A 57,671-nucleotide genomic window follows, 5' to 3' on the forward strand; every position below is an offset into this window, starting at 1 on the left:
GAGTCATTTAATTGAGGATAAAATGATCGATGTCATCATAACGGATATCGATCTTTTCTCCGTTTCTTTTGACAAGATTTATATACAGAGGAGCTGTATCAACACTTCCGCCACCAACCAACACATGGTAGTTTTCATTGATTTCATATTTGCGGATGTACAAGCCTGAACCGACGTCTTCAAAGGGATAACCTTCAAAATCCTTCCACGACAACGCCTGGCCTTGCTGAACTAGATCCCGTACTTCATCCATGGATAATATCGTAGCTTTTTTATCACCACAGGCTGAATGTATAAATCGTCAAAGCAAACAATAACAGCATTATCAAGTTACGCTTATTCTCATTCATAAACCTCCCAACTCCATCGGGATCTTCCCAACATTGAAAGGCACACCTTCTGGTGCGTTTAAAAATGGCTTGAATTTCGGGAGTTCAGCTAAGTGCTCGGAATTCTAATTAGTTAACTTACCTTTATATGTTGACTGGTCGCCATCAGATTTCTTTCCTGCACCGTCATCATCTTTGCAAGTGTCAGTTATGTTACGGACAAAGTGCTACTCTTTGCATAACAACATTACTATAGTTGTCGTTCTATCCATCTTGAAAGTTTCGTTTTTTTATTTCTCAGTATTACTATCGTTATATGGTATTTTGCAGTTGCTAGTAATTTCGAAAAAACCGCAGATAACAAAGGTAACAAAAAACAGGTCAATCATGGTGGTATCTGACCATAATCGACCTGTTCAATGTAACGGAATCCGCTATTTGGGTTATAAAAATAAAGCCTTTAATGTTCGTACAATCAAAATGACCAAATCTTTATACGGGTATTACATGGGTTAAGTCTGCTTAGGCTCAGCCGCCCGACTTATTCGGCACTGGGTAGGATCTATTCATCAACAACCTAAATAGGATAAAAGACCACAGTAAGGGCGGTATTTCTCGTATTAACAATCCTTAATATAAATTTTCAAAAAAATCGTTAAAACTGTTTTTCAAAAAAAACATATTTTCCATCTCTTCATCTGACTCCATGTCATGCATCCAAAAATATATTTTTCCAAAGTATTTCTCACTAATTCCAATACAAATCTCGTTTCCTCCTGGATCACTAGCAATCGAAATAAATCCCTCAGGTAGCTCACCATCTAAAACCTCAAACACCTTAGCCAAATTCCCCTTCATATCACCGATCCCGTAAAATTTATTTACGACACTTTCACCCTCTTCATCAGAAATCTTAAATGTAGATGTTTCAGGATAGCCTCCATTATATTTAAGCAAAAAATCAATATACTGTTCAGGAAGCTTAAGAACATATTTACCTTCAAATTCACGAATTTCATTTATAGTTATTTTCTCATTTGCTCGATCCATATTCGCCATGGTTATTCTCCTTTTTTATTTTTTCCATTTACTGTAGACTGACCACCGATATGTCTAAACTCTCTATGAATATCTTCATCAACAAGAATCATTGTCTTTCCATCTTCATGATGATGCCACGAATAACCTTCAGGAGGTTTATTACTTGCTGGCACAGGCGGATCAGAATCCTTATTAAGCCCTGCTTCTAAATTAGCTTTTTTGAAGTCTTCTTGAGGGTTCTTAGGTACAGTAACTTCAATTGGTACTGGTTTAACAGTAGGGTGGTAATATGCTGAAAAGTCAGGATACCCATTAGGATAACTAACCGATATCCCTTCTTTATTAGTATAAGTCCAAGTCCCACTCTTATCTAACAAAATAGTACCGCCTTTATCATACCACTTTTTAGGAACAGGTGAGTTCATAGGCTTGGTATTCATTATTTCATCTGTAAAATCTGACAGTTCTAACTTCCCTGTCTTTTTACCCGTCCCCTCAATCTTACCACCTTTCACATCCCCAAACCCATTCATCTCATTTATATAATGCTCCTGCACAAATGTTTTGGGCAGTGGATTCGAATCCATGGGGATCTTTCCTACACTGAAAGGCACACCTTCTGGCGTGCTTAAAAATGGCTTGAATCTCGGGAGTTCAGCCAAGTGACCGGAATTCTGAAGGACTTTATTAAGGTCTTTCACGCCTTCCATCGCTTTAGTGGCAAAATCTTGTACCCCATCGGCCACTTTTCCTACCTTTGTACCCTTAGTCACAGATAGCCCCGGTACCAATACAGAAGCAGCTGCACCCAGCATGGAAGCCTTTTCCTCCGGCGTTCCCTCATTAAAGTTATGATACATCTTCTTCGCTGCTTCTGCCAAGACTTCTGGATGTTGCATGATATAAGATGCTGTATCTGCCATTTCCTGTGTCGTCTTCTCCGGGTCTATGACAAAATGGAATGTAAACGTCACTGTATCCACAACACCCATAACGGTTTCCTCGATAAGAGATCCTACAAATGCCCGCGTAACCGCATCCGCTTGTACCACTTTTTTCCGCCATTCTGTCATTCCGTAGGTTGATTCCAACCACGAATAATATGCCGATAACGAATTGGTCTCGTTAGGTTTTAATACATGCGCATTAAAATAGTTGAGTGTTATCTCATTCTTATTGTTATATGCGGTAATCGGTGTCCCATCTGGAAGCTCCATCGGCGGAATATTCAGTCGTTCCCCTACGAGTTGGCGCTTAGCCCAGGCTCCCTGATCTCCTGGTTCCATCGCCATTCGGAGCATCAGCAGATACGATTCATTCTGAACTAATGGTACGCTGCTGGTAGTAATTGACGGATCATAATCACACGCCTTAACCACTGGTTTCTTGAAATAACCACTTAGATCCTTATCTGCTTGGTAATGGACTTCGTCTATGCCTAGATATTTCAGCTTTTGGCGTGCGTCTTCCGCCAGCTTATGCATTGCGTCCATTTGAGCTTTGTTTCCAAACGCTTGATATACTTTATATGCGGTCTGCGCTTTTGCGATTTGATCCCGTGCCTGGTAGATATCCTTCAGCTTACTTTGGGCTGTAATGGAGTCGATCGTTCCCAATCCGGAATTCTTAACCATTGTTTGTAGTTTCTGCACCAAAGGATCGGTATTCAACTCATCCCGTCCCATTAAAGCAGCAATCGAGGTGATCAGTTTCGTGACCATCTTCTGGGCATACGTCGGGATCGGAAACTGTCCATTTGCATTGCCTCCCCCAAGTTTTCCGAACATCCCTCCAAGAGTACCAAATTGCTGAAAAAGTTGATTAGCCTGCCTCTTGTTCTCATCCTGTGCACCTTGAACTCCTTTTACTGCAAGACGAATAATATCTTCAAGCTTTTCAGCTTCTACCGTCAGTTCATTGATAAGCGTCTGAGCTCGTATCAAATCTGAACCCAGCGGAATACCACCCCAGTTATTGGTCTGACCTCTCAGCTGCAAGTACAGCCGGTTGGTATCTTGGCTTACCAGTCTGATTTTTGTCTGCAGGCGTTCGACTTCATCTTCTTTAAATACCATTTTGTCCAATGCCATTTATGACCTCCAGTTCTTACACTTAGACCATCCAATGCACCTTTCTTCGACCCCACAGCTCTTTATGTACTACATCATCTTTAAAAACTTAAGTATTTGGAGCGCACACCTAACCTATATATCGGCTTAGCTTCCCATTATTTTACTTTAAATCCTTTCTTTTAATTTTTTTAATTCTAATTACTGCTGTAAGAATAAGTAGACAGCAAAAAAACAGGTTGATTATAGTGATAGCTCCCTATAATCAACCTGTTTAACAGAACGCATAGGATTGATTCTTGTATCTGATGCTTTATATTATTCAATTAACACATGTGACTTTGGACGTAAAAAGAGCTATCCAGTACCCAACCAGGGAAGCATGGACAGCAAATTTTAGGGATCGTTAATGATTCAACTTCTCTCATTTCGTAATCGCTCCACCGTCCCGACGAAACTGCTTTGGGGTCAAGCCAGTGTATTTTTTAAATAACTGTGTATAGTAACTTTGGCTGCAAAATTTAAACATCAAAGCGATTTCGGAAATAGACTGATTCGTGTGAATGAGGATCGACTGCGATTCCTCAATTCTACGCCGGTTGATAAATTCCGTGAGCGGCATACCCGTTTCACGCTTGAAGCGGTCGGACAAATAACTGGGATGCACACCGACATGTCCGGAAATCAAGCTAAGGTTCAAATCTTGAAACAGATGCTCGCGTATAAAATATATGGATAGATTGACAATATGTGAATAGTGAAGGTTCTCCTTCTGCTGCCGCATCACTGTGATGAATTGCAGGACCATTTCATATTCATATCGATGAAGTGCATCAAGCTCCGTCGAAGCTTCCACTGCACGGATGAACGTATCACTCAGCTGAAATGCTGTCTCAGGGTCAACACCACCGCGGATAATCGCACGTGTAAACAAGGTGCAGGATGCAATCATAGCGTTTTTCTTGGAGCGCAGCGGATATCGGGCTAGCGTAGCGGCTTCCATTGCGTTAATTCTATGCAGTGCTTCGAGTGCCCGGTTCTCGTCACCCAGTCGGATAGCTTCCAAAAGCTCATGTTCATAATCCAGCGGAGGATGGACAAACCCCTCTGACAGATCCACAGAACGTGTGGACCAATATTCCGGCAGTTTATGTTTCCCTTTAAGTTGATCCATACTTATTAACCTCACCTAAAAATTTTGATAATATGCTAAATAATTTAGTATAATCTTAGCTCTTTCGGACTTAAAATTCAATTCATAACCATCAAGGGAGGAAACATAAGCATGAGCTGGAGCATTGCCAATCAGGGATTGTCGGCAGATACCCTACTGAATTTGGAAAGTATTTTTGCGCTGGGGAATGGATATTTGGGCGTGCGTGGCAATTTTGAAGAAGGGTATTCCGATAATGAAATCCGCAGTATCCGCGGTACGTATTTGAACGCTTTTCACGATGTGATTGACATTCCCTATGGGGAGAAGCTGTTCGCCTTTCCAGGGACCCAGCAAAAACTAGTTAATATTATTGATTCCCAAGATATAAATATTTATATAGGCGAAGATAAGGAGCCCTTTGCACTTACTGAAGAGAGTGTGCTTGCTTATGAGCGTAATCTCCATATGGACAAGGGCTATTCGGAGCGTAAAATTCACTGGAAATCGCCCTCCGGTAAAGAACTCAAGCTGCATTTCCGGAGGCTCGTTTCTTTTACTACCCGGGAGCTATTTGCTATTCATCTTACGCTTGAGCCTGTTAATTTCAGTGGTCCAATTCAAGTTGTATCCCGTGTAAACGGCGATGTTAGCAATTATACGAATCCGAATGATCCACGTGTAGCAGCTGGCCATGCCAAACGCCTAAGTGTAGTAGCGTCTGATGTTCGCGGTGAATATGTATGCCTGGAGAATGAGACGATGGCTTCCGGTCTGCGGACCTCCTGTGTCACCCGTCATGAATGGGACGGTGATTGGCTGGTTGAAACTCTAGCTGGAGAAACCGATGCAACAGTGACGGCAACCGCTTCCTTAGTTGGTCCGATGTCGCTGACCAAATGGAATGTTTATACGGATACTCTGCGCCATGAACAAGGTCTTGTAGATAGAGGAATTCAGGTACAGGAATCACTCCAGAACCGTTCCTTTGAAGACATGCTGGAACAGCAGGAGCAATATTTAGCTGACTTCTGGAAGCGCTCCGATGTAGGGATTGAGAACGACTCATCACTTCAGGAGGGCATACGTTTCAACCTTTATCAGCTGCTGCAATCAGCCGGACGCGACGCACACAGCAATATCTCTGCCAAAGGTTTATCCGGAGAAGGATACGAAGGTCATTATTTCTGGGATACGGAAATTTACATGTTCCCTGTGTTCCTGATGACTTCTCCTGACTTGGCCCGGCAGCTTCTATTGTACCGGTACTCCAAGTTGGAGGAAGCAAGGGATCGTGCTAAAGAGATGGGCCATGCCCAAGGTGCATTGTTCCCATGGCGGACGATTTCGGGTACGGAATGTTCCTCCTTCTTCCCATCCGGCACAGCCCAATATCATATCAGTGCCGATGTAGCCTACAGCTATATCCAATATCATCTCGCGGAAGAAGATGATGCCTTCTTGCTCCAATACGGCGCAGAGGTGCTATTTGAGACGGCGCGGTTGTGGATGGAAATCGGTCATTTTTACGAAGGTAATTTCCACATTGACGAAGTAACCGGACCAGATGAGTACACTTGCCTGGTGAACAATAACTATTACACTAATGTAATGGCTAAACATAATTTAAAATGGGCAGCGCGCAGTTTCGCTCGACTTCAGGAGTATGACAAGGTTGCATTTCAAGCACTGTGTATCCGTCTGCATGTTACTGAACAGGAAGCGGATAGCTGGCTGAAAGCGGCGAATGCCATGCTGCTTCCTTACGACGAGAAGCTGGGCATTAATCCGCAGGATGATACTTTTTTACGCAAAGCGGTCTGGGATTTCGACAATACACCACCGGAGAAACATCCGTTGTTGCTGCATTACCATCCACTCACGCTGTACCGTTATCAGGTCTGCAAGCAAGCCGATACTGTACTGGCTCATTACTTGTTGGAAGACGAGCAGTCACAAGAAACTATTCGCAAATCGTACGATTATTATGAGCAAATCACTACCCATGATTCCTCCTTGTCCTCTTGCATATTCAGCATTATGGCCTCGAAGATCGGGTATAAGGACAAAGCGTATAACTATTTTATCGAGACGGCGCGGCTCGATCTCGACAATACGCACGGAAACACTAAAGACGGATTACATCTCGCCAATATGGGTGGAACGTGGATGGCCATTGTGTACGGTTTTGCCGGAACACGTCTCAAGGAAAATGGCCTGTCGCTCGCTCCGTCCCTACCTGCGGGCTGGCAGAAGTATAACTTCCGCCTCACCTTCCGCGGCCGCCTCATTGCTGTAACCATTCGAGAGGAAGGTGTGGAGCTTGAATTGCTAGAGGGTGAAGCCCTGGATCTAATTCTCTACGGACAATCGGTGACTCTGGGCAACGACAAGCCAGTAACTCAAGCACTACAAGTCTAATTCATAAGGAGCACAATACAATGAATGCAACCTCTCAAATTCAAGCCGTAATCTTTGATCTGGACGGCGTTATTACCGATACCGCAGAATATCATTATCAGGCTTGGGGTATGATTGCGAAAGAGCTGAGCCTCCCGTTCACCCGAGAGTTCAATGAGAACCTCAAAGGTGTATCGCGCATAGCCTCTCTGGAGTTGCTACTTGGACAAGCGACAACTCTGCACACCTACTCTCCCGAAGAGATGGAGGAGATGGCGAACCGCAAAAATGAGTTTTATCAGCAACTCATTAAGCAGTTAACCCCGGCCGATGTGCTGCCTGGTATTTCTGAATTGCTCGCCGAGCTGAAGAACCACGGAGTGAAGACTGGCATTGCCTCCGCTAGCAAAAATGCCTTTACTGTTATCCGCCTTCTAGGTATGGAGAAAGACTTCGGAGTTATTGTAGATGCAGCCAAGCTTGCCCGCAACAAACCAGACCCGGAAGTGTTCCTGACCGCCGCCGATGCGCTTGATGTAGATCCGCAATTTTGCGTCGGGGTCGAAGACGCAGTCGCCGGGGTAGAAGCGATCAAAGCGGCAGGTATGTTCGCGGTATATATCTCCTTACAGGAGAGCTTGTCCATCGCTGATATGAACTTGAACAACACTGCTGAACTTAACTACTCCGAGCTAAACCAGCAATTCTCTAATAAGAATAGAGTAAGCTAAATAATTGGGTATCCCAGTCTAAATATATGTAAGTTACGAACTAAGCCGGCAAGCTCATAAGGGAAGCTTGCCGGCTTTTGTTTGAAATATGCTTTTCAGAACATCCGCTTCTGATTTCGATTGTCAATAACCTATTGATAATATTTCGCTTGTGCTTTCCACATCGTGCTGTACTCCTGCTGATCTTTCAACAATTGATCATGTGGACCGTATTCACGCAATTCACCATTGTTAAAAAGTGCGATTTTATCGCAGAATTTACAAGCAGATAACCGATGCGAGATATAAATAACGGTTTTATTTGCTGCCAAGAGATTGAAGTTGTTGTACATCTCAAACTCCGCATAAGGGTCTAGCGCAGCTGTAGGCTCGTCCAGAATAAGAATAGGTGACTTTTTGAGTAAAGCTCTAGCAATAGCTATCTTCTGACTTTCACCACCCGAAAAGTCTGTGCCTCTATCATCAAAGATTTTAAATACCTGTGTATCTAGTCCTCTTTCTAAATATTTCATTTTTGCTTCCAATCCTACTTGATTAAGCACTTCTTCCATTTCCTTATCCGATGTTTCGCTATCCTTCGCGCATAAGTTGTCTTTGATAGAAAATGAAAATAATTTATAATCCTGAAACACAACACCTAAGATTTTCATATATTCATCGTATTGATAATCTTGAATAGATCTTCCATTCAGAAGAATCTCTCCTTGATCAGGTTCATACAATCGGCAAAGCAGTTTAATAAAAGTCGTTTTACCTGCGCCATTTTGACCTACTATAGCTAACTTCTCTCCATTTTTTATCGTCATTGATACATTTTTTATTGAATAGCTCTCGTTTCCCGCATATTTAAAAGACACATTGCAAAATTCAATCTCAACATTCATGAGTTTTTCAAGACGTTCTTCTCCGCTTTTCATTGTTGGACTTAGACTTTCAAATTCTCTAAACACCTCAATGTACTTACACATTTGGCGAAAATCAACATAAGCATTCATTCCCAGAGACACTTGCGTAGAAAAGCTATTGGCTGCGGAGATATACATAACAAAACCACCAATTTGAATTTTCCTCGTAACTACTTTCACAACCATGTAGGCGTAGATAATGACCATTTGCAATTGAAGATTAACACTGGTCAGGCCCTTATATCTCCCCACTTTTTCGTAAAGCCCTCCAAAACCACAAACGCTTTCATTATGATATACATCCACTTTATTCAGCAAATAAGGAGCCATCCCAAACAAACGGACATCTTTAGCCATGGAAAAATCAACGGCCAGTTTGGAATAATAACCAAATTTCCGATTTAGAGGAGCTAATAATTTATGAAAATTGAATTGAGCTTGTTGCGACTTTTTAAAGATAAAGGTATTAAGTACAATCATCCCAATAATCAGCACGATGATTCCAATGTTTAACGTAGAGATTAAGGCCGTTAGTCCCAATAGGGAGAGCATTGTTTGCAGCAAAATCTTCATACTATCTAGCATTTTACGTATAACATCCTGCTGCCTAATGGGAGTAAGCGCCTGTTCTTTAAGATCTAGCACTTTGGAATTCTCTAAATTCTCATAATCCAGGTTCATAATATGATTTCCAATATGTAGCTCTAAACTATCCATGACCAATAAATTGGACAGTTCAATTTGTTTAGTAAGATAACTCTGAAGTAACCCCAAGACAGCATTACCTGCCACCAAAATTCCTATCCAAAGGATAATATTCATTTCGCGGCCAGCTCCCATCAATTCATCAATTAAATATTTGGGAAGGATAATGTTTATAAACGGAAAGATTGCGCTACATAGTGAAGAAACTACCATTAACGGAACATAAGATTTTGACATGGAATGTACCAGCTTCAAAAAGTAAAGGGTCACATGCCAATCCTTTTTCAGAGCAGGGAATGGATTCATAAGCTAGGTATCACTCCCCTTATAATATTGTGCTTGAATCTGATACATTTGATTGTATTTTCCTCTGCGTTCCATCAATTCGCTGTGAGAACCGGCTTCGGAAATCTCTCCTTGCTCCATATACAATATCTGGTCACAGAACCGTGTGCTGGACAACCGATGGGAAATATATAATGCTGTTCTCTCTCCGATCATTTCATTAAATCTTGTATACAGGTTGAATTCGGCAATTGCATCAACTGCTGCAGTCGGCTCATCCAAAATAATCAATTCTCCATTCTTATATAGCGCCCTTGCCAACATCATTCTTTGGTTTTCCCCTCCAGAGAACTCAACGCCTTGATCATCCAAAAACTTTTGCATTGGGGTGAGAATACCTGATTTCAATGAGGCGACTTTTTCGCTTAGTCCCGCTTTTTCAAGACTGTCATGAATTCTTAAAGCGTCAGACTCTCTATGTTCTTTTAGAGAAATATTCTCTGCTAATGAGAAAGCGAGTACGCGAATTTCTTGAAATACCGTAGAAAATAATCTCCAGTAATCCGTTTTAGCAAAATGTTTGATATTGATTCCATTCAGCGTTATCTCTCCACTATCGGGTTCATACAACCTGCATAACAATTTGATAAGCGTTGTCTTGCCAGCACCATTATGACCCACAATAGCAAGTCGTTGATGCGGAGGGATGATGAAGGATATTTTATTAAACACAGGCTGGCTAGTACCAGGATAAGTAAAGGAAACTTCTTTAAATTCTATCGAATAAGGGCCTGTTGGGAGTGTATGCATAGCTCCTTCCCCCTGCTTATCTTGCGGTATCTCTAAAAAGTTACGGAGTTCCTCTATGTATAAATTCTGTGTGCGCAGATGGGCTAAATCTTTCATAAATCCCTGAAGAACGCCAGAAAATCCAGCGACAGCAGTTGTGTACATCACAAAATCACCTATAGTTATCCTCTGATGAAGGTAAAGATACGCCAAATAACCATATACAATCCCCTCACGGAATAACCGGATCAAAATATCTAATATTTCACTTTGAAAATAAGAGCTGCTGATTGAGGACTGAATTTTCTGTCTATTTTGAACACTTGAATGGTATAGGGAGACCAATGTATTGTTAAAGGAATTAATCCGAATTTCCTTACCAAAAGTAAAGTCTTGCATAATATCCGAATAATACTTTCTCTTCCTCTCCAATTCCGAAAGCTGTTGTTCATGTTCATACTCATAACGTTTAGCACGCAGGGAAAACACATAAGAACACCCAATACTTACAATTAGAAAAACAATAACAGCAATATTTAATCCTCCAATTACAGTTATATAGCCCGCAAAAGCAAGAAATCCAGCCAGACATGAAAAAAATGTATGAAAAAGTCCCTGAAACCCATTCTGCACACTTTGTAGAGAACGCTTGGCCTGCTCCATCTGATTAAGATAACCGGGATCTTCTGTATTTTTGAAATCAACATTCATATTTTGCGCAGTGTGGGCGTGGATCTGTTTAAATACAACTTTCATTAATTGAGTTAAACCCAAATTTTGTAGATATCCTGTAAAATAGCTAGTGATAGTCAGTATTAAAAACATCAGTGAAATTAGGAAGATAAACTGTTGAGGTCTTTGCTGTCCCGTCAGTTCATCTATAATAAATTTTGGGAATAGGATTAAAAGGAAGGGCTGCATAGCTAAAAGAAGCGTTACAGTAGAGTAATAAATAATGGAACGTCTACTGTTAATCCAGGATGTGGAGAGGACATAGCGGATGCTGGTCCAAGTGGAGGTTAAGGATTTTGATCTCATTACATAAAGTTCCCCTTAGTATTTAAAATGTTTCTTGAATACATTTTATCAATACTATTATTTGGAAACAGTATGAATAAATTAGTATAAACAGTATTATTTTAGGTGGATTAACGGGTGAATTCATGCATCACAAATAAAAAGGTTCTTGATAGCCGAAGCTAGCAAGAACCTTAATCTTTAGTTTCATCCTCAGAACACCGACTTCTAATCGCCATTGCAGGCATCCTCACAGTATTCCAGCTTTATCAGATCTATCTTTAAAGAGCTTCTTTATCGTGAGTCCAAATAAAACACAGCAAGTCAGTGCCGCACAAAAATCAGCAATAGGCTCAGCTATAATCACCGCATCTGTTTTCGGGCTAATAAATGTCGGGAGCAAAAGTACTAATGGAATAAGCAAGATAATCTTACGCAAGATTGCGATAAAAATAGAAACCCGGGCTTGTCCTAAAGCAATAAATACTTGTTGAAACGCTAATTGAATACCAAAAATACAAGTGCCAAGGAAAAATATCTTCATTAATCTAGCCGTCAGAGCCACAAGCTCAGGATTATTGGTAAAAATGATAATGGGCAGCTTCGGAACAAAAATGGCTACGCCACACATCGACAATCCGAAAGCTGCGCAAAAAACACTGCAATATAAAATGGTGGATTTTACACGTTCGAAATCGCGAGCTCCATAATTATAGCTAATAATAGGCTGTGCCCCCTGCGCAAAACCAGATAACAATGTTCCAAAGATTTGCATCAGCGTGCCCATAATCCCCATGGCAGCAACGTACAGATCGCCTCCAAATTTAGCTAAGGACGTGTTAAATACAATTTGAATTAAACTTTCGGTCGACATCATAATAAACGGAGAAAGCCCCAATGCAAGTACACTTGCAGCCTCTCTAGGTTTAATGCGCATATTCGATAGACGCAAGCGCAGATGCGCACGTTTAGAGATTAAGAACCCCAATACCCAAATCGCCGAAATAAATTGGGCAATTACAGTTGCCAACGCTGCACCCTTAATGCCCATATTCATCTCAAAAATAAAAATGGCGTCAAGGACGATATTCACAACCGCTCCAATGCATACCGTGAGCATGGCTGTTTTGGCATATCCTTGTGCTGCAATGAATGGATTCAATCCTAAAGAAATGAGCACCGCCACAGTTCCTAGAAGGTAAATGCTTAAAAAATCGTCGGCTAGCGGCAATGTATCGTGACTCGCCCCGAATAACGTTAAGAATGGCGACTTAAAGATAAGAAACAAAGCGGTTAGGATTATGGACGCCATCAGCAGCATAGTAAAACAACTTCCCAGTAATTCTTCTGCTTTTTTATGTTCTCCTTCGCCCATCTTTATGGAAGCTAGGGGTGCCCCACCAGCTCCGATTAGAGCTGCAAATGCTGAAATCAACATAATGATCGGAAAAGATATCCCTATAGCGGATAAGGCTAACGTTCCCCCCTCCTCCATTCTTCCAAGGAACATCCGGTCAACTACGCTGTACATGGCATTGATTAACTGAGCGATAACGGCAGGAATAGCCAACAAGAAAATCAGCTTGGGAATACTTTGCTTGGCAAAACGATCCTTCATTTGATTATTCATTTAATTCAATTCCACTATAGCTTCTCGCAGGCTTTTAGGAAGCTTTTTGACAACCATATCGTAGGAATGGTCTATCATGTCAAAGACATCCGACTCTGACAAGGAACCATCGATCATGATTGAATTCCAGTGTTTTTTGTTCATATGAAATCCCGGTTGAACGCTCTCATGTTGCTCTCTAAGGTTTTCCGCAATGATCGGGTCACATTTTAGATTTAAGCGAACGACCTTCCCTGTTTCCTCAAAAATAAGCGCGAACATTTTATCAGCTACTTTGATGACCAATGGAGTGGGGCCAAACGGATGCTCTTGAGTCGCTCCTTTTTTTTTCAAACAGTATTCGATGATATTATTCTTCAAATCTCTCTCTCCTTCGCTGATCAACAATATGATCATCTCTGCCCTTAAACATGTTTCTTAATTATATCATTTTATTCAGCTGAGCAGTTTCTGTATAATTTTTTTAGCTTTGGGATAACTCATATTTTTGGAGCAGACGAAAAATGCAACATTTGAACCTTTATGGGCATACTACCTACGTGTAAATTTAAATATAAAGGAGCTTTCTTATGACAGGAATTTTAGGTGGCAACCCCAAGGATGAACCGATGCATTATGGAGAGATCTTTAGTGTATGGCAAGCTTCGATGGTAGCAAAGGGCGCCCTTTCGTGTTACCGAGCTTACTTATATCATGCCGGCGACAATGATCTCAAAAAAGTATTAAGCGCATTAATTGATCAAGCTGAGCTTGAAATTAGTGAGTGTGATACGCTGCTGGCAGATAACGGGATTGCTTCAGTACCAGCGATGCCGAATAGACCCGAAGTTAAGCTTGAAGATATTCCTATAGGTGCACGATTCACAGATCCCGAGATTGCTGCTAAAATTGCTGCCGATACTGCTACAGGATTGGTAGCTTGTAGCCAGGTTATGGGTCTTTCTATCAGAGAAGATATTGGTGCATTATTTGCAAAATATCACCTGACAAAAGCAGCGATAGGCGTTAAAATCCTCAATTTGAGCAAGAAAAAAGGGTGGCTAATTCCTCCACCACTTCAGGTAAAAAGACCAGAGTCTGAATAAGATTGTACTCTGAAAAGGTCTTCGATAAATCGGAGGCCTTTTTGGTTGTCCTACAAATTGTTTCTTTTGAATAGGCTAGTATTACACACAAATATTAGAGAGGAGGGAATGCTATCAATACTTTTATTGGATATATTTTTCTTGGTCTTTCGCTATCCGCACCTATTGGTCCTATTAATGCTGCTCAACTGGACAAAGGAATTCGTAAGGGCTTCTGGCATGCTTGGGTGGTAGGGCTTGGAGCCATAAGTGCAGATATCATATTTATGTTACTAGTTTACTTTGGGGTAATCCATCTGCTCGAATCCCCTTTTATTAAAGCATTCTTGTGGTTATTCGGTTTCTTTGTGCTGGTGTATACGGGCATAGAGAGCATTAAACATGCTGGTGTGATTTCTGAACCCGGTATGAGAAGCAATGATTCATCCTTAACGAAGTCTTATTGGTCCGGTTTACTGATGTCTTTATTCAATCCGCTTTCCATATTATTTTGGCTAGGGATATACGGGTCCATTTTGGCCAAAGCGGCCATGGAGTATCCAATGCAGCAGTTGTTGATTTATAGCGGAGCTATTGTACTTGGAATTTTGATCTGGGATGTATCTATGGCGGCCGCTTCAAGCATGTTCCGTAAAGTCCTCACAACCGGTGTTTTAAAATCGATCTCCGTGCTGTCAGGCCTTTCGCTTGTTGGTTTTGGGCTTTATTTTGGTGTACAAGCCGCTAGGCTATTGTTTTTTCATTAAGTTCTGTTTTTTTTCGGCCGAATGATTTTTATTGGATCCTTTGAATAATCGATTATTCCCTGAATTTCTAACAATAGATTCCCTTTACTCGGTTCCTTATCCGTATCAACGGTACGTTTCTTACGAACACGTGTCACGATCCAATCACAAACGGCGATCAGTGTGACAAGCATCAGACTAATATATAACCCTGGACGACTGAGGGAATGAAAAAGAGTACCGGTGACCGCGAGCCCAATGAGCAGTAATCCTAGCCAACGTTTAATCGTGCTAAACCGGCTTCCTTTTAACAGTTTTCCAGAAGACAGCAGAATAAACGACCAATTATACAGCAACATTAACCCAGCCGCAGTAGTGATATACTCATACACTTTTCCTGGTAACAATAGTGACATCACCACTGCCGCCGTAATCCCAACGGTGATCAAAGTAAGGGCATAAAAAGGATATTTATCCTTCCACTTCCGAGAAAATAACTTCGGCGCATCTCCTTCTTGAGCCAGGGTAATCATCATTGAAGTTACAGCGTAGAGTGACGCAGTCATTGTAGAGAAGCCAGCGACAATCAACACCCCGTTAAATAAATGAGGCACGAAAGCCAAATGATCACTACTTAGTGCTAGAACAAACGGACTTTCTTTCGAGTTAAACGCACTAAACGGCACCATGATTACAGCTAGACCAATAGACAAGATGTATACAATAACTAGAGCGATCAGCATAACCTTTCCCGCTTTTGGTGCATCCTCCGGCTTTTGAAGTCTATTGGACATAATTCCGAGTACCTCAATCCCTCCGTAAGCATAAAAAGCGAACAGAAAGGCAGACCACAACCCCATTCCTCCTTTAGGAAACAGTCCGGAGTAGTTTAATGGAACCTTCGGTGTATACTTCCCTCCGCCTATCCAACCAGCCAATAGAGCAGCCGCAATGATTAAGAACATGAGAATAGCAGCTATTTTTATTACAGCCAATACATTTTCAACCCGGTCAAACCCCTTATTCCCAAAAAAGACAATGACAAGGCCCAATAAAGCAAACCCAGCAGCAAAAATCCACATAGGTACCGCTGGGAACCAAAAGCGCGAAAAAATAGATAAAGCAGTTAGTTGACTACCCATGATTAACAACTCCGAGAACCAATAAACCCAGCCACTGCAAAAACCCGCCCAGCTGCCAAACGCTTTTTTTGCATAGGAACGAAAAGAACCTTGCTCTGGTTGTTCTGCCGTCATACGTGAAAGAGCATCAAATACTATGTACGTTCCAATAGCAGCCAAGATATAAGCGATCAGTACTGCAGGCCCGCCTATAGAAATCGCTAAGCCTGAACCTAAGAAATACCCGGTTCCAATTGTACCTGCAACGCCTAATAAACTTAACTGCCACCATTTCAATTTATTTTCATTTTTTGAATTAGTAGAAGCTTGGTTCAAAGAATTCAGTCCTTTTCGTAAAGAAGATATAAGTTCACCTTCTGGATTTTACACACTCCAATAGGCTGTCCTTATACTCTTAACTACATGCAGACTTTTTTTATTCTATATAATGCAAAGGGATTGAGACCTGAATACATTTAAAAAGAGTAAAGTGACCTATTGGTCGCTTTACTCTTTAGTATCACTCAGAATATCCGCTTCTGATCCCGGTCATCAATTATAATCTGCACGGCTTCTTTAAACCGAATCGCATGGATAATCTCCCGCTCCCGCAGGAACTTGAGGCTATCCTGCAGATCCACATCATCTGTCATGTCAATCAGCCACTGATATGTAGCCCGGGCCTTTTCTTCCGCTGCAATGTCCTCATACAAATCTGCCAGTGGGTCACCCTTAGCTTGAATATAAGCCGTCGTAAACGGTACGCCTGAGGCATTATTATAGAACAGGGCATGATCATGCGCGGCAAAATGAGGACCTAATCCAGCCTCCTCTAATTCGCATACCGACGCGTCCTTTGTCAGCTTGTAGATCATGGTAGCAATCATTTCGAGGTGGGCGAATTCTTCTGTAGAAATATCGTTCAAAACGCCAATAACTTTATCCGGTATCGTGTATCTTTGATTCATATAGCGCAGGGCTGCGGCCAGCTCGCCGTCTGCTCCTCCGTATTGCTCACTTAAATAACGCGCCATCCGGATATCACATTTGCCGACCCGTACCGGATATTGCAGCTTCTTCTCATATATCCACATTCGGGAACTTCCCCTCCTCTAGAAACTTAGTTCTTTACAGTACACACTTCTTATACCTGCCAAGGCCAAGGCGTCTGATTCCATTCCCACGGACATTTCGAATAAGCGCGGCCAAAATTCTGCAGCGGACCATATAATTCCTGAAATTGATTCGCTAGCTTGGTACGTTCCTGAGTCAGCTGATTAAATTGTTCAATACTTCTCAAATCATCAGGATGAGTATTTAGATATAAGTTCAACTCCACTAAGGCAAAGTCAAGTGTCTGCAGCTGCTCAAGCAATTCGTAATAACGTTGGTCGCAAGGATTTGCCTCCATAGTCTATTTCCCTCCTCCTTTGCACTTGGACTCATACGGACTGTAAAATGCTGGCCATAACGTGCCATACCTTAGAGCCTCCTGCAAACTAAACTGAGGTAAATCTGGCGGCTGAAAATTAACGAATTGATTGGGTGGAACTACATAAGTCTTAAACGGCACCGGCGGGCAAGGATCAAATGGGCCCCTAAAGGGGGTGTACCTCCGTACCTGTGATTCCATCTTTTCGTACCTCCTTTGTTCCTGTTCCTTTTTTGAAGAATCTGAACATAGCTTCCTTAGCTAACTTATGACAGCAGAACACAATATAAAACGTTATTTACAAAAAAATCTCTCAGGCTTGTACTTTTCATGTAATTACACGACAAATAAGCTGCCTTCGGAAAAGTACCGAAAACAGCTTGTAACTTGGATCATATTGAGTATTAAGATCAAGACTTCACTTTTTCGGACGACTCTTCGTAGGTAATCTCAAGGATATCCAACATAAATACAAAGATGGGAATACCAAGAAGAAGTCCCCACACACCTATATAATGCTCAGAAAACAACAACACGATAAAGGTGTAGAACATCGGCAAATTCATTTTTGTAGACATCAACTTAGGATTCAAGAAATAGCCTTCGATAAAATGCAATACCGCAATAATCCCCAGCACATAAGTGACTGTTGTCAGACCACCGATGTTGTAGCCGATGATTAAGAGCGGAATGAGCGAAATCAAAAAACCAACCACCGGAATGAGACTGAGCAGAAAAATCAAGATCGAAAGGGCAAATAAATATGGGAAGTTAAGCAGCCACAAGCCAATTACAGTAAGACAGGTGTTGAACATGGCAATGAGAATTTGTGCTTCAATTACTTTCCCAAAGGAAACGATGAATTTTCGGCTGAAATACTCCAAATCTATATAAAACCAGGCAATCCGGCTCTCTCTCATCCTAGAAGTGAAACTGACGACCCGGTTCTTCTCCAGAATAAACACAAAACTTAGAATGGTCGATATAACAAATGTCGCACCCCAGTTGCTAACCTTCAGCACATAATCGATACCTCTTTTGATGTAGGACTGATAGTTAAGGTCCCTGAACATATCATACAAATACAATGTAATCTTGTTCTGCGGAAGATCTTCTGATTTGAGATTGGTAAGGAAGATGGTTAATTGCTTAATCTGTTCCAATACTTTAGGGAGATATTTAGCAAGGGCCAGTACAATCACTGCGATTAAAGCGAGGTATAAAATGACAATAATCACCTTACTGTTGACCTTCATAAATTTACCGATTTGTTTACTAAGCAATGTCTGAAAGCTGTTCATGACAAAAGCAATCAAAAACGTCAGCAACACCAGATTAAGCATCCCTCGAATACTGAACAGCAGCAACCCGATAAGTGCGAGAATAAAAAAACGCCTGGTGGTTATATTCGCGTAGAATCGCTTCAATACATTCATAGATCTTGCTCCATTCAATTGCGATTAATATTGCTGATCATCCATTGGCTATAAAAAGGAAAACCTTGCCCCCACAAAAAAGCCGATGGAAACAAAAAGGAGTGACCAGGTTAGGGCTCCTGCAGTCGTTATGAGTATATATTTTTTGAAAGACATCGCACTGATTCCTGAGATATAGCTTGATACATGCCTCAGACCGGGAATGAAATAGGCAATGAAAATCGCCCAGTTGCCGAACCGCAAAAACCATCTTTTCATACTGGCAAAACGCTTGGGTGTAAGTCCAACCCACTTGCCGAATTTTTCTACCACAGGTTGCCCTAGTCTTAAACCAATGGTATAGCTGATAAGCATTCCTGTGATAGATCCCATGAAACAAACCAATACAGAAAGTGAAAAGTCCAAAACCATAACGGAGGATAAATAGCCTACAAACAGCATTAACACCTCATCCGGTACAGGAAGTCCGATAATCCCAAGTGCCATAAGGGCAAATATGGCTAAATATCCGTACTGCGAAATGATCTCAATAATCCAAGGCATGGGTGTATCACTTCCTGTTGAAGGATTTTTTAAGTGACGGAAATGGGATACGACTGACCATCATTACGGACAGTATTGCCATTAATACGATGACTAGTCCTGGTTTCATGCGTTCATCTAGTAAAGAAATCATCGACAGAATGACTCCAGCAGCAGTAATGGGCATCCCCACGAACCCTTTGGAAGGCGCCGACAGATTAAATCTGGCCAAACGAAGTGCACCACAGATCAAAAAGAAAACTGAAGCTGCAGGTCCAATCCAGTGAGCATCTTCTAACCTATACAATAAGATAAGGAAGGTTGGCGCTAAACCAAATGATATAATATCCGCCAATGAGTCCAATTGTTTACCGAATTCACTGGTACATTGCAGTATTCTTGCCAGCAACCCATCGAGTACATCGCATATTGCCGCAAACAATATCATTAATAAAGCCAGGCTGTATCGTTCTTGAACCGTGAAATACAAAGATAGTGATCCAAGCCCCAAGTTTCCAAGTGTGCACATTGAAGGCAACCAATTCAATTTCATACGGTTTCACCCCTTTCATTGTAGTATTTTTTGTAGATCCGTTTAACCTTCAAAGGTCACAGTAAAGCTGACGCCGTTCTCCGTATTTTTCACTGTATAAAGACAAGCGTGCATATCTAGTATTCGCTTCGCAATGGAAAGCCCCAGACCTGTACCACCCGTCATTCGACTGCGAGACGGCTCAGACCGATAGAACCGTTCCCAAATTTGCTCCAGCTGATCTTCGGGGATGGATTCTCCTATATTTTGAACTGTGAATACAATAGTCTGGGCATGACTCTCAATATTGACAGTGATAGAACTTCTTTCTTCCGCATGTCTGATAGCATTGGTCATAAAATTCAGCACAACTTGTTCGATCCAGTTCATATCAGCATATATTGGTAATTCGTTCGCAGGAATAATGATGACCTCCAAATGTTTTTCACTCAGCAAGTGAACCAGCTTGTCCGTCACCTTTTCCGTCAGTTCACTTAACATGAAGGAAGTTTTCCGAAGTTTAATCGTGCCCGACTCCAACCGAGCTAAATCTAGCATGTTTTTAACAAGAAACTCCATTTTATCTGCTTCCTCAATAATCACCTTAATGTAGTGATCCTGCTTTCCGGCGCTAACACCGTCTTCTAATCCCTCCGCAAAACCTTTGATAATACTGAGCGGTGTCTTCAATTCATGGGAGGCATTAGCAAAAAAGTCCTGCTGCATGATCTCCATTCTTTGTTTCTGCTCCATATCCTCAACCAGCTGCTGGTTGGCCTCTCTTAACTCTCGTAAAGCAGAATCCAGACTTAGTGATAAGGTAAACATGCTATTAGAAAGACTGCCTAGCTCATCCTTCTGCCGAATCGATGTATCCCCTGTAAAGTCCAGAGAAACCATCCGTTTGGCTATGTTGTTTAACTTAATTAGCGGACGCGTGACCATTTTCGAAAAAAAGAGAGAAAGAACCAAAATCAGAACAATACCGCCTATTCCCAGATATAAAAAGAACCAACGCAACGCCTCGTTCGAATCCTTGACTTCCTGTAATGAGGTAACTGTGAATAGTAGTTCAATTTCTCCGTTACTTTGCTTAAGGGGCATGATAATCACAGAATTACGACTCCCACTCCAGGGAGCAATCCAGTCTTGCTTCTGCAATTTCAAATTTTTGAAGTCGTCTATCTGCGCCGGCGTCAAAGGAAACCATTCCTCTAGAGCCTCAAACAGTATGCCTTGGCGTGGATTCCATATTTTCATATCAGGCAGTACAATTTCTGCAACTGTACCAGATGCATGAATCATCCCGGTTTCTTCCGTCTCCCCTATTGTCCCGCTCCCTTTTTTTGTAATACTTATAGGGTAGAGTATAACGGGTGAAGAACTGTCTTCATCCAGAAGTTCACCTTCAACGCTCAACTGATCATCTACTTTTATGTTTGCTGCTCTAAGCGCATCCCCGTACTGATTCATGAATAGGGATAAAGAAACAACCATACTCTTTCCATCATCATCAATTAACTTTATATGAAATGGATCTTCCGAATTCATTTTTCCATCCAGCTTCAAAATAACCATTTGTGTTTTATTCCGCAGCATAAACCGAACAAGCTCCTGGGAGGTTCGAGTGCTTCCCCACGGCTCGCTTATATATCTTGCAGCAAAGCTCTTAAGATGTTTCTCCACGCGGTTCTCTTTTTGTTTTTGGTAGAAATTATCAAACAATAGCGTTTGGCTTAGAATGACCATCCCATAAAAGCAGAGGAAAAAGATAACAGTCATCACAAACAGTTTAAAGGTAATTCCGCGTCTTCTCATGCCTCTTCCTCAAACATGTACCCTGTACCAATCACCGTACGAATAAACCGAGATTCATACCCCAATTTACTTCTAAGCTTTTTAATATGACTGTCCACAACTCTGGAGTCTCCTTCAAATTCAATTCCCCAAATCCGACTAAGGATCGTATCCCTTGAAATGACAATCCCTTTATTTCGTATTAAAAGCCATAAAAGATCGTATTCCTTAGGGCTAAGCTCCACTTCCGCATCTTCTACCTCTAACCGATGAGCTAAGGTGTTAAACATCGCAGAACCAAATTTTATTATACTGGATTCAGGCTGATGGGTGCCTTCAACACGCTTCATAAGTGCATTTGCCCGGGCTACCAACACCTTTGGACTAAATGGCTTTGTAACATAATCATCCGCACCTAATTCAAATCCATAGATCTTGTCTTCATCTGTGGACTTGGCAGTTAACAATATGATTGGTATCGCTGATTTCTCACGAACTTCTCGGCACACTTCAAAGCCATTCATGGCAGGCATCATGATATCCAAAATCAGCAGATCCGGCAGCAGTGAGTCAAACCAAATCAATGCATCTTTTCCATTATCCGCTTCGAGCACTTCCCAATCATTCTGTATGAAATAATCAGACACCAGTTCACGAATACGAATTTCATCCTCAACGAGAAGAAGCTTCTTTTTCAATCTAGACCCCGCTTTCAAATCATTTATAAATATTAGCATAGTCGAACGCTATGTCCTTTATGTGTCCACAAAAAACTCCCCCTGTCATGAGCCATGCAGCTCTAGCAGGAGGAGTTCATTTCATCCCTGATCACCCGGAACAATACGTACTATTTTCAATAGGTTAATCTTTATCCTCGTCTTGTTCTGAAGAGGTTTCTTCATCCTCCACACGCGGTTCGTGATGAATATTAATTCTAGTAATCCGTAGTCTTGTCGATTCCTCTACTTCAAAAACAACATCTTCAACTTTAACTCGTTTACCCTTACTTGGATTACCTTCCAGCTCCTTAAACAACCAGCCACCTATGGAATCCACTTCATCATCTTCGATCACTACACCTGTAAGATCGTTGACATCTTCAATCAACATCCGGCCCTCAACGGAAATATACTCTCCATTACGTTCCACACTTGGACGCTCATCTTCGAACTCGTCATGAAGATCGCCTACGATTTCTTCCAGAATTTCTTCTGCTGTCAGTAGTCCGGCTGTACCGCCGTATTCATCAACAACTAGCGTTAGCTGAGCTTTATTCTTCTGCATAAATCGCAGTGTGTGGCTAATCTCCATCGATTCCGGTACGTTAAGGATCGGTCGAACCAAAGTCGTAAGATCATTCTGCTGCTCAGGTGGAGCAAACAACAGGTCGGTAATATGAATAAAACCGATAATACGGTCCTTATCTTCAAAGGCAACCGGATAACGTGAATGTCTCGTTTCGGTAATGATCTTCATGTTTTCTTCGAGCGAAAGATTACTGTACAGCACATCCATGTCCGTACGCGGCATCATAACTTCACGTGCGAGCAGATCAGAGAATTCAAAGATATTATCCATCAGCTTCATCTCATCTTTATCAATGACACCACTCTTAGCACTCTGATTCATCAGGATACGAATTTCCTCTTCTGAGTGGGCGGCTTCTCCCTCATTCGCAGGCTCAACACCCACTAAGCGAAGCAATGCGTTCGCCGATGCATTTAGTACCCAGATAAAAGGCATGAACAGATTATAGAAGAACATCAGAGGTGCCGAGAGCAATAGCGCAGACCCTTCTGTTCTTTGAATTGCAAGGGATTTCGGTGCAAGCTCCCCAAGTACAATATGTAAAAATGTAATAATTGAAAATCCAATAACAACAGAAACGGTAGAAATCAGAGTACCATCGGTAATTCCCATCTTATACATTAACGGTTCGACGAGCAGCTCAGAAATGGCCGGCTCACCGACCCAACCTAACCCCAGTGAGGCAAGTGTTATCCCGAATTGGGTGGCAGATAAGTACGAATCCAGTTTCTTATTGACCTTGAGTGCATATCCAGCCATTTTATTACCTTCACTGACAAGTTGGGTCAGACGAGACTGTCTGACCTTAACTAATGAGAACTCCGCTGCTACAAAAATACCGTTCAATAATACGAGCACCAGAACAAGCAAAAGATTAAGCATTAATCTCCCAACTTCAAATTCCGTATGCACCACGTTAACAACGCCTCATTTCTACAGATTGATCGCTTTTCTAGTTTTGAAGTCCACTTCCGGATAATACATATCCGCTACTAACAGGTTAGGTCCGCAACAACCAGCTGCATCACAGTAACAGTTTACCTTCTGGTTCAGCGGATGCTTCGTCTGCCAATCGATAAATATATCATCCAATTTTTGGTTATCTATGTTGCCAAAGGCTGCGATATCCGCGAAATCTGTAACAAAAACATCTCCAGTAAACATATTTACGTTCACACGATTCCGACCATCCGGATCATTACGAAGCGTAACATTCTTCTCTGCACGCATTCTACTTAGCAACTTCTGATCTTCTTCCAGGAAGCTACATGCAAAAAACGGAAGCGTGCCGAACAGCATCCATACCTCTGGATCACGCTGGTCCAGTAACGAATGGATCGCAGTCCGCATTTCATTTAAGGACAACACTGGCAGTGCGGAAGCAAAGCTTGAATTGTACATCGGATGAACCTCATGTCGTTTTGCTCCCATGTCAAGAATCAGCTTATGAATTTCAGGCAGCTTAGTGTGGGTACGGTAATTAATCATAGTTTCCGCAGAAATTAACATACCATCCTCACTTAACTGACGAGAGTTCTCAATCATTGTATTATATAACCGGTAAGCGGCTTCCTTGGCAACCGCATGACCACTGTTCGCAAAACCGACTTCATGAAAATCATCACCGTTCACATAATTAAATGAAATATGCATAACGTCCAGATAAGGAAGCAGCTTCTCATATCGGGAATATGGCATTGTCAGATTAGAATTAATTTGTGATCTGATTCCCCGCTCCTTGGCGTACTTCAACAATGGCACAATGATATTATCTACTGTTCCGGCGCGGAACATAGGCTCTCCGCCTGTAATACTAATGGTCTCCAGATGTTCAACTTCCTCTAAACGGTCTAGCATATTCTTAAGGGGTAGCATATCCCCTTCTCTAGAGGTTAGACTATCACCTACAGCACAGTGCTCGCATCGCATATTGCATAAATTGGTTACAGTGAATTCCACACTCGTTAGCACATGGCGGCCATGCTTACGTAGAGAAGTGATTGGATCCCATGGATCGTAACTTGGCGACAGCTCCCTCGGTGAAGATATTAATGGTCTTAAAACATTCATTTGTACTAGCTCCTTTAAATCTTATTCCTATTATTAACCCAAAATCATGAAGAAAGAACGATGACTTACCCTATATCATACCACGTTAGTCAAAAAAACTGCACTTTGGATGTCTTTCTGGCCGTCTTTACTTACCTTACATTTCAAAAAAATAAAAGCAGCGAGACGAAAAATAGGCTTCCGACATCTCTTCGGACAAGCCTAATCTTCTCTCCACGCTGCTATAAATAATCAATTTTGCGTTTCCAAAGAACCGCCTTGTTCTGCGACGTCAATAATAACAACGGAGAGGGCTTTACTAAGATCTCGTTCAAATGGTACGACTTTCTCTCCTTCAGCACCCGTAAGCACACGTATGGTGGGCCTGTGAGGCGTACTTGGATCTATTTTGACCACAACCCCGCTCTCACCCGTACTAAGCTTCACCGTAAGTCCCAGCGGATAGATAGCTACACGATCTCTAAACAACTCTAAATGCTTCTGCTCATACAAAGTACCGGAACCAACATAGAGGGCCTCAACGGCTTGATGTGGCAGCATAGCCTTTTTGTAGACTCTATTGGAGGTCATGGCATCGTAGGAGTCCGCTATACCCAGCCACTTGGCATATTCATGGATTTGGGGTCCTGTTAATCCCCGAGGATATCCGGAACCGTCGATGCGTTCATGATGCTGCAAGGCACAATGTGCTGCGAGCAGTGGGATATTCGGTTCCTCCTTTAGAATCTGAAACCCGATTTCGGTATGAGCCTGCATGTGGCGGAATTCTTCATCACTGAGCCTGCCGGGTTTCTGTACGATTTTTATCGGAATTTGTGTCTTCCCAATATCATGCAGCAGCGCGCCAAGCCCAATCACTCGAAGTTCCTCTTTGCTATACCCGTGAGCTATACCAAGCACTAAAGTGTACAAGCAGACATTCAGGGAATGGACATATAAATAGTTATCAGCAGTGTGCATATCCATCAGCATGATCATCGGATCTTCTTGCAAAGACATATCATCTAAAATATTATCCATGATCTTAGAAAATTTTTTGTCCAGATGATACAGACCCTTGGTAATTCCTGAAGCCCCAGACATATGCTGAAATTGATTACGAATCACCTTTAGGGCCTGATTGCGCGTCTCATCCTGTAGAATACTAGTAATCACAATATCGTCTGTGACAGAATCCTCTATGTAGATATAGCCGATGTCAATCCTTGCAAGACGCTTGATCAATGCATCCGTAAGCTCCACCCCATCCGCGAGTAGAGTTAGACCTTCATCATTATATATTTTTTTACCTAATTTCATGCCTGCTTGAAGCTGATTCACGGATACTAAACGCACTAAACTCACTCCTGCCTTTAACGGTAAAATACTATTCTGTATTGAAATCCTTGGGCAACACGCTTTGTCTATACCGTTTTGATGGACATTCAGACAGGTGTACCTTTAAGAAAATCAGATGTGTCTAGGTATATGCCAATGGACATTAACGCATAATAAACAACCAGAATACAGCAGCAAGTATGAATCGATAGATCGCAAAATGCGTTAATCTAATTTTCTGAATCAATTTCATAAACAAAATGACTACTATATACGCCACTACAAAAGAAATCAAAAATCCAATTACAAAATAACCAATCGACTCACTTGTGAAATCTTTATACGAATCCAGCAGTTCATATCCGGAAGCCGCACACATGATAGGAATCGCTATGAGGAAGGAAAAATCCGCAGAGGCCTTATAGCTGACCCCGCTTAACATCCCTCCAGAAATCGTAGACCCGGAGCGGGAGAATCCAGGCCAGAGGACCGAAATAATCTGATACAATCCAATCGCCAGCGCCTGTCCGTAAGACAAATCATCCAGTTCGTGAGCAGTAATCCGTATTTTGCGTCTGTTCACCCATTCTGCTACAATCATTAGAATCCCTCCGGCCACAAGCGCCCAGAGCACAGTGGAAGCACCAAAGAGACTTTTGATAAAATCACGGGCAAAAAATGCCACAGCAAGCGCTGGGGCAATCCCAAGAATCACATGAATTAAATTCAGACGGGATGCCGGCATAACGCCTCCACTGCCCGAACTACTACGTCCTATCCCTAGCAAATTAAGCACACGCTTGCGGTAAACAAGTGCAATCGCCAAAATCGCCCCTAGTTGAATTACAATTTCATAAGTCTTCATAATCGAATCTTGCTCAGCGAAACCCAATAGCTTCGTAGTCAAGATCATGTGCCCGGTCGAAGATACAGGAATAAATTCAGTGATCCCTTCGACAATTGCTAGAATAATAGCGGTAATCGTGTCCATAACTGTCCTCCTATTTTTGGAAATCTAGCACTGTTAAATCGAGCCTATAAGTGTAGATTATGAGCTGTTGGCCTTATTCAGACTTAGCCTCCCAGCGAGTAAGCAAGCATTCATCGAGGCTGTTTGGACGCTGTAACTCCATCCGCAAGAGATCGCGCAAAAAATGTGGTAATAGAAACAAAGCATCCTTCCCATTCGCGATCGTCTCATAGCCAGCCCTGAAAGTAAACATGTCCAGCGTACCAACATTATACTCTCTTTCATCCTCCAGTGGGTTTCCTTCGACAAAAACTGCAACACTCTTATCATACGGTATCTTTAGTGGGTCGTACAAGATTTTTAATCCATCTACTGCCAAACTGCCCAGATGAATCCCGCGGAAACCGTACCCGTAGATGACCTTATTATAAAATTCCTCTGTAAGGCTCTGTTCCAAAGCTGTGCGAATATCTTTACCCTTTAGCTTAATTATGCAAGTATTGATGGGAGAAGGACAAAGTGCGTGTAGCATCCCTGTCGTAACCTCGCCTTCCGGCAATGGTCCTAGCAGTTGACCCGTGTTAACTAATGACAAACTAGTTCCTGTAAATCTACGTACTGCTTGTGCCAGAAGATTGCCAAAAGGAGACTCTCCCTGCAAATCCAAAGGAAGCTCACGATCTGTAATCGCTACTACTGTCTGAAGAGATTCACGACCATGCTCCAAATGAATTGCGACGGCAGGACCTACAATCCCTTCCTTAAGTAAGGGGTCAATTGAAATACAACCACCTGTAACCAGGTAGAATTCAGCTTGTTCATCTCTCCGCTCAAATTGCAACTTCCCAAGATATCGCCCGAATTTCCCCGCTCCGCATACCGCTGTTCCGTTAATCATGAGCGGCTCTTCCAGCAAATGATGCGTATGTCCACCAAGAATGGCATGTACGCCCTCTAACCGTTCTGCCAGAATTTTATCCGTAGGAAGTCCGAGATGAGATAGAACGATTAAAATATCCACCTGTGGCGCTAAAAGTTGGCATTGTTCCCGGAGCGCAGTCTCAGGATCTAAAGCATCCCAGCCCAAAAGGGAATAGAACGAAGTAAATGCCGCTGTTGCTCCGGTCACTCCAATTCTAATTCCATCCTTCTCCAAGATCGCATGACACTTCATCCAGCTTGGTGGCTTTCCTGTCGAAGACTCTACAAAATTACAACAAACTACCGGACACTGTAACCCAGCAAAAATAGATGACAACATTTCCTGTGAGAACGTAAGTCCCTCATTATTGCCAATGGTTACAGCATCATATCCTGTTAAGTTTAATACGTCGATGTTAGCCTGACCCATAGTGCCTTCTGTTTCAACAGCTGCACGATCCATATGATCACCAATATCCAGCAGCAGTACAGGCTCTTCTCCCGCTGCAGCCCTTTGTGCGAATATTTCCGCTGCCATCGGACTTACCATTTCAAAATGGCTATGTATATCATTGGTATGAAGTATGGTCAGTCTTTGCGGCACATGCCCCATAAGCAACATTCCTCCTACCCTTGAGCTGCTCTTTAATGAAGCAGTCGGTGCGTGATCTTATAGAGCCTAGCATAACATTTTCAGACACATTATGGTATATTGAAGACATCAGATCATACATCAGAGGAGAATAAAAATGCATATTACTATCCGACTATTCGCGGGTCTGGCTGAGACAATCGGCTCTTCTTCTCTGTCCTTCCAAGCGACTGAGATTCCCTTAACAGCTAGCAAGCTGAAGGAGCTTCTATCTGCCTCTTATCCGAACGCAGCATCCCAAATTGGGGCTTCTTTAATTGCCATTGACCAAGAATATGCTCCTGATGATTCTATCATCACAGCGTCTTCCGAAGTCGCACTTATTCCTCCAGTTTCCGGGGGGGAGAATGGCACTATATATGAAACTTCTACTAATGGTCTCTACAGTATATCGGACCAGCCTTTAAATGCAGAGAAGCTTCTAAATGCTGTTCTTGACGTCGATCACGGAGCATCCTTAGTATTTATCGGCACTACACGTGAAATGACCGGTGAACAACGTACAACCGCACTTCATTATGAAGCCTATATTCCTATGGCCTTAAGTAAACTAGAGGAGATTGGTAAAGAGGTCAAGAACCGCTGGAGCGCAAACTGCGCCATATCTCACCGCATTGGGCATGTAGGTTTAAAGGAAGCAAGTGTTATCATTGCCATCTCCACACCCCATCGCGATACCTGTTACGAAGCCAGCCGCTTTGCCATTGAACGATTGAAACAGACGGTTCCCGTTTGGAAAAAAGACATTAATGAATCGGGCCAACATTGGGTGAACGCTGATCAAAAAGCTATCGATATAACCTCCAAATAATCTTTTCTCCTTTTTGATTGAAAAATCTGAACTTTGTTGATATTCTGGATAAAATCGGATAAAAGGTGGCATAGGCATTGAGAGTACACGTCTCGGATCTAAAACCTGGTAATCACCTTAACGCGGACGCGTATAGTTCTAGGGGTTTACATGTATTACCAAAAGGATCGCTGCTCCAAATAAATGATATTGCCAAGCTGATGCAGCTCGGAGTTGATTATGTTGATATCGAGACGTTAGAGGAAGAGGTATCACCCCTCAGCAGACCTTCAATTATTCAAACGGTGACCACTAGTTTTGATACCATGATTGACGGCTTCGAGTCTCTTTATATGGAAGCGTTATTAAAAGGAAGCTTCAACCAATCCGTGGTAAACGACATTCTTCAGCCTTCGCTTCAAACTTTGGACAAGCATAAAGATGTAGTGTCCCTCCTGCTTTTGCTAGATCGGGAAGATAACTATACCTACAATCACTCCCTTCAGGTAGGCATGCTCTCTTATTATATTGCGATATGGCTTGGTTATTCCAAACAAGAATGCTATGAAATTGGTCGTGCAGGATATTTGATTGATATTGGAAAATGTCGGATTTCACCCTCTCTCTTGAATAAACCAGGCAAGCTAACGCCAGATGAGTTCGAGGAAATCAAACTACATACAAAGTACGGCTACGAAATTATACGGAATTCCATGGACGATTCTTACACAGCTTTGGCTGCTCTCCAACATCATGAACGTGAGGACGGCTCTGGCTATCCGAGCGGTCTAACCAAAGCCGATATTCATCCTTATGCACAAATCGCAGCTGTAGCTGACATCTATAGTGCGATGACTTCTAAACGAGTCTATCAGTCGAAGCAAGAGCTTATTTCCGTCCTGCGTGAAATAAACAATCTAAGCTTCGGTAAACTGAATGCTAGAACGGTTCAAGCGTTTATCCAGCATTTAATGCCCAATTTCATCGGCAAGCGTGTGTTGCTGGACACAGGTGATATTGGCGTGATTATTATGAACAATATGGTCGATATTTTCCGTCCACTGGTAAAGATTGACGGAATGTTCGTGGATCTTTCCCGCGAACGGAACGTTGCCATTGTAGAAATTTATATGGACTAGGGCGCTTTGATCCCCCGTTTTCTTTAGGGGGGATCTTTTCTGTTGCATTTTGTGCAACAGAATTTATGTATATTGAGCTGGAATGTAGTTCTGTTGTATTTTGTGCAATCAATAATAGTAAAATGCCCTTTAATAGCACATTTTTTGAATAACAGTTGCACAGAGTGCAATAGATGTTATTTGGTGAGCGGTAAAGGAGCTTTCTATTGTAGATTACTGCAATAGAAAGCTCCGAATCCAGAATGCTAATTCCGTACCTTCCTTTATCAAACCTTCCTTTAAATATCCCACAGGTTCTCCCATTGCTCGAAATCCTTGATCATGATAGGAAGGTTACAAATGTATTCTCATGATGATTGAATTACAATTTTCTTGGCGAGACTAATATGTGGCTTAACTATTTCCAGGAGGTAAAATGTATGCTTCCAGTCCATGAACGTCTTGCCGAGCTATACACTCTAAGTCGTCTACGTCAGCTTACAGCCTCCGAAGAAACGGAACAACAGCAATGCCTTCAGGTGAATGCTACTTACTGCTTCGAGATGGCACGACTACAGAATGAAATACTGTTAGCGGAACAAACAACGGATACACAGTGGCATCAGGATATTTGTGCCCAAATGTTTGAGCTACGTATAACGGGTAGATTACCTAAACGCCCGAAATAATTGGATGTACGATATAAAACAGCCCACTCCTCATTTGCTTTCGCAAGGGGAATGGGCTGTTGTTCTTTGCTATAGAAAGCGGAACTGCGCTTCTATTAATCCGTTATACACACCATCACGTGATGTCAGTTCCCGGTGGGTTCCTTCTTCTTTAATCTCACCATGGTCCAGAACGACTATTTTATCCGCATGGCGAATGGTAGATAGTCTATGAGCGACGATAAAGGAGGTCCGGCCCTGAAGTAAGATTTTGAGTGCCTCTTGAATCTTCAGCTCCGTTTCTGTATCAATACTTGCCGTAGCTTCATCAAGGATCAGAATCCGTGGATTCGCCAATAATGCACGGGCAAAGGAGAGCAGCTGACGCTGTCCCATGGACAAGGCACTACCACGCTCTTCTACCTCTGTCTCATACCCGCCAGGAAGCTTCATAATAAAGTCATGGGCGTCTACTGCTTTCGCAGCATTTTCCACTTCTTCATCGGTAGCATCCAGTCGGCCAAATCGGATATTATCGCGAATCGTTCCTGAGAAGATGAAGGTGTCCTGCAGCACGATTCCGATCTGCCTTCTCAGACTATCTAGTGTAACTTCACGGATATCTTCACCGTCAATCGTAATTCTTCCGCTCTTAATATCATAGAACCGGCCAATCAGATTAATAATTGTACTTTTCCCTGAGCCAGTATGACCCACCAGCGCGATCGATTGCCCAGCTTTTACATCCAGATCGATGCCTTTTAAAGCCGCCCGACCTTTTTCATATTCAAAAACAACTTTATTAAAGGTAATATCTCCACGAATCATCCCTAGTGGTTTAGCCCCTGGATTATCTTGAACCGAAGGCTGCTCATCCAAATATTCAAAGATCCGTTCTGAGGAAGCCATCGCTACCAGGAGCTGGTTATACATCTGCCCCAGACGGTTGATCGGGTCCCAGAAGTTGCTGACATAAGAACTGAACGCTACCAGCAAACCGACAGTAAGCTCGCCAGATTGGATGAGATACGCTCCTAGCCAAAAGAGGATCATCGTTCCAAAACCACCAGTGATCTCGATCATCGGCCCGAAAGCTTGGTTCATCGCAGATGCTTTATTCCAGGACTTTTTGCTGTCTGTATTCATAAAATCGAAATAATTCATGTTTTCACGTTCTTGTGTATAGGCCTGTGTGACTCTGATCCCCTGAATCGATTCGTTTAAGTGAGAATTAATTCTAGAGTTCTTCATCCGCACATCCTGCCAAGCGATCCGAATCTTCTGACGCAGCTTAGTAGAAATAAAGAACATGATCGGAACCGTAACCATTACTGCAAGACCAAGTTTCCAGTTGATCAATAACAGAATAATGGTAATCCCCAAAAGCTGTACACAGTCAATCATCAGATTGACTACTCCGTTCGTGAACAAATCCTGCAGTGAGTTGATATCATTCGTTACACGTACTAATACCGAGCCTGCCGGGCGTTTATCGAAGAAGTTAAAAGAGAGCTTCTGAATATGCTTGAACAAGTCAGAACGCAAGTCATAAATGACTCTTTGTCCAATGATGTTCGTGTACTTAATCCGGTACACACCTGCAATCCATTGAATGAGATATAAGACAATGACACCTGCCGTAAGCGAATAAAGAAGTGTTAAGCTTGGATTCCCAACCTTAGGTGCTATAGCACGGTCGATAGCTAAACTTGTCAAGAAAGGAACGGTCAGCTTCGTAATGGTTCCCAGAATCATCATGATAGATACCAGTGGAAGCATCTGTTTGGCGTAAGGCTTCATATAGCTGAATAATCTGGTGAACTGCTTCCAGTCAAACGCTTTGTCGATAACATCATCGTCTTTGTACACGAAACGTTCATCAAGTGTCTTCTGCTCGGCTGCTTTACGCTTTGCTACCGTAGCGGTGTTCTGTTTGGCTTCAAGTTTCATATGCCTCACTCCTCCCCTCTTCCGGTAGCTCTGGCCAGATAGTCAGCATATTGTATCCGGTATACATCTTGGTATGGGCCCGGAACCTCAATTAGCTCCTGATGAGTACCACGCTGCTGAACATGACCTTCGTTCATGACAATGATCTGATCCGCATGTCGCAAGGAGGATATCCGATGGGCAATTATAAGTGTTGTACGCCCATTCATGACCTCCTGGAATCCCGCTTGAATCTCATGTTCCGTTTCCATATCGACCGCACTAGTCGCATCGTCGAGGATGAGAATACGCGGATTCTTAAGCAGGGCTCTTGCGATCGCAATCCGCTGCTTTTGTCCGCCAGAGAGCCCCATCCCGCGTTCACCCACTACAGTGTCATAGCCGTCTGCCATCTCCATGATGAAATCATGCGCCTTTGCCAGCTGTGCAGCACGGATAATCTCCTCCATGCTTACATTTTTCAAACCATATGAGATATTGTTGCGGATGGATGAGGAGAACAGGAATGTTTCCTGGAATACGGTGGCAATCTGTGACCGCAGACTGCGCACACTATATTCTCTAATATCAATGCCATCCAGCGTAATACTCCCTTCATTGACATCATAAGCACGCATCATCAGTTGAGTAATAGTGGATTTACCTGAACCTGTGCCTCCAAGAAATCCGATAATTTCACCTGATTTGGCTTCAAAATGGATGTCAGTAACAGCAGGCATTTTGTTCCCGTACGCAAAGGTGACATGATTAAAGGCAACGTCCCCTTTAACCTCGGAAGGCACCAGTTCACGGGCATCCTCTTTATCCTTCACATCAATTTTTTGATTAAGTACTTCAAGTACACGTTCTCCCGAAGCTTTGGACTGTGTATAGTTATTAATATGAAAGCCTAGCCCCCATACCGGTCCAATGATGTACCAAATCAAACTGAAGAAGGCAACCAATTCCCCTAGTGACATTTTCCCGTTAATGACAAGTGTACCACCTACGCCTAACAGGATAGCTATACTCACCGATGCTAAAAGCTCCATGACAGGAAAGAACTTACTCCAGAGCTCTGCGGCAAAAATCTGATTATTCTTATAACGTTCATTACGGTGTGAGAATTTCTCAACTTCGTGAGCCTCTCTAGCAAACGATTTGACAGTTCGCACACCCGTGATATTCTCCTGTACAGCCGTTGTCAGAGAACTCAGCGCAAGGCGCATCTCTTGGAAGGCCGGATGAATCTTGGACTCAAATCTTAAAGCTACTGCTGCCAGAAATGGCATAGTAATCAAAGTAACCAATGTTAGCTGCCAATTAATGGTGAACATCATAATAGAACCAAAGAACACCATAAAAAACACATTTAGCAACTGAGCAAAACCAAAACCGATAAAGTTCCGAATCGCTTCCAAATCCCCGGTCAGCCGGGACATCAGATCTCCTGTTTTCGCGGTATCATAATAACGGAAAGATAGAAATTGCAATTTCTCATAACAAGCGTTACGTAGCCGATATGCTAGAAAATTACCTAACCGCCCTCCGTAAAAACCATGTGCAAATTGCAGGCATGCTTTTACGATTACTACAGCTAACACACTGAGAGCCAACACAGGCACCTCTTTAAACTTGAGTGGAACAATTACTTCATCGATCAGCTTCCTTAACAAATTGGGGGTTATTAGCCCCACTGCAGTTGCGGCGGCCAAGCATACAATCGAAAGAATTAAATAATGCAGCTTCTCTCGGTAATAGCCTCGCAGTTGCCTGAGAACATCCATATCTCTCCTCCTTAAAGCTTTACGAAGTAAATCTGACCTTCGTAAGCATAGACTTAGCTTTACTTCGTAAAGCTATTTTTTAGCGCTTTCAATTTAGTGACTTTAAGCAGTGTATCATCCCTAATTTAAAGCGGCAAAGGGTAGAATTGAGCGTTTATCCTGTTATTTCGGAAAAAAGACCCATATATAGGTGATAAACGACCATCATTGTCTTAAAATACTCGAGTTTCCTCCTTAATGCTGTTGAATTAAGAAACATCATAATCCTTAATGTGACCGCCCCCTCCAAAAAAAACTTTTATCATGCTTTTTTGCATAAAATTTGGATTTTAGGCCTCTCAAATGAAAACCTCACTTCAATTTCCAATAAAAAAATACGTATACGAGTGACTTGAGCATAAAAGCATCAAGATCACTGCGAATACGTATTTTGTATTACTTATTAGAGTGAAGCCGGAACCTTGATAAATCAAGGTTAACCGATACTTCCCTCCATTTCGAATTTGATCAAACGGTTCATTTCGACTGCATATTCCATCGGCAGTTCTTTGGTGAACGGTTCGATGAAGCCCATAACGATCATTTGAGTTGCCTCAGCTTCTGTTAGGCCGCGGCTCATTAGATAGAACAGCTGCTCCTCAGAAACTTTGGATACCGTTGCTTCGTGCTCAAGAACGATGTTATCGTTCATGATTTCATTGTAAGGAATCGTATCCGAAGTGGATTCGTTATCCAAAATGAGTGTATCACATTTGATGTTCGATTTCGCACCTTCTGCCTGACGGCCGAAGGAAGCAAGACCACGATAAGTCACTTTACCGCCGTGCTTACTAATTGATTTCGATACAATGGTGGAAGTTGTGTCTGGAGCCAAATGGATCATCTTGGCGCCTGCATCCTGATGCTGGCCTTTACCCGCTACCGCGATGGACAGCACTGAACCTTTAGCTCCACGGCCTTTAAGAACAACCGCAGGGTATTTCATAGTCAGCTTGGAACCGATGTTGCCATCGACCCATTCCATCGTTGCATTCTCTTCTGCAACCGCACGTTTAGTAACGAGGTTGTAGATGTTTGGAGCCCAGTTCTGAATCGTAGTATAACGAACGCGTGAGTTCTTCATACACAAGATTTCAACAACCGCACTATGCAGAGAATTCGTGCTATAGATTGGCGCTGTACAACCTTCTACATAATGCACGAAGCTGTCTTCGTCAGCGAGGATCAAGGTACGCTCAAATTGTCCCATGTTCTCGGAGTTAATACGGAAGTAAGCCTGCAAAGGAACTTCACATTTCACACCTTTAGGAACGTAGATGAAGCTTCCGCCTGACCAAACTGCACTGTTAAGTGCTGCAAATTTATTATCGGTTGGAGGGATGATCGTCCCGAAGAACTTCTTAAGAAGTTCTGGATGTTCACGCAGTGCAGTATCGGTATCTGTAAAAATAACCCCTTGATCTTCAAGGCTCTTCTGCATGCTGTGGTATACAACCTCAGATTCATATTGTGCCGAGACGCCGGCGAGGAACTTCTGTTCCGCTTCAGGAATACCCAGCTTATCAAAGGTTTCCTTGATTTCGGAAGGAACTTCTTCCCAGGTCTTCCCTTGTTTCTCGGAAGGTCTTACATAATATTGAATATCCTCAAAATCTAAATCGTCCATATTGCCGCCCCATGTAGGCATTGGCATTTTACGGAACTGTTCAAGTGATTTTAAGCGGAAATCAAGCATCCACTGTGGTTCATTTTTGATTGCTGAAATTTCTTTAACAATTTCGGCCGTCAAACCTTTACCAGACTGGAATATCGACTTATGCTCATCACGGAACCCGTACTGGTATTCTTCCATATCAGGCGCTTTCTTAGCCATGGTGTCAGCCTCCTTGTTCTACTATTATTTATGTTGCTCTTCTTCGTCAATTCCTTTACGAAGTGCGTTCCAAGCCAGTGTTGCGCATTTGATCCGCGCAGGAAATTTATTCACACCCGATAGGGCTTCGATATCTTCATACTCTCCAAAATCCACATCTTCACCCTTCATCAGTAAGGAGAAGTTATCAGCTAGTTCAAGCGCACGTTCAACCGTTTGTCCTTTGATCGCCTCAGTCATCATCGAAGCCGATGACATACTGATCGAACAACCTTCACCGTTATAACGGGCATCTTTTACGATTCCATCCTCTACCTTAAGCTGAAGTGTAATACGGTCACCACAAGTTGGGTTATTCAGTTCAATTTTCAGAGCATCATCTTCAAATGAACCACGATTCCGAGGACTTTTATAATGATCCATAATTACGCGTCTGTACAAGTCATCCAAGTTCATAGCCGAAGTACTCCTTTGTCTTGATTAAAGCGTCCACCAGTCGATCTACATCCTGCTCGGTGTTATACAGGTAAAAGCTTGCACGTGCTGTTGAACTGGCTTCCAGCCAGCGCATCAGCGGCTGACAGCAGTGATGACCAGCACGGATGGCAATACCCTCCGCATCTAGTACTGTAGCGACATCATGCGGGTGAACGTCACCCAGATTAAAGGTGACAACGCCAACCTCACGATTGTGAGGACCATAAATAGTTAAACCATCTATTTCAGATAGACGTTGCTCTGCGTATGCTGCAAGCTGCTTCTCATGGCTGTGAATCGCATCCATGCCGATTTCTTGCAAGAAATCTACTGCCGCACCTAATCCAACAGCACCCGCAATGATCGGTGTGCCTCCCTCGAACTTCCAAGGGAGTTCCTTCCATGTCGATTCGTAGAGACCGACATCATCAATCATTTCGCCACCGAACTCAACAGGCTCCATAGCTTCCAAAAGTGCTCTTTTGCCGTACAAAGCTCCAATTCCAGTCGGTGCTAGCATTTTATGTCCGGAAAGTGCATAGAAATCACAATCCAGATCCTGCATATCAACCTTCATATGAGGTGTGCTCTGTGCGCCGTCTACGACAATTACCGCACCGTTACGATGAGCAATTGCCGCAAGCTCTTTAATCGGATGAGTTACTCCCATAACATTAGATACATAAGCGATAGCAACGATCTTAGTTTTATCCGTAATCGTCTTCTCAGCATCTTGAAGCGTAATCGTTCCGTCAGGTTGCAACGGTATATATTTTAAAGTAGCACCTGTCTTCTTAGCTAGCTGCTGCCAAGGGATCAAATTACTATGATGCTCCATCAGGGTGATGACAATTTCATCGCCTTCACCCACTGCAGATGGCCCGTAAGAAGAGGCAACAAGATTTAGGGCAGTGGTTGTGCCGCGCGTAAAGATGATTTCTTTAGTGCTGCGGGCGTTAATAAACTTAGCTAGCTTCTCCCGGGCTCCCTCGTAGGCATCTGTTGCACGGCTGCCTAGAGTATGGACGCCACGGTGTACGTTGGCGTTATCCCACTCATAATACGACTTGACCGCCTCAATCACTTGACGAGGCTTCTGTGAAGTAGCAGCACTGTCCAGATAGACCAGTGGATGTCCGTTCACATTCTGGTTCAGTATGGGAAATTGCTCCCGGATGGCATTGCTAATCATTGACCTAACTTCCTTTCCACAAGAGATTGGAGCTGATTGCGCAGTCCCTCTAGTGGAATTTGCGACACAACAGGAGCCAAGAAGCCATAGATGATCAGAGTTTCTGCATCATGCCGTGTAATTCCGCGGGACATCAGGTAAAAGACTTGCTCGTGATTGACCTGTCCTACGGAAGCGGCATGGCCTGCTGTAACATCATCTTCATCAATCAGCAGGATCGGATTGGCGTCACCACGGGCTTTTGGACTCAGCATCAATACTTTCTCCGTTTGCTGACCGTCGGCTCTTGTAGCACCTTTCTCGATCTTGGTAATTCCGTTGATGATAGAAGTCGCATTATCACGCATAACCGCACGAGTGATCATGTCACTTGGGGTATTTTTGCCGAAATGCTGAGCTTGAGTAGTGTAATTCAGTTTCTGTGATCCCGTACCCACAGCAATTACTTTAGCATCCGAGCTAGAGCCATTACCTTTAAGCACAGACTTGGTATCACTTGCTGTATCACCATAGTTCATCTCTCCAACAATCCATTCGATCGTTCCGTCATTCTCAACAACAGCGCGGCGGTAAGTCACATCTGTTGTATCCACGCCCAGCTGATGCACTGTAGCATAACGTACTTTAGCGCCTGCACCCACGAATACTTCTACAGCACCATTGTGCAAGCCAGCTTCCTCTTTATCCGACACATAGTTGTCTACGTATGTCAGGGAACTATTAGTATCCGCTACAACAAGAATGTGAGGAACAAACGAAGCTTCCGCATCATCTGTTAACAGCACCGCCTGAAGTGGAGTTTCAACCACTACATTCTTAGGAACATAGAGGAATACTCCACCGTTCCATAATGCTGCATGAAGCGCAGCGATTGAATGCTCGTCAGGTTGAATTGCCTTATGCAGGTACCGTTGTACCAAATCTCCATGCTCTTTAACAGCTGTTTGCAGATCGGTAAAAATAACACCCTGTGCTGCAAGTTCAGGCGCTAGTCGTGTATATACTGCACCAGAGTTACGTTGAATAATCAGACTGCCTTCTTCCTGATCCTTGATCAAGGAGGAAATGGAAGCAGGTGCATCCTTCAGTGAAGCAATGGTTTCGCTTGCTTTGAAGCTACCATAATTGTTCACATTCCAACGATCGATCCGTGTCTTCTCTAATTTAGGCAGTGTCAGAGTAGCTGCCAGTTCAAGTGCTTTCAAGCGGCTTTCTTTCAGCCAACCCGGTTCGCCGCTACTATGCGATAATTCGCTCAAGCGCTCGGCATCCACCGGAAGAATGGTCTGTGTCGTCATAAGTGTTCTCCTCCTTCCTGGCGTTTCTTACGCGTCTTGCCCTACTGTTTCGTCTTCGATTCCGAGTTCTTCTTTAATCCACTCGTAGCCTTCAGCTTCCAGACGTTGTGCAAGCTCAGGACCACCGGATTTGACAATTCTACCTTGCATCATAACATGTACAAAATCAGGTTTGATGTAGTTCAAGAGACGTTGATAGTGGGTAATAACCAGGAAGCCGCGATCTTCACTCCGCATGGAGTTTACGCCTTCGGCAACAATTTTCAAAGCATCAATATCAAGACCAGAGTCAATTTCGTCCAGAATCACGATTTTTGGATCTAGCATCATCATTTGTAGAATTTCGTTACGTTTCTTCTCACCACCGGAGAAGCCTTCGTTCAGGTAACGGTGTAGGAACTCAGGATTCATGTCCAGTTCTTTCATCTTCGCTTCCATAAGACGGATAAAACGAATCAAAGAAATTTCGCTTCCCTCTTCACGACGGGCATTAATGGCAGAGCGCAAGAAATCGGAGTTTGTTACTCCAGAAATTTCACTTGGGTATTGCATAGCAAGGAAAAGACCTGCACGTGCGCGTTCATCAACCGCCATCTCCAGAAGATCTTCACCTTCAAGTGTTGCTGTTCCTTCAGTCACTTCATATTTAGGGTGACCCATAAGAGCTGACGCCAAGGTACTTTTACCTGTACCGTTTGGTCCCATAATGGCGTGAATTTCGCCACCTTTCATTTGAAGGTTAATCCCCTTCAAAATCTCTTTTCCCTCAATCGTCGCTTTAAGTCCCTCAATGACAAAATCTGCTGCCATAATATTATTCCCTCCATTGATCGATTTGCGAAATCAAAAGTTGTATTGAAACAGGATGATCCTGATTCCCAGCACAATTAGATTCTATATCACATTATAATTATTATAAATTGAATCACAATGATTATCAATGATTCTCAACAATTTTATAACAAAGCCTGTTTTTTTACAAATATCTCTTTTTATTTTGCCTATGATATACCGCATAATTTCGCTATTTTTAGCGTTGACTCCAAGTACAACACAATGATGATCAGGTTAACGCAAAAAATAAGACCTCCCGCAGGAAGCCTTATTTCATGCGCTTTATCGTTTAGCTAAGAAAGGAACGCAGCATCCATTGATGTTTCTCAAGATCACCACGAATTTTAATAAACATGTCGGAGGTTGGCTGATCCTTAATTTCCTCAGCAAGCTCAATGCCTTCTGTCAACTCTTCAGAAATAGTAGCGAAGTCTTCAATCAGAGACTGGACCATTCCACGTGTATCCTCTTTACCCGTAGCTTCTTGAATCGTTGCCAATTCCAGATATTCTTTCATCGTCGCAGCGGGACTTCCCTTGATGCTTAGCAGACGCTCTGCAACTTCATCCATTTGCAGCGTCACTTCATTATATAGATCCTCAAATTTCACGTGAAGAGAGAAGAATTGTTCTCCTTTTACGTACCAATGAAAATTATGGATTTTAACGTACAGTACATTCAAGTTAGCAACCTGACGATTCATAATTTGTTCCAATGAAGTTGTATTTACTTTATTAGATGCTTTAGCCATGAGATGATCCCATCCTTATCCTTTATATTTACCGGGCTGCTTAATCCTTCGTCCGGCAGCAACTTGTCTATTCTTAATTTACCCCTTAGCATGTAAGACGAAACAAGAAGTACCCTTCCATAAAATCTCTGTTTCAATTATTCACACTAGAGACGCTCTCTATAATGTTCAATTTGTGATTCTTGCCAAAAAAACACAAGAGGCCATTGGCCTCTTGTGTTTTGGATTTTGTAAGATGGTTCAGTCAGACCATAAGAAGTAAGGCATCCGCACCCGTCATGCCGGGTACGATACCTAGACGCTCCGCTTCAATGGTAACCGACTCCAATGGGGCAGCTAACAGCTGGGACAGCGTACGTACACCAACCGCCCTGGCTGCGATAATATTCCGATCACTGAGCTTTTCATTGAGCAAACCAACATCCAGCGCACCACACATTATATACCCTCGGCTTGTGTTGATTGAGAGCAGCGTTGTTTTCGGAAGCTTAACCTCTACCCCGATCAGCGTATGTTCACCTACGATAATGGGCTCCATAGTAACCAATAGCAGCACCTCCTTTATTCACCAACCACGATGTATATGTATGCTTCACTCCCTGCTGATGTGCAGTTGGTAGTCCTAGGCTTTTCGTAAAAAACACAGTACCTTGGTCCCATTTTCTCTAATGTCAGGTATATGATTATTACTTGTTTAATGTTATAGTTTATTTACATTCTTATAATTGTAAAGAAATGTTCAAACGAAAAGCTGGGGGATCTATGGACGAGAAACTACAACACACAGACGGCAACTATTTATTTAATGTCGACATCCTGATTAATGCCCGTACCAACCCGCTTGCATTGCAATATCTGCTTGAAATGTTGAACAATAATGACAAAATCACAGATTTCAACATTAACTCCGGTCTTGAATTAGGGAGAACCATTGACAGCTTGCTTCGTTCTGCCAAACTAGCCTTGAATCAAAGCTCTGCTCCTCCCACTTCATTTAAGCTGCCTCCAAAGACCGCTAAAAAGCAGCTCAATAAACCGATAGATAAACAGGCAGAATTGCCTGCACAGCAGTCAGCTATTGAGACGCCAGCTGATGCATACGGGAAAATTCGACAGTATATTCAGAACAACCAATTAGTACGCTTACGAGCGAATCGGTACGGAAAACAAGTGTCCATGCCCTGTCGTATTTTAAATTTTGATGAAGCGGCCAACTCAATTAGTGTCTATCACGTGGATGAGAAACAGGTATACAGCTTTAATTTAAATGAGATCGACGAATTCCTGTAAACGTATACGTTACATAAATAAGCATCCGCCCCTAAAAGGAACGGATGCTTATTTATCAACTTCTTTAATTTGATCGCTTAGGATGCCTCTTTGCTGCGTGAGAATGCTTCCACAGCCAAACACAACCAGCCTGCTATGAAGCATACACCACCAATAGGTGTAATCGCTCCAAGCACCTTAATCCCGGAAATACTTAGTACATACAAGCTGCCCGAGAACAAAATCGTGCCTGCTATTAATAGCCTTCCTGCCCAGCGTAACCGGGTGCTTTCTCCCCATTGACCCACAGCCAGCGCTATCAGAATTACACCCAGCGCATGTACCAAATGATACTGTACACCCGTCTCATATACCTTCATATATTCTTCGCTAATAACAGGTTTTAATAAATGAGCGCCAAAAGCGCCTATTCCTACTGCCAGCATTGCTAGCACAGCCCCCCAGGCCATAAGTTTCCGTTGCATGCGATTACAACTCCTTAATATTAGACTTCTTCTATCATAAACGATTACCGATTGCTTTTTCCAGCAGCCATTTACGAATTAGCCACAATCAGGGGTTGCTTTTTTAGCATCAATATGAAAAAGTGGATATAAACAACATTTCATTCTTATCTCTCAAGGAGTGCAACCTATGAACCTTAATTCTCTCTCAAAATCTGACGCGCCTACAGCAGAGGTAGGAAATACCCAACCTGATCTGAGCCAACCAAGTGCTGGTTCGTCGTCTTCGTACCAGAAAGCAGATCATGATCTACAACACTCTGGACCTGGTATTGCTTCTTTCATCATCAGCCTCGTGACCATAATGGGTTATGCAGCTCTCTTCATCTTCATTATTATGAAGGCTTCTTCCATGGTTAACGAGAACTCGAATCTACTAGCCGAATCCTCGCAGTCCATCATGCTTCTTGGAATGACTGTTATTATTCTTTCAGCTCTTAATGTAATTGGTGTTGTCATCGGCATTATTGGACTTTCCATCCGGAAGAGACGTAAAGTGTTCGGTATCATAGGCACAATCATTAATGGTGTGATTCTCTTACTCTTTATGTTGCTTATTACTATTTTCTTAGTCAATGCCGGGACGTTATAACGTTTCTATCAGATTCCATAATAAAAGGGCTGTTCCTGAATTTAATCAGGGCAGCCCTTTTATTATTCCTATAATGATAAAGTTCTTTATTTTGCAAGGGATAGTTTCGAAAGGATCCGCTGTTTAACTGTAGCATCGCCATCCACTGCTTTTTCTACATATTCAAAAACTACAGCATCATCCGTATTTAACTTCTCAAGAACGCTCTCCATACCAGCTGTGATCTCAAAAGCCGTAGGACCTTCTTTGGTCTCAATCTCAACAGAATGACTATCTATTTGTCCGACGTAAACGCCTGTTCCTTTAAGAATTTTGGCTTCTGGATTTGTAGTAGGTTTGGGCGCTGGAGTACTAGGATTCTCTGTGGGTGCAGTTGTACTCGTACTTTCTGTAGGTACGGGTGTGCTTGTGCTCTCCTCTGTTGGTACTGGAGAAGCTGTTGCAGTTGGTTCTGCAGACGGCTGTGCCGAATTATTAGTAGCGCCGCAAGCGGTTAGGGCTAGTGTTAATGCTGCTATTGCAGCTATGGCGGGTAAGGAACGTTGTTTTTTCATGGTGATTGCCTCCTCTATGTTTAGCGGTTATTTTCAAAGTCATTTTGACAAGCCTACTCTATAAACGTTTTCAACTCTGCTAAGGTTTCATAATACATTACTTTTTAATAACTTCCATTTTTTAATAGGCATCCGCCGGATGCAGGCTGAAGCGAGATTAATACAATAGTGTTGAGCCTGATTTATCCCTAAGGAGTGGTCCCCTTGAGAATCGATATCGGCTGCGGATCCAGTAAAGAAGCAGGTTATCTCGGGATCGATCGTATCGCGGGTCCCGAGGTGGATATTGTCTGTGACATTAGCCAAGGCATCCCTTTACCGGACAATACCGCTGAGTTTGTAATGGCTAGTCGTGTACTACCCTATATCGACGATTTATCCGCGGCTATGTCGGAAATTCACAGAATTTGCATCCACAAAGCCATTGTTTGTATTCTGGCCCCGTATGCCCACAGTTTTGTTCATATGTCCAATCCTTCCTTTAAGCAGAAGTTTGATGAATATACTCCGAGGTATTTCACAGGATCCTTTTTTCAGCCCCCGTCCGGTCCAGTATGCCCATCGATTCCTGACTATCCAATCCCTGTGCCGCCGTTCGATTTTCGGTTAATGCGGATGGAGCTTTTCTATCAATACCCTTATGAAGATCCACTTTATGAAACAGAAGAACTAGAAATACTAAAGACGCTTCAAGCCAATGTTGTGCATGAGATCATGTACCATTTCACCGTAATCAAGGCAGAAATTTCTATTCATGAGCTGGAAATGATGAGTAGAGGGCATTACGCTGAACCCCGTGTTCTTATGAAACGCAGGCTAAAATCACACGATAGACAAAATTTCCTATAATTTATTGATGGGACATACAATTATACCCGAATTACATCATAGGCTAACATACAGGTATTAACTGTGCCGTCCTGATTATGGGACGGTACACTTTTTTAAAAGCAAATTAACCTCGAAGGAGGTGAGAATCATTCCACTAGTCGTACGGGCAACGATCAATGCGACCGGTGCTATCACATTTACGGGCAACACACTTGGACTTAGTCGCTCCGATACGGTCGGAGTGCCAGGGACACTAGACAGCATCGGCGGTTTCACTACTGTTAACACTACATCTATTTTTGGCACCTATCCCAATGGAACTACAAGTCTTTATACGAGCAACAGTTCATCCGCTATACTGGTCCTGCCATCAGGCAGCACTGTGCTATATGCAGAGCTGATATGGGGCGGAACCTATATCAATGGAACCGTAAACCTCAGTGCAGCAATAAACAACCCTGTCTCTTTGATAAATCCTGCCGGGAGTACGTTCAGCATAACTCCCGATGCAGCAACTAATAATACTGTTGATTTAGGAAATGGCGCATCTGCATATGTTCGTTCTGCTAATGTCACCAGTATTATTTCACAAGGCGGTGCCGGAACCTACACCACTGGTGGTGTAGTTGGCACGATCGTTATTCCTAGTGATTCCACAGCTAACCATGCGGGCTGGACACTTGGTGTAATCTATCAAAATACATCCTTGCCCTTCCGTAATATGTCCTTACGGGCAGGTGCAATACTTGTACAGGCAACTTCAGCACCAGTCTCTACTACAATAACAGGCTTTGCAACTCCAATTACAGGTGCACTTGGAGGTAGGGCACTATTTAGCGCACAGGAGGGTGATGCGAACCGTTCGGGAGACCAGGCATTGTTCGGGCCTACATCAACAACGCTCGTAGCTTTATCAGGACCCAATAACTTTGCCAACAACTTCTTCGCTTCACAGATTAACAACGATCTAGGTGTACTGGATACCACTGGAACATTCGGAAATCGCAATCAAACAAACGGAAATCCCGGCACCAACATCATCGGTGGCCGACAAGGCTGGGACATTACTAATGTCGACGTGTCAGCCAGACTTGCAAATAATCAGTCTTCAGCGATTTTACAATTAACTACCTCCGGTGATGCTTATGTACTTAATGGAAATGCCATACAAGTAGATATTAATGCACCTAAAATAAACGTTACTAAAAGTGCCAATGTGTCCGGTCCGATTGTCGGAGATACGGTAACTTACACTGTAATCGTCAGTAATACTGGAACAGCGAGTGCGGCTAGCGTCGTTTTATCAGATGCGCTGCCAGCAGGATCGACCTTTGTCACCGGAAGCGTTGTAGTGGCCGGCGTCGCAAGGCCCACCTTTGACATTACAGCAGGAATCTCTTTGGGGTCATTGGCTCTGAGCACTTCAATAACGGTTACATATCAAGCTAAAGTCACTTCATTACCACCAAGTCCGCAGAATATCTCTAACACCGCAAATGCTGCTTTTACATTTCAAAGTGTAGCTGGCGGTTCTATCATGACGGGGGTCATTCCATCCAATACGGTAACTTTACCCGTATATTCGCCCATCCTTAACATTGTAAAATCAGCAAATACTGCAAATGCGACCGTCGGAGATCAAATTACCTATACACTTCAAATCACCAACACTGGTAATATCGGTGCGCTAACAACAGTTACGGATAATATTCCTACGGGGAGCTCTTATGTTGCAGGTAGCTTTACCGTCAATGGATCTCCTGTCGCTGGAAATCCAGCTACAGGAATTGCTATTGGGACGATCGCTGCTGGAGGCAGCTCTACTGTTCAATTTCGTGTCTTAGTCAACAGCCTTCCATCTCCACCGCAACTGGTCGACCAAGCAAGCGCTGCTTATACCTTTCAGGTTCCAGATGGGCGAATTATTGCTGGATCAGCCTCATCCAATACTTTGTCTATTCCAGTGAGACTCCCTAATGTTGCCGTGGTCAAAAGCGCAGGATTTGCAGATGTCGCTGTTGGCGATACACTCCTTTATACCTCCGTTATCACTAACAACGGGATCGAAGCAGTTACTAATGTCATCCTTACAGACACCATACCCACTGGGACTTCACTGGTTTCGGGAAGTGTTACAGTTGCAGGGACGTCACAACCCTCTGCAAATCCAGGAACAGGTATTACTGTTGGTTCAATCGCTGCAGGGAGTTCGGTTACCGTCACCTTTCAGGTCAATGTTATCTCATTGCCTAGTCCAGCACAGCTATTAAACAAGTCTACAGCATCCTACAGTTCAGGAGCCTTTACTGGTATTTCACTTTCCAACACAACTACGACTCCAGTATATCAACCCAGCATTCAAATTGTTAAAAGCTCGAACACCGCTAGTGCAACCGTAGGTGGCAATGTTCTTTATACGTTAAATGTTCAAAATTCTGGAAATATTGGAGCTGCTGTAACCTTAACCGACAATATTCCCTCAGGGGCTACCTTTGTATCGGGTAGTGTGACTGTAAACGGAGTCGCACGACCAACAGATTCTCCACTTACAGGCATTAATCTAGGTACAGTGGCCTTAGGAACTGTTGTGCCCGTAACATTTCTAGTCACTGTCCAATCTCTTCCTTCACCACCTGTTCTGAACAATCTAGCCAGTAGCAGTTACACCTACCAATTACCAAGCGGCAGATCCTTATCCGGAACTAGCCAATCAAACACCGTCAGCATCCCTGTCTCTGCCCCTAATGTTACGCTAAGCAAAACCGCAAGCGTTGCAGATGTCGCAGTCGGAGAGAATCTGACTTACACAATCACAGTGTCCAACACAAGTAGCGTAGCTGTGAGTAACATCGTCGTCTCTGACCCCATTCCTACTGGAGGCACCTTTGTAGCAGGTAGCGTTATTGTTGGCGGCTCATCGGTGCCAGCCGCAAATCCAAATACAGGAATATCTATTAGTAGTATCGCTGCAGGCAACTCTACAACACTTTCTTTTAAAGTGAACGTTTCTTCTTTACCAAATCCAGCACAGTTTGCAAACAGAGCCAGCGCTTCTTTCACCTCCGGTGCCTTTACCGGTTCCTCACTCTCGAATACAGTAGTAACTCCTGTTTATCAACCGATCATTAGTATGGTCAAAAGCGCGAATACAGCTCAGGCATCCGTTGGGGGATCTTTGTCTTACTCGATCCTCATTAGCAATACAGGAAATATTGCAACCACACTACTATTGACTGATACGCTTCCACCCCAAGCTGTATTTAACGCTAATAGTGTAATCATAGGTGGAACACCTTTACCCGGCTACAATCCTGTAACCGGCATTCCTGTAGGCCCATTGGCACCAGGTGACAGTGTGTCCGTAAGCTTTCTGGTCACGATAACTGCATTACCACCTACACAGGTGTTGCTAAACTCCGCTTCAGCAACATATAGCTACACCCTCCCAGATGGGCGTCAACTTGGAGGAAATGTAGTGTCGAATACGCTCTCTGTCCCTGTTTCTGCACCTAACGTCAGTGTCATTAAAAGCGTGAATGCTACTGACGCCGTTACAGGTGATATCCTTACATTCACCTCTGTATTGACGAACAACAGTATTGCTACAGTTAGCAACATCATTCTCAGCGATCCACTGCCTGAGAATGCAGCTTTTATTCCCGGAACCGTAATTGTAGGCGGCATTACCCAGCCGCTAGCAGTTCCGTCCGCCGGCATTCCAATCGGTAGTCTGGGTCCAGGCGCCACAGCTACCGTAACATTCGAGGTGAGGATAACGATGCCGATACCATCACAGATTAATAATCAGTCATCCGTCAGTTTTACATCCGGTGTATTCTCCGGTTCTTCTTCATCTAACATTACTAGCACACCAGTCACTCAACCACAGATCTCCTTATTAAAAAGTGCAGTCGATGGAGATGGAGATGCCGATGCACTGGTTGTAGGTGATACAGTCATCTACACGGTGGTTGTAAGTAATACAGGTAATCTTGCTGCAAATGTAACTTTAACCGATAACATTCCTGTTGGAACTGTCTTTAATCCTAACAGTGTTATTGTAGGAGGCATGCCGCAGCCAGGTGCAGCGCCCGATACCGGCATAGCTGTAGGCAGTGTGGCGCCGGGGGCCAGTATCCCTGTTAGCTTCTCTGTTAATATCGTGACGCTGCCATCACCACAACAAATCAGCAATCAAGCTTCTGCAAGCTTTACCTTTACCCCTCCTGACGGTAGACCTTTAAGCGGAACTGCTGTATCTAATACAGTCACACTACAAGTCTCAGCTCCTAACATCATCGTTGCCAAAAGCTCAACCTCAACTTCCGTAGCGATCGGAGATACGGTCACTTATAACGTAAATATTACAAATAGCGGTATAGAAGCTGTCAATAGCGTAATACTTAATGATCCAACACCAACCGGTGCTGCTTTTGTAACAGGTAGCGTATCCGTGAATGGAGTGCCTTTTCCAAACCTGAACCCTTCTTCGGGGATATCAATTGGTACCCTAGCGCCTGGAGCTTCGACTCTAGTTGCATACAGTGTTATCGTGACCTCTGTTCCTCCTACTGCTTCACTTATCAATAAGGCATCTGTAACCTTTACATCAGGTGTTTTTTCCGGTTCGACTTTCTCCAATACAGTTACCATTCCTGTTTACCAGCCGAACATCTCGGTCGTCAAAACAGCAAGTACGAATAACGCTACAACAGGTGACGCTGTTAGCTACACCCTGACCGTGAGCAACACAGGTAACTATCCGGCAAGCTTAATCATTACGGACAATATTCCTGCGGGTACTACCTTCGTTCCGAATAGTGTACTCATTAATGGACTCCCCTTAGCGCAAGCGGATCCATCTACGGGGATTCCAGCTGGAGTTATTGCACCCGGTGCCACTACTGCAGTAGTATTCACTGTTGATATCACCTCACTGCCCAATCCTCAGCAGTTGGTCAATCAGGGTACCGTAGCCTATAGCTTCACATTGCCTGACGGCCGCACACTTGGTAGTTCCGTCCTATCCAATACAATTACTATCCCTGTCTCTTCACCAAATCTGGCTGTAGTAAAATCTACACCTACCACATCAACAACGGTGGGTGATACGATTACCTATACGGTTACGATTACCAATAACGGAATTGAAACGGTGAATAACGCCGTCTTCACGGATGCCCTTCCTGCGGGTACTACATTTGTATCCGGCAGTGTTCTTGTTAATGGTGTGCCTCGTGCGGGGGGCAGCCCTGCCACGGGGGTAACCTTAGGCAGTATCGCACCAGGGGTAACCGTAACTGTAGCCTTCACGGTGAACACAGTCTCATTGCCGCCTTCAGGTCTACTAAATAACCAGTCAACCGTTAGCTTCACCTCAGGAGTACTCTCTAATGTAGCCTTTTCTAACATTGTATCAACGCCTATTTATTTACCGATTCTAGCCGCAGCAAAAAGCTCCAATACAGTTCAAGCGACCGTCGGTGATACCATAACCTATACAATTAACGTAACCAATACAGGGAATTACGGGGCTTTAGCTACTCTAAGTGATACCATCCCTTCCGGAACGACTTTTGTGCCTAATAGCGTACTTATTCAAGGCGCTCCGGCTCCAGGAGCAGATCCTGCAGCTGGCATTCCACTTGGTGTAATATCCGCAGGTGCAACACTGTCTGTCATGTTCTCAGTACTCATTACAACACTGCCAGCAAGCCAGCAGCTGATAAACCAAGCTTCCGTAGCCTTTGCTTACACCTTGCCTGATGGTCGGACATTTAACAGTTCGATCAATTCCAATTCGACTTCGATTTCCGTATCTTCACCAAATGTCATCGTAACTAAGTCTTCACCAGCTACAGATGCCGTTGTTGGCGATACTATTACCTACAACATGACGGTTACCAATAGTGGAATAGCCAACATCAACAACGTAAATATTAGTGATCCAATACCGGCTGGATCTACATTTGTCACTGGGAGTGTGCTCGTTGATGGTATTCCACATCTTAATGCCAATCCTGCGAATGGCATCTCACTCGGCACCATTGCACCGGGCGTTTCAGTCAATATCTCGTTCAACACTATCGTCAATGTGCTGCCTAATCCTGCTACGTTAACCGACCAAGCTTCCGTAAGCTTCACATCTGGGGCATTCTCAGGATCTTCATTCTCTAATACGCTTGTTATTCCTGTTTATCAGCCTATCATCGTTGTTATCAAAGGTGCGGATAGAACTGCTGCAACTGTCGGAGATACGATTACGTACTCCCTGAATGTAACGAATACTGGTAATCTCACAGCAAATGTAGTCGTAACTGATACGATTCCTAGCGGAGCTATCTTTGTTCCAAATAGCGTACTTGTTAACGGAGTGCCGCAACCAGGATCCGACCCGTCTACTGGATTAAATATTGGAGCAGTTGCTCCGGGAAGCACAATAACAGTGACCATAACCCTTCAGGTTACAGTAGCTTCTCTTCCGTCACCGCAGCAGTTAGTCAATCAAGCTTCATCAACGTTCTCGTTCACACCACCAGATGGTCGTCTACTCACTGGAACTTCAGTTTCGAACGTCTTAATTATCCCTGTTTCTTCTCCGGATGTAAGTGTCGTTAAGAGCACTGCCTCTGTAGATGCTGTGGTCGGCGACATCATCACTTATACAATTGTTGTTACCAATTTGGGAATTTCACCTGTGAATAACGTCATCATGGTTGACCCTATCCCAGCAGGCAGCCAGTTTGTAACAGGCAGCATCACTGTAGACGGAACCCCACGACCTAATGGCAGCCCGGCTTCCGGTATTGCCATCGGAACGATTGCTGCTGGTGCTTCCTCAACCATCACCTTCCAGGTTCAGGTAGTAGCGTTATGATTCCCGGCTCACGTACCCAGCCTGTCGTAACCAATCAATCTATGGTACTCTTCAACTCGGCAGCGGGTGTTGACGGCATTGTCTATTCCAATACCGTTAACACCCCGGTCGTGGGCCCCGTGCTTTCATTGCTGAAGAGTACAGACAAGTCCCATGCCTCATTAGGTGACACTCTAGTGTATACCATTACAGCTTCCAACAATGGGAACACAGAAGCTGTGGTAACTGTGTACGACACTCTTCCAGAGGGTGTATCCTTTATTTCTAACAGCGTGCTTAGAGACGGTGTGCCTCTCCCAGGGGCTACACCGTCTTCAGGCATAACGCTAGGTTCCATCGCTCCACAGAGTCAGGTGAACATCGCCTTTCAAGTCGTTATCATCTCACTGCCTTCTACGCTTGTGCTACAAAATAAAGCACTAGGCCGTTTTTCTTTTGCTACACCGGAGGGAAGAATCATTAACGGGGATTTATATTCTAATTCCGTATTCGTTTCTTTGCTTTCGTATCAGCTCTCTACCTCGTTGACCGCAAGCACTCCGACCTCTTTTATAGGCGATGTAGTTACCTATACATTACGGCTCACGAACGAAGGTAACAGCCTATTAAATCAAATCAGCGCAACGATATCTATTCCGAACGGAGCTGTGTTCATTCCAGGGAGCGTCATTGCAGGTGGAGTCTATTATCCAGAATCAGATCCTATGCAAGGAATAGGAATCGGTCAGCTTGATAAAGACCTAAGTATTGATATTTCTTTTCGTGTTCGAGTGACTGAGATCCCTCCATCCTTGGACCTGACTAATCGGGCAGCTGTCACTTATACCGTCGATGACGATCCCAATATAACCGAGAGTAACACCGTCGTTGTCTCACTTGTTCTGGCAGGTGTCACCATCAGCAAGAGAGTAGATCATGTTACAGCAGCTCCAGGTGACAACCTAAGATATGAACTAACTGTAAGCAACAGCGGGAACTTGGCCGTAAATGCAATCCTGACGGATGCTATTCCTCCCGGCACTCTTTTCGTATGGGATAGTGTTCTGTTAAATGGAGTCATGCAAAAAGGAGCCCGTCCCGCAGACGGCATTCAGCTTGGTACTTTAAGAGGCGGAACTTCAGCAGTCGTAGTCTTTCAAGTGAGCGTCCCCGCAGCTATAAACATTCAGGCCATCGGAGCTGTACAAAACCATGGAAGTGTTCAGTATACTTTTGTACTCCCGGACGGACGAACAGTAAGACAAACCTCTCGTTCCAATACCGTTACTACCTTAATCGTCACACCTGTGATTTCTCTCGAAACTCATGCAAAGCCTACCCTTGTGGAAGAAGGAGAACATGTCCAGTGCTGGGTCTCCCTAACGAATAGTGGGAATTGGCCAGCAAAAATATCCCTTGATCGGCTATCACCGGAGGAATGTCTTATTGATCCTAGCAGTATTGTGATTGACGGAATTCCAAATCCACAATCTTCATTTAACGGTATCTTGTCGCTAGGGACAGTCAAAGGTGCTGCTACTGTAAACATCCATTATTTTGTCAGGGTAAGTGAACATGTAATGATGCGTTTCCTTAAAGGCTTAGTAACCGCTCAATATTCTTTCAATTTGGATGGACGTGAATATGCTGGCAAGAGCCAGTCGAACAGTTATACATTGACCGTGGATGAGATCAGCGAATAAGAAATCACATATCCCCCATCCCCATGAATATACTTTAGTTACAACCCAAGAAGAAACGACGTTGTCGTCTTCTAAAGACGATAACCGTTTCTCGAGAAATATAAGGATAATGTATAGGGTAAAACCTATACTTTCTTATATTTTCAAAACATCCTCACAAAGTGAGGCTTTGCAAAAGGTTCCCTCGATTAACATTTATATTCCATGGGAGGTGGTCATCCTGTCGCATTCATCTGGTCCCTTTTCCTTTGTAGTCTCAAAAGAAGACTGGTCCCTTCATCGCAAAGGCCATCAGGATCAGGAGCGTCATCAACAAAAGGTCAGAGAAGCTATTAAGGATAATTTGCCGGATCTCGTGACCGAAGAAAATATTATTTTGTCAGGCGGTAAGCAGATTGTTAAGGTTCCGATTCGCAGTCTGGATGAGTACCGAATTATTTATAACTTTCGTAAGCAAAAGCATGTAGGACAGGGCGACGGGGAAAGTCAGGTCGGCGATGTACTTGGGCGGGATTCACAGTCAGCACAGCCCGGCAAGGGGGAAAAAGCAGGCGATCAACCTGGTCAAGACACCGTGGAAGCAGAGGTCAATCTGGAGGATCTGGAGGACATCTTGTTTCAGGATATGGAGTTGCCACATCTGAAGCCCAAGAATAAGGAAGAGATTGAGGTTAAATCCATCATCTTCAACGATATCCGTAAAAAAGGCATGATGTCCAACATCGATAAGAAACGTACCCTGCTGGAGAATCTTCGGCGTAATGCAAGCAGAGGAAATCCCGGCATTCACAGCATAAGTCCTGATGATCTGCGCTACAAAACATGGGATGACATTCGAACGCCTCACTCCAATGCGGTCATTATTGCGATGATGGATACGTCAGGTTCGATGGGATCTTTTGAAAAATACTGCGCCCGCAGCTTCTTCTTCTGGATGACCCGTTTTCTGCGCCGCCAGCATGAGAAGGTAGAGATTGTCTTTCTCGCCCACCATACGGAGGCCAAAGAGGTCAGCGAGCATGATTTCTTCACTCGTGGCGAGAGTGGGGGAACCATCTGTTCCTCAGCCTATCAAAAAGCGATTGAGATTATCGATAGCCGATACCCGCCAGCGCAGTACAACATTTATCCGTTTCACTTCTCTGATGGCGATAACCTCACCTCCGACAACGAACGTTGTGTGAAGCTAATTGGAGAATTGCTAAAACGAAGCAATATGTTTGGTTACGGGGAAGTGAATCAGTACAACCGCAGCAGCACACTAATGTCCGCTTATCGTCATCTGAAGCACGAGCAATTCATGCATTATGTCATTAAAGACAAAAAAGAAGTGTACCAGGCGCTAAAGACCTTCTTCAGTCAAAAGGGTACTGTAACTTCATAATCACCTATACATGAGTATCCCATCAGTCATTTCATGACTTTTGGGATACTCATATTTGGGGGATTCCTCTACCCAGCTTGGGGGCTCCAAGGTTCGGAGCTATCGGATAGAAACCCATATAAACAGCCTCCACATCCCAGTGCTTGGGAGGGGAGGTTGTTTATATAAAGGAGCTCTAATCAACTGTCTGAAGCCGTCTCACAGTACCTTTGTTATCGCTTCTTCAGTGTGCTGCACCCACTACAATCTAATGAGCCTTTTCCCTATCCTTGCCTTTGTCAGACTCACCGGCATTTCTATTCGCTGTATCCCGGTCCTGCATCATCTCTTCCACCGTTTTCACCTTCAGGCGAGCAGCGCCTTCATTATTAGTCTTCGTTGGAATCAGATTTCCTGTGGCTAAGCGCTCCTTCGCTTGTGCAATGGCCTCGCTGTATTGTGGCAGCCACTGCTCCCCAGCTACGAGCATCTCATCGACCATCTGCCAGATTTCTTTCGGGTTACATACGGCACCCACGAGCGGATCCATCATAAAGGCTTGACGCAGCAGCTTGTCATCGCCATGCACCGCGGCTTCGACGGCTAGACGCTGCACTGAGATACTAACGTTGCACACCGCTGCGAGACCAAGCGGTAATTCTCCCACAAGCGGCATCGATATCCCGTTCCGGTCCACATACCCCGGTGCTTCGATGATCGCATCATCCGGCAAATTAGAGATCACACCATTGTTCACAGTGTTAAAGTGACCTCTGTACACTCTGCCCGTTTCCAATCCTTCAATAATAAAAGAGCCATGCTCTTCTCCACGATTCTCCACCGTATACTCCAGTGCCGGGTCCTTCATCCAATTCGGAAAATCCGTTTCGAACCAATTCCGCCCTTCAGTGCAGACACGTAGATATCCGCCAGTCTCTCCGTTAATCCAGCTTCCTAGGTCGATCCAATCCATAATTTCATCGCTCCGTTTACGGTACCATGGCACATATTCACTTAGGTGACCATTGGATTCAGTACTGTAATATCCAAACCGGCGCAGCATGTCGATCCGAACTTTTTCTGTGCGACTGAATTCTGGATGATTCTCAAAAGCTTCTAAAAGACCTTCGGTCAAATCCTTTCCCTGATGACTCGCTGAAATATACCAGGTCTGGTGATTGATACCCGCACAGATAATATCGACTTCTGACTTCTTCAGCCCATACACATCTGCAATTTGCCCATGCCCATGCTGCACTCCATGACACAGACCAATCGTCCGTACACCGCCGTATTTGTTGCAAGCCCAAGTCAGCATAGCCATAGGATTCGAATAGTTAAGCAGGAGTACATCCGGCGCAGCCATCTCCCTAATATCACGGCAAATATTCAGCATTTCCGCAATCCCGCGCTGACCATACATAATGCCTCCTGCACAAAGGGTATCCCCTACGCACTGATCAACGCCGTATTTCAAAGGAATATCCACATCTGTAGCAAATGCTTCCAGCCCACCCATACGAATAGTACAAAATACGTACTTGGCATCCTTCAGGGCTTCTCTTCGATCTGTCGTTGCCTGGATTTGAATATTTAATCCATTCTCTCTAATATCACGTTGGCACAATTCGGTAACCATCTCCAGGTTGTGACTATTAATATCCATAAACGAGACTTCAATATGATTAAATTCCGGCACGGTTAGTAAGTCCCGCAACAATCCACGGGTAAATCCAATGCTGCCTGCCCCTATAAAAGACACTTTAAATGACATCCTTATCATCCTCCGGTAATGAATTGATTGTTCCTGTCCATTGTAGCAGGGGCGCAAGGGAAAGCGTAACCAATATCATGACCTCTTTTGAAGGAAGGTGTCAAAAATCCTAACTTGTCTATTGAACATCCATCTCTTCATAACTCCAAGCATGACGCTCAATGGAATTACGATATTCTACGGGTGTGCAGTGAGTATATTTCTTGAAGAGGAGATGAAAATATTGTCTGCTACTAATTCCTACATAATCGGCAATTTCAGCAATCGGAATATCACTTTGCCCCAGCAGCATCTTCGCTTTCTCCATTCGCAGCATATTCAAATAATCACTGAGTGTCCTACCTGTATGTGACTTAAAAATACGATGCAGATATCCGGGATGCAGATTGACCGCGGCAGCGATATCCTTAACCTGAATACTCTGGTCGTAATTCTGATGCAGTAATTCGATACTACGCCGCACATAGAGCTGTGACGGCTGTTGACTGGCATGAAGCTGATCCTGTCGCAAGCTAGATAATCGAAGCAGAAGCTCACAAAACAATA

At 43.5% G+C, this 57,671-nt stretch carries 49 protein-coding genes (2 of these 49 cut by a window edge); 14 read left to right on the forward strand and 35 right to left on the reverse strand.

Features of this window, described 5'->3' with window-relative positions; translation table 11 throughout:
• Window positions 1–15 carry the final stretch of a Crp/Fnr family transcriptional regulator gene (locus tag M2444_RS27980; RefSeq protein ID WP_280788634.1) on the forward strand. Its footprint begins 420 nt before the window's first position, so only the last 15 of its 435 coding nucleotides appear in the window; the start codon falls outside the window, past its left edge; the stop codon is at window positions 13–15.
• Here the strand turns inward: M2444_RS27980 and M2444_RS27985 are convergent.
• The 4 genes from M2444_RS27985 to M2444_RS28000 all read right to left on the reverse strand — a co-directional run bounded on the left by M2444_RS27985 (window position 8) and on the right by M2444_RS28000 (window position 4,613).
• Entirely contained in the window at window positions 8–253 is a 246-nt protein-coding gene (locus tag M2444_RS27985; RefSeq protein WP_280788635.1) for a hypothetical protein, read from the reverse strand. The genes M2444_RS27980 and M2444_RS27985 overlap by 8 nt on opposite strands.
• A 706-nt stretch (window positions 254–959) precedes the next feature.
• Window positions 960–1,388, reverse strand: a complete 429-nt coding sequence (locus tag M2444_RS27990) for an SMI1/KNR4 family protein (protein ID WP_094879048.1) — start codon at window positions 1,386–1,388, stop codon at window positions 960–962.
• A gap of 2 nt (window positions 1,389–1,390) precedes the next feature.
• Window positions 1,391–3,460: an HNH endonuclease gene (locus M2444_RS27995; protein WP_280788636.1), complete on the reverse strand. Its 2,070-nt coding sequence runs from the start codon at window positions 3,458–3,460 to the stop codon at window positions 1,391–1,393.
• A gap of 403 nt (window positions 3,461–3,863) precedes the next feature.
• Entirely contained in the window at window positions 3,864–4,613 is a 750-nt protein-coding gene (locus M2444_RS28000; protein WP_280788637.1) for an AraC family transcriptional regulator, read from the reverse strand.
• Window positions 4,614–4,724: 111 nt separating this feature from the next.
• Between M2444_RS28000 and M2444_RS28005 the strand changes: the two genes are divergently transcribed.
• A complete protein-coding gene (locus tag M2444_RS28005; protein WP_280788638.1) occupies window positions 4,725–7,013 on the forward strand; it encodes a glycoside hydrolase family 65 protein in 2,289 nt (762 codons plus the stop codon).
• 20 nt (window positions 7,014–7,033) lie between these two features.
• The gene (gene pgmB, locus M2444_RS28010; RefSeq protein WP_094870391.1) at window positions 7,034–7,723 is read left to right on the forward strand and encodes a beta-phosphoglucomutase; all 690 of its coding nucleotides are present in this window, start codon (window positions 7,034–7,036) and stop codon (window positions 7,721–7,723) included.
• A 131-nt stretch (window positions 7,724–7,854) separates the two neighbouring features.
• Here the strand turns inward: pgmB and M2444_RS28015 are convergent, their stop codons facing one another.
• From M2444_RS28015 to M2444_RS28030, 4 genes are all read right to left on the reverse strand, one after another.
• Window positions 7,855–9,639 (reverse strand): ABC transporter ATP-binding protein, encoded by a 1,785-nt coding sequence (locus M2444_RS28015; protein WP_280788639.1) that lies wholly within the window; start codon window positions 9,637–9,639, stop codon window positions 7,855–7,857.
• A gap of 3 nt (window positions 9,640–9,642) precedes the next feature.
• Window positions 9,643–11,328, reverse strand: a complete 1,686-nt coding sequence (locus M2444_RS28020) for an ABC transporter ATP-binding protein (RefSeq protein WP_179283615.1) — start codon at window positions 11,326–11,328, stop codon at window positions 9,643–9,645.
• Window positions 11,329–11,674: 346 nt separating this feature from the next.
• Window positions 11,675–13,054: an MATE family efflux transporter gene (locus M2444_RS28025; protein ID WP_280788640.1), complete on the reverse strand. Its 1,380-nt coding sequence runs from the start codon at window positions 13,052–13,054 to the stop codon at window positions 11,675–11,677.
• Window positions 13,055–13,414, reverse strand: coding sequence for an MmcQ/YjbR family DNA-binding protein (locus M2444_RS28030; protein WP_094870387.1), 360 nt, complete (start codon window positions 13,412–13,414; stop codon window positions 13,055–13,057).
• A gap of 209 nt (window positions 13,415–13,623) precedes the next feature.
• Between M2444_RS28030 and M2444_RS28035 the strand changes: the two genes are divergently transcribed.
• Together M2444_RS28035 and M2444_RS28040 are read left to right on the forward strand one after the other, a co-directional pair.
• Complete coding sequence (locus M2444_RS28035) at window positions 13,624–14,139, forward strand: DUF3231 family protein (protein ID WP_280788641.1); 516 nt, start codon at window positions 13,624–13,626, stop codon at window positions 14,137–14,139.
• A gap of 113 nt (window positions 14,140–14,252) precedes the next feature.
• Window positions 14,253–14,885: a LysE family transporter gene (locus tag M2444_RS28040; RefSeq protein WP_280788656.1), complete on the forward strand. Its 633-nt coding sequence runs from the start codon at window positions 14,253–14,255 to the stop codon at window positions 14,883–14,885.
• Here M2444_RS28040 and M2444_RS28045 read toward each other — a convergent pair.
• From M2444_RS28045 to M2444_RS28110, 14 genes are all read right to left on the reverse strand, one after another.
• Complete coding sequence (locus M2444_RS28045; protein WP_280788642.1) at window positions 14,882–16,321, reverse strand: amino acid permease; 1,440 nt, start codon at window positions 16,319–16,321, stop codon at window positions 14,882–14,884. The two genes, M2444_RS28040 and M2444_RS28045, sit on opposite strands and share 4 nt — an antisense overlap.
• A 188-nt stretch (window positions 16,322–16,509) precedes the next feature.
• Window positions 16,510–17,079 (reverse strand): manganese catalase family protein, encoded by a 570-nt coding sequence (locus M2444_RS28050; RefSeq protein ID WP_076284176.1) that lies wholly within the window; start codon window positions 17,077–17,079, stop codon window positions 16,510–16,512.
• Window positions 17,080–17,129: 50 nt separating this feature from the next.
• Window positions 17,130–17,396 (reverse strand): spore coat protein CotJB, encoded by a 267-nt coding sequence (locus tag M2444_RS28055; protein ID WP_094870385.1) that lies wholly within the window; start codon window positions 17,394–17,396, stop codon window positions 17,130–17,132.
• A 3-nt stretch (window positions 17,397–17,399) separates the two neighbouring features.
• Window positions 17,400–17,618, reverse strand: a complete 219-nt coding sequence (locus M2444_RS28060) for a spore coat associated protein CotJA (RefSeq protein WP_094870384.1) — start codon at window positions 17,616–17,618, stop codon at window positions 17,400–17,402.
• A 209-nt stretch (window positions 17,619–17,827) separates the two neighbouring features.
• Complete coding sequence (locus M2444_RS28065; protein WP_280788643.1) at window positions 17,828–18,853, reverse strand: AI-2E family transporter; 1,026 nt, start codon at window positions 18,851–18,853, stop codon at window positions 17,828–17,830.
• A gap of 48 nt (window positions 18,854–18,901) precedes the next feature.
• Complete coding sequence (locus tag M2444_RS28070) at window positions 18,902–19,396, reverse strand: DedA family protein (RefSeq protein ID WP_094870382.1); 495 nt, start codon at window positions 19,394–19,396, stop codon at window positions 18,902–18,904.
• A 7-nt stretch (window positions 19,397–19,403) separates the two neighbouring features.
• Window positions 19,404–19,928, reverse strand: coding sequence for a CDP-diacylglycerol--serine O-phosphatidyltransferase (pssA, locus tag M2444_RS28075; RefSeq protein ID WP_094870381.1), 525 nt, complete (start codon window positions 19,926–19,928; stop codon window positions 19,404–19,406).
• 42 nt (window positions 19,929–19,970) lie between these two features.
• Window positions 19,971–21,725, reverse strand: coding sequence for a sensor histidine kinase (locus M2444_RS28080; RefSeq protein WP_094876197.1), 1,755 nt, complete (start codon window positions 21,723–21,725; stop codon window positions 19,971–19,973).
• Window positions 21,722–22,402 carry a response regulator transcription factor gene (locus M2444_RS28085; RefSeq protein WP_094870415.1) on the reverse strand — a complete coding sequence of 227 codons (681 nt, stop codon included), beginning with the start codon at window positions 22,400–22,402 and terminating at the stop codon, window positions 21,722–21,724. The genes M2444_RS28080 and M2444_RS28085 overlap by 4 nt, the downstream gene beginning before the upstream one ends.
• 163 nt (window positions 22,403–22,565) lie before the next feature.
• Window positions 22,566–23,894 (reverse strand): hemolysin family protein, encoded by a 1,329-nt coding sequence (locus tag M2444_RS28090; protein ID WP_094870414.1) that lies wholly within the window; start codon window positions 23,892–23,894, stop codon window positions 22,566–22,568.
• Between the two features lie 51 nt (window positions 23,895–23,945).
• Complete coding sequence (gene yfkAB / locus M2444_RS28095; protein ID WP_094870379.1) at window positions 23,946–25,082, reverse strand: radical SAM/CxCxxxxC motif protein YfkAB; 1,137 nt, start codon at window positions 25,080–25,082, stop codon at window positions 23,946–23,948.
• Window positions 25,083–25,313: 231 nt separating this feature from the next.
• A complete protein-coding gene (locus M2444_RS28100; protein WP_094870378.1) occupies window positions 25,314–26,417 on the reverse strand; it encodes an HD-GYP domain-containing protein in 1,104 nt (367 codons plus the stop codon).
• Between the two features lie 145 nt (window positions 26,418–26,562).
• Window positions 26,563–27,390, reverse strand: coding sequence for an undecaprenyl-diphosphate phosphatase (locus M2444_RS28105; RefSeq protein ID WP_280788644.1), 828 nt, complete (start codon window positions 27,388–27,390; stop codon window positions 26,563–26,565).
• 73 nt (window positions 27,391–27,463) lie between these two features.
• Window positions 27,464–28,903, reverse strand: a complete 1,440-nt coding sequence (locus M2444_RS28110) for a bifunctional metallophosphatase/5'-nucleotidase (protein ID WP_256989819.1) — start codon at window positions 28,901–28,903, stop codon at window positions 27,464–27,466.
• Window positions 28,904–29,039: 136 nt separating this feature from the next.
• Here M2444_RS28110 and M2444_RS28115 point away from each other — a divergent pair, with 136 nt between their 5' ends.
• The 3 genes from M2444_RS28115 (at window position 29,040) to M2444_RS28125 (ending at window position 31,539) form a co-directional block, all read left to right on the forward strand.
• Window positions 29,040–29,753 carry a molybdenum cofactor biosynthesis protein gene (locus tag M2444_RS28115; protein ID WP_280788645.1) on the forward strand — a complete coding sequence of 238 codons (714 nt, stop codon included), beginning with the start codon at window positions 29,040–29,042 and terminating at the stop codon, window positions 29,751–29,753.
• 77 nt (window positions 29,754–29,830) lie between these two features.
• A complete protein-coding gene (locus tag M2444_RS28120; protein WP_094870374.1) occupies window positions 29,831–30,871 on the forward strand; it encodes an HD-GYP domain-containing protein in 1,041 nt (346 codons plus the stop codon).
• 419 nt (window positions 30,872–31,290) lie between these two features.
• On the forward strand, window positions 31,291–31,539 hold the full coding sequence (locus M2444_RS28125; protein WP_094876191.1) for a DUF7667 family protein: 249 nt from the start codon (window positions 31,291–31,293) through the stop codon (window positions 31,537–31,539).
• Window positions 31,540–31,608: 69 nt separating this feature from the next.
• Here M2444_RS28125 and M2444_RS28130 read toward each other — a convergent pair whose 3' ends face one another.
• The 9 genes from M2444_RS28130 to M2444_RS28170 form a co-directional block, all read right to left on the reverse strand.
• Window positions 31,609–33,468 (reverse strand): ABC transporter ATP-binding protein, encoded by a 1,860-nt coding sequence (locus tag M2444_RS28130; protein ID WP_094870372.1) that lies wholly within the window; start codon window positions 33,466–33,468, stop codon window positions 31,609–31,611.
• Between the two features lie 5 nt (window positions 33,469–33,473).
• Window positions 33,474–35,234, reverse strand: coding sequence for an ABC transporter ATP-binding protein (locus M2444_RS28135; protein ID WP_094876189.1), 1,761 nt, complete (start codon window positions 35,232–35,234; stop codon window positions 33,474–33,476).
• 475 nt (window positions 35,235–35,709) lie between these two features.
• Window positions 35,710–37,107, reverse strand: a complete 1,398-nt coding sequence (gene sufB / locus M2444_RS28140; protein ID WP_042186357.1) for a Fe-S cluster assembly protein SufB — start codon at window positions 37,105–37,107, stop codon at window positions 35,710–35,712.
• A gap of 24 nt (window positions 37,108–37,131) precedes the next feature.
• A complete protein-coding gene (gene sufU, locus M2444_RS28145; protein ID WP_094870370.1) occupies window positions 37,132–37,563 on the reverse strand; it encodes a Fe-S cluster assembly sulfur transfer protein SufU in 432 nt (143 codons plus the stop codon).
• Entirely contained in the window at window positions 37,550–38,776 is a 1,227-nt protein-coding gene (locus tag M2444_RS28150; protein ID WP_094876188.1) for a cysteine desulfurase, read from the reverse strand. Before M2444_RS28150 ends, sufU begins: the two co-directional genes overlap by 14 nt.
• Window positions 38,773–40,074: a Fe-S cluster assembly protein SufD gene (gene sufD, locus M2444_RS28155; protein WP_280788646.1), complete on the reverse strand. Its 1,302-nt coding sequence runs from the start codon at window positions 40,072–40,074 to the stop codon at window positions 38,773–38,775. The genes M2444_RS28150 and sufD overlap by 4 nt, the downstream gene beginning before the upstream one ends.
• Before the next feature lie 27 nt (window positions 40,075–40,101).
• On the reverse strand, window positions 40,102–40,884 hold the full coding sequence (gene sufC, locus M2444_RS28160; protein ID WP_042186351.1) for a Fe-S cluster assembly ATPase SufC: 783 nt from the start codon (window positions 40,882–40,884) through the stop codon (window positions 40,102–40,104).
• Window positions 40,885–41,197: 313 nt separating this feature from the next.
• Window positions 41,198–41,659 carry a Dps family protein gene (locus M2444_RS28165; RefSeq protein WP_094870368.1) on the reverse strand — a complete coding sequence of 154 codons (462 nt, stop codon included), beginning with the start codon at window positions 41,657–41,659 and terminating at the stop codon, window positions 41,198–41,200.
• A 244-nt stretch (window positions 41,660–41,903) separates the two neighbouring features.
• Entirely contained in the window at window positions 41,904–42,206 is a 303-nt protein-coding gene (locus tag M2444_RS28170; RefSeq protein WP_094876186.1) for a YunC family protein, read from the reverse strand.
• A 215-nt stretch (window positions 42,207–42,421) separates the two neighbouring features.
• Between M2444_RS28170 and M2444_RS28175 the strand changes: the two genes are divergently transcribed.
• Window positions 42,422–42,949 (forward strand): hypothetical protein, encoded by a 528-nt coding sequence (locus M2444_RS28175; protein WP_280788647.1) that lies wholly within the window; start codon window positions 42,422–42,424, stop codon window positions 42,947–42,949.
• Window positions 42,950–43,026: 77 nt separating this feature from the next.
• On the opposite strand, the gene M2444_RS28180 is transcribed toward M2444_RS28175, so the two are convergent.
• Window positions 43,027–43,413, reverse strand: a complete 387-nt coding sequence (locus M2444_RS28180; RefSeq protein WP_094870365.1) for a DUF423 domain-containing protein — start codon at window positions 43,411–43,413, stop codon at window positions 43,027–43,029.
• Window positions 43,414–43,582: 169 nt separating this feature from the next.
• Between M2444_RS28180 and M2444_RS28185 the strand changes: the two genes are divergently transcribed.
• Window positions 43,583–44,044: a hypothetical protein gene (locus tag M2444_RS28185; protein WP_094870364.1), complete on the forward strand. Its 462-nt coding sequence runs from the start codon at window positions 43,583–43,585 to the stop codon at window positions 44,042–44,044.
• Between the two features lie 86 nt (window positions 44,045–44,130).
• On the opposite strand, the gene M2444_RS28190 is transcribed toward M2444_RS28185, so the two are convergent.
• A complete protein-coding gene (locus tag M2444_RS28190) occupies window positions 44,131–44,598 on the reverse strand; it encodes a hypothetical protein (protein ID WP_094870363.1) in 468 nt (155 codons plus the stop codon).
• 204 nt (window positions 44,599–44,802) lie between these two features.
• Here M2444_RS28190 and M2444_RS28195 point away from each other — a divergent pair, with 204 nt between their 5' ends.
• The 4 genes from M2444_RS28195 (at window position 44,803) to yhbH (ending at window position 55,372) form a co-directional block, all read left to right on the forward strand.
• Window positions 44,803–45,447 carry a methyltransferase domain-containing protein gene (locus M2444_RS28195; RefSeq protein WP_094876185.1) on the forward strand — a complete coding sequence of 215 codons (645 nt, stop codon included), beginning with the start codon at window positions 44,803–44,805 and terminating at the stop codon, window positions 45,445–45,447.
• A 121-nt stretch (window positions 45,448–45,568) separates the two neighbouring features.
• Window positions 45,569–52,306 (forward strand): DUF7507 domain-containing protein, encoded by a 6,738-nt coding sequence (locus M2444_RS28200; RefSeq protein WP_280788648.1) that lies wholly within the window; start codon window positions 45,569–45,571, stop codon window positions 52,304–52,306.
• A complete protein-coding gene (locus M2444_RS28205) occupies window positions 52,303–53,988 on the forward strand; it encodes a DUF11 domain-containing protein (protein ID WP_280788649.1) in 1,686 nt (561 codons plus the stop codon). The genes M2444_RS28200 and M2444_RS28205 overlap by 4 nt, the downstream gene beginning before the upstream one ends.
• 220 nt (window positions 53,989–54,208) lie before the next feature.
• On the forward strand, window positions 54,209–55,372 hold the full coding sequence (yhbH, locus tag M2444_RS28210) for a sporulation protein YhbH (protein WP_280788657.1): 1,164 nt from the start codon (window positions 54,209–54,211) through the stop codon (window positions 55,370–55,372).
• A gap of 247 nt (window positions 55,373–55,619) precedes the next feature.
• Here the strand turns inward: yhbH and melA are convergent, their stop codons facing one another.
• Window positions 55,620–57,125, reverse strand: coding sequence for an alpha-glucosidase/alpha-galactosidase (gene melA / locus M2444_RS28215; RefSeq protein WP_280788650.1), 1,506 nt, complete (start codon window positions 57,123–57,125; stop codon window positions 55,620–55,622).
• Between the two features lie 118 nt (window positions 57,126–57,243).
• Window positions 57,244–57,671 carry the 3' end of an AraC family transcriptional regulator gene (locus M2444_RS28220; RefSeq protein ID WP_481857542.1) on the reverse strand. It continues 505 nt past the right edge of the window, so 428 of the gene's 933 nt are visible here — the last part of the coding sequence; the start codon falls outside the window, past its right edge — the gene reads right to left on this strand; it ends in the stop codon at window positions 57,244–57,246.

It is taken from the genome of Paenibacillus sp. PastF-3, from assembly GCF_029893135.1.
GTDB classification, from domain to species: domain Bacteria; phylum Bacillota; class Bacilli; order Paenibacillales; family Paenibacillaceae; genus Paenibacillus_AQ; species Paenibacillus_AQ nitricinens.

Coding starts and splice junctions, on each gene's coding strand:
- M2444_RS27985 (WP_280788635.1), bottom strand. CDS start 253: ATGGATGAAGTACGGGATCTAGTTCAGCAAGGCCAGGCGTTGTCGTGG.
- M2444_RS27990 (WP_094879048.1), bottom strand. CDS start 1,388: ATGGCGAATATGGATCGAGCAAATGAGAAAATAACTATAAATGAAATT.
- M2444_RS27995 (WP_280788636.1), bottom strand. CDS start 3,460: ATGGCATTGGACAAAATGGTATTTAAAGAAGATGAAGTCGAACGCCTG.
- M2444_RS28000 (WP_280788637.1), bottom strand. CDS start 4,613: ATGGATCAACTTAAAGGGAAACATAAACTGCCGGAATATTGGTCCACA.
- M2444_RS28005 (WP_280788638.1), top strand. CDS start 4,725: ATGAGCTGGAGCATTGCCAATCAGGGATTGTCGGCAGATACCCTACTG.
- pgmB (WP_094870391.1), top strand. CDS start 7,034: ATGAATGCAACCTCTCAAATTCAAGCCGTAATCTTTGATCTGGACGGC.
- M2444_RS28015 (WP_280788639.1), bottom strand. CDS start 9,639: ATGAATCCATTCCCTGCTCTGAAAAAGGATTGGCATGTGACCCTTTAC.
- M2444_RS28020 (WP_179283615.1), bottom strand. CDS start 11,328: ATGCAGCCCTTCCTTTTAATCCTATTCCCAAAATTTATTATAGATGAA.
- M2444_RS28025 (WP_280788640.1), bottom strand. CDS start 13,054: ATGAATAATCAAATGAAGGATCGTTTTGCCAAGCAAAGTATTCCCAAG.
- M2444_RS28035 (WP_280788641.1), top strand. CDS start 13,624: ATGACAGGAATTTTAGGTGGCAACCCCAAGGATGAACCGATGCATTAT.
- M2444_RS28050 (WP_076284176.1), bottom strand. CDS start 17,079: ATGTGGATATATGAGAAGAAGCTGCAATATCCGGTACGGGTCGGCAAA.
- M2444_RS28055 (WP_094870385.1), bottom strand. CDS start 17,396: ATGGAGGCAAATCCTTGCGACCAACGTTATTACGAATTGCTTGAGCAG.
- M2444_RS28060 (WP_094870384.1), bottom strand. CDS start 17,618: ATGGAATCACAGGTACGGAGGTACACCCCCTTTAGGGGCCCATTTGAT.
- M2444_RS28065 (WP_280788643.1), bottom strand. CDS start 18,853: ATGAATGTATTGAAGCGATTCTACGCGAATATAACCACCAGGCGTTTT.
- M2444_RS28070 (WP_094870382.1), bottom strand. CDS start 19,396: ATGCCTTGGATTATTGAGATCATTTCGCAGTACGGATATTTAGCCATA.
- pssA (WP_094870381.1), bottom strand. CDS start 19,928: ATGAAATTGAATTGGTTGCCTTCAATGTGCACACTTGGAAACTTGGGG.
- M2444_RS28080 (WP_094876197.1), bottom strand. CDS start 21,725: ATGAGAAGACGCGGAATTACCTTTAAACTGTTTGTGATGACTGTTATC.
- M2444_RS28090 (WP_094870414.1), bottom strand. CDS start 23,894: ATGCTTAATCTTTTGCTTGTTCTGGTGCTCGTATTATTGAACGGTATT.
- yfkAB (WP_094870379.1), bottom strand. CDS start 25,082: ATGAATGTTTTAAGACCATTAATATCTTCACCGAGGGAGCTGTCGCCA.
- M2444_RS28105 (WP_280788644.1), bottom strand. CDS start 27,390: ATGGACACGATTACCGCTATTATTCTAGCAATTGTCGAAGGGATCACT.
- M2444_RS28110 (WP_256989819.1), bottom strand. CDS start 28,903: ATGGGGCATGTGCCGCAAAGACTGACCATACTTCATACCAATGATATA.
- M2444_RS28115 (WP_280788645.1), top strand. CDS start 29,040: ATGCATATTACTATCCGACTATTCGCGGGTCTGGCTGAGACAATCGGC.
- M2444_RS28125 (WP_094876191.1), top strand. CDS start 31,291: ATGCTTCCAGTCCATGAACGTCTTGCCGAGCTATACACTCTAAGTCGT.
- M2444_RS28130 (WP_094870372.1), bottom strand. CDS start 33,468: ATGAAACTTGAAGCCAAACAGAACACCGCTACGGTAGCAAAGCGTAAA.
- M2444_RS28135 (WP_094876189.1), bottom strand. CDS start 35,234: ATGGATGTTCTCAGGCAACTGCGAGGCTATTACCGAGAGAAGCTGCAT.
- sufB (WP_042186357.1), bottom strand. CDS start 37,107: ATGGCTAAGAAAGCGCCTGATATGGAAGAATACCAGTACGGGTTCCGT.
- sufU (WP_094870370.1), bottom strand. CDS start 37,563: ATGAACTTGGATGACTTGTACAGACGCGTAATTATGGATCATTATAAA.
- M2444_RS28150 (WP_094876188.1), bottom strand. CDS start 38,776: ATGATTAGCAATGCCATCCGGGAGCAATTTCCCATACTGAACCAGAAT.
- sufD (WP_280788646.1), bottom strand. CDS start 40,074: ATGACGACACAGACCATTCTTCCGGTGGATGCCGAGCGCTTGAGCGAA.
- sufC (WP_042186351.1), bottom strand. CDS start 40,884: ATGGCAGCAGATTTTGTCATTGAGGGACTTAAAGCGACGATTGAGGGA.
- M2444_RS28165 (WP_094870368.1), bottom strand. CDS start 41,659: ATGGCTAAAGCATCTAATAAAGTAAATACAACTTCATTGGAACAAATT.
- M2444_RS28175 (WP_280788647.1), top strand. CDS start 42,422: ATGGACGAGAAACTACAACACACAGACGGCAACTATTTATTTAATGTC.
- M2444_RS28180 (WP_094870365.1), bottom strand. CDS start 43,413: ATGCAACGGAAACTTATGGCCTGGGGGGCTGTGCTAGCAATGCTGGCA.
- M2444_RS28185 (WP_094870364.1), top strand. CDS start 43,583: ATGAACCTTAATTCTCTCTCAAAATCTGACGCGCCTACAGCAGAGGTA.
- M2444_RS28190 (WP_094870363.1), bottom strand. CDS start 44,598: ATGAAAAAACAACGTTCCTTACCCGCCATAGCTGCAATAGCAGCATTA.
- M2444_RS28205 (WP_280788649.1), top strand. CDS start 52,303: ATGATTCCCGGCTCACGTACCCAGCCTGTCGTAACCAATCAATCTATG.
- melA (WP_280788650.1), bottom strand. CDS start 57,125: ATGTCATTTAAAGTGTCTTTTATAGGGGCAGGCAGCATTGGATTTACC.